Origin of the sequence: Verrucomicrobium sp. 3C (assembly GCF_000379365.1) — a bacterium.
Taxonomy (GTDB): domain Bacteria; phylum Verrucomicrobiota; class Verrucomicrobiia; order Methylacidiphilales; family Methylacidiphilaceae; genus Methylacidimicrobium.
The window spans coordinates 1944637-2000869 of sequence record NZ_KB901875.1 but is presented as its reverse complement, the minus strand read 5'-3'; the positions used below and the strand labels follow the sequence as shown (position 1 = coordinate 2000869).

54 protein-coding genes and 2 tRNA genes (1 of these 56 cut by a window edge) are annotated in these 56233 nt (G+C 59.3%); 20 read left to right on the top strand and 36 right to left on the bottom strand.

Translation table 11 applies throughout. From position 1 onward, the window contains the following. On the top strand, positions 1 to 361 hold the 3' portion of the coding sequence (locus A37A_RS21435; RefSeq protein WP_018291459.1) for an IS630 family transposase. 203 nt of this gene lie to the left of the window's left edge; 361 of the gene's 564 nt are visible here — the last part of the coding sequence; the start codon falls outside the window, past its left edge; the stop codon is at positions 359 to 361. A gap of 45 nt (positions 362 to 406) precedes the next feature. Here A37A_RS21435 and A37A_RS0110490 read toward each other — a convergent pair whose 3' ends face one another. Together A37A_RS0110490 and holA are read right to left on the bottom strand one after the other, a co-directional pair. Next, positions 407 to 1147 (bottom strand): glycosyltransferase family 2 protein, encoded by a 741-nt coding sequence (locus tag A37A_RS0110490; RefSeq protein WP_018291458.1) that lies wholly within the window; start codon positions 1145 to 1147, stop codon positions 407 to 409. After that, a complete protein-coding gene (gene holA / locus A37A_RS0110485; RefSeq protein WP_018291457.1) occupies positions 1147 to 2247 on the bottom strand; it encodes a DNA polymerase III subunit delta in 1101 nt (366 codons plus the stop codon). Before holA ends, A37A_RS0110490 begins: the two co-directional genes overlap by 1 nt. A gap of 22 nt (positions 2248 to 2269) precedes the next feature. On the opposite strand from holA, the gene A37A_RS0110480 reads away from it, so the two are divergent. The 5 genes from A37A_RS0110480 (at position 2270) to A37A_RS0110460 (ending at position 5872) form a co-directional block, all read left to right on the top strand. Beyond that, complete coding sequence (locus A37A_RS0110480) at positions 2270 to 2773, top strand: HIT domain-containing protein (protein WP_018291456.1); 504 nt, start codon at positions 2270 to 2272, stop codon at positions 2771 to 2773. A gap of 67 nt (positions 2774 to 2840) precedes the next feature. After that, a complete protein-coding gene (hisG, locus tag A37A_RS0110475; protein ID WP_018291455.1) occupies positions 2841 to 3719 on the top strand; it encodes an ATP phosphoribosyltransferase in 879 nt (292 codons plus the stop codon). A 29-nt stretch (positions 3720 to 3748) separates the two neighbouring features. Next, positions 3749 to 3856 carry an AURKAIP1/COX24 domain-containing protein gene (locus A37A_RS19320; protein ID WP_018291454.1) on the top strand — a complete coding sequence of 36 codons (108 nt, stop codon included), beginning with the start codon at positions 3749 to 3751 and terminating at the stop codon, positions 3854 to 3856. Positions 3857 to 4110: 254 nt separating this feature from the next. Next, positions 4111 to 5025, top strand: a complete 915-nt coding sequence (locus tag A37A_RS17025; protein WP_018291453.1) for a D-alanyl-D-alanine carboxypeptidase family protein — start codon at positions 4111 to 4113, stop codon at positions 5023 to 5025. A gap of 46 nt (positions 5026 to 5071) precedes the next feature. Then, positions 5072 to 5872 carry an undecaprenyl-diphosphate phosphatase gene (locus tag A37A_RS0110460; protein WP_018291452.1) on the top strand — a complete coding sequence of 267 codons (801 nt, stop codon included), beginning with the start codon at positions 5072 to 5074 and terminating at the stop codon, positions 5870 to 5872. A gap of 641 nt (positions 5873 to 6513) precedes the next feature. On the opposite strand, the gene ltrA is transcribed toward A37A_RS0110460, so the two are convergent. Further along, on the bottom strand, positions 6514 to 7833 hold the full coding sequence (gene ltrA, locus A37A_RS0110455) for a group II intron reverse transcriptase/maturase (protein ID WP_020494312.1): 1320 nt from the start codon (positions 7831 to 7833) through the stop codon (positions 6514 to 6516). A 342-nt stretch (positions 7834 to 8175) separates the two neighbouring features. Further along, a complete protein-coding gene (locus tag A37A_RS0110445) occupies positions 8176 to 9654 on the bottom strand; it encodes a hypothetical protein (RefSeq protein WP_018291450.1) in 1479 nt (492 codons plus the stop codon). A gap of 201 nt (positions 9655 to 9855) precedes the next feature. Here A37A_RS0110445 and A37A_RS17020 point away from each other — a divergent pair, with 201 nt between their 5' ends. Together A37A_RS17020 and A37A_RS0110430 are read left to right on the top strand one after the other, a co-directional pair. Beyond that, positions 9856 to 10353: a hypothetical protein gene (locus tag A37A_RS17020; RefSeq protein ID WP_018291449.1), complete on the top strand. Its 498-nt coding sequence runs from the start codon at positions 9856 to 9858 to the stop codon at positions 10351 to 10353. A gap of 7 nt (positions 10354 to 10360) precedes the next feature. Next, positions 10361 to 10981 (top strand): YrhA family protein, encoded by a 621-nt coding sequence (locus A37A_RS0110430; protein WP_018291448.1) that lies wholly within the window; start codon positions 10361 to 10363, stop codon positions 10979 to 10981. Between the two features lie 24 nt (positions 10982 to 11005). Here A37A_RS0110430 and A37A_RS0110425 read toward each other — a convergent pair whose 3' ends face one another. Beyond that, on the bottom strand, positions 11006 to 12268 hold the full coding sequence (locus A37A_RS0110425) for a glutamate-5-semialdehyde dehydrogenase (RefSeq protein ID WP_018291447.1): 1263 nt from the start codon (positions 12266 to 12268) through the stop codon (positions 11006 to 11008). After that, positions 12265 to 13038, bottom strand: coding sequence for a glutamate 5-kinase (gene proB, locus A37A_RS17015; protein ID WP_020494309.1), 774 nt, complete (start codon positions 13036 to 13038; stop codon positions 12265 to 12267). Before proB ends, A37A_RS0110425 begins: the two co-directional genes overlap by 4 nt. Before the next feature lie 363 nt (positions 13039 to 13401). On the opposite strand from proB, the gene A37A_RS0110410 reads away from it, so the two are divergent. Together A37A_RS0110410 and A37A_RS0110405 are read left to right on the top strand one after the other, a co-directional pair. Beyond that, positions 13402 to 14304, top strand: coding sequence for an NAD-dependent epimerase/dehydratase family protein (locus A37A_RS0110410; protein WP_018291444.1), 903 nt, complete (start codon positions 13402 to 13404; stop codon positions 14302 to 14304). Continuing rightward, a complete protein-coding gene (locus tag A37A_RS0110405; RefSeq protein WP_040887731.1) occupies positions 14283 to 15182 on the top strand; it encodes a bifunctional 5,10-methylenetetrahydrofolate dehydrogenase/5,10-methenyltetrahydrofolate cyclohydrolase in 900 nt (299 codons plus the stop codon). Before A37A_RS0110410 ends, A37A_RS0110405 begins: the two co-directional genes overlap by 22 nt. Before the next feature lie 117 nt (positions 15183 to 15299). Here the strand turns inward: A37A_RS0110405 and A37A_RS0110400 are convergent, their stop codons facing one another. After that, positions 15300 to 15866: a TetR/AcrR family transcriptional regulator gene (locus A37A_RS0110400; protein WP_020494307.1), complete on the bottom strand. Its 567-nt coding sequence runs from the start codon at positions 15864 to 15866 to the stop codon at positions 15300 to 15302. 18 nt (positions 15867 to 15884) lie between these two features. After that, positions 15885 to 16346, bottom strand: coding sequence for a nuclear transport factor 2 family protein (locus A37A_RS0110395; RefSeq protein ID WP_018291441.1), 462 nt, complete (start codon positions 16344 to 16346; stop codon positions 15885 to 15887). Positions 16347 to 16514: 168 nt separating this feature from the next. Here A37A_RS0110395 and A37A_RS0110390 point away from each other — a divergent pair, with 168 nt between their 5' ends. Further along, positions 16515 to 16682 (top strand): hypothetical protein, encoded by a 168-nt coding sequence (locus A37A_RS0110390; protein ID WP_155996562.1) that lies wholly within the window; start codon positions 16515 to 16517, stop codon positions 16680 to 16682. Here A37A_RS0110390 and rpoC read toward each other — a convergent pair. The 16 genes from rpoC to glgP form a co-directional block, all read right to left on the bottom strand. Beyond that, positions 16663 to 20847 carry a DNA-directed RNA polymerase subunit beta' gene (gene rpoC, locus A37A_RS0110385; protein WP_018291440.1) on the bottom strand — a complete coding sequence of 1395 codons (4185 nt, stop codon included), beginning with the start codon at positions 20845 to 20847 and terminating at the stop codon, positions 16663 to 16665. The two genes, A37A_RS0110390 and rpoC, sit on opposite strands and share 20 nt — an antisense overlap. Before the next feature lie 136 nt (positions 20848 to 20983). After that, complete coding sequence (gene rpoB / locus A37A_RS17010) at positions 20984 to 24805, bottom strand: DNA-directed RNA polymerase subunit beta (RefSeq protein WP_020494304.1); 3822 nt, start codon at positions 24803 to 24805, stop codon at positions 20984 to 20986. 93 nt (positions 24806 to 24898) lie between these two features. Further along, positions 24899 to 25285: a 50S ribosomal protein L7/L12 gene (gene rplL, locus A37A_RS0110375; RefSeq protein ID WP_020494303.1), complete on the bottom strand. Its 387-nt coding sequence runs from the start codon at positions 25283 to 25285 to the stop codon at positions 24899 to 24901. Between the two features lie 167 nt (positions 25286 to 25452). Continuing rightward, on the bottom strand, positions 25453 to 25977 hold the full coding sequence (gene rplJ, locus A37A_RS0110370) for a 50S ribosomal protein L10 (protein ID WP_018291436.1): 525 nt from the start codon (positions 25975 to 25977) through the stop codon (positions 25453 to 25455). A 23-nt stretch (positions 25978 to 26000) separates the two neighbouring features. Next, a complete protein-coding gene (gene rplA / locus A37A_RS0110365; RefSeq protein WP_026195780.1) occupies positions 26001 to 26702 on the bottom strand; it encodes a 50S ribosomal protein L1 in 702 nt (233 codons plus the stop codon). 51 nt (positions 26703 to 26753) lie between these two features. Further along, complete coding sequence (gene rplK, locus A37A_RS0110360; RefSeq protein ID WP_020494302.1) at positions 26754 to 27179, bottom strand: 50S ribosomal protein L11; 426 nt, start codon at positions 27177 to 27179, stop codon at positions 26754 to 26756. Positions 27180 to 27283: 104 nt separating this feature from the next. After that, positions 27284 to 27910 carry a transcription termination/antitermination protein NusG gene (gene nusG / locus A37A_RS0110355; protein WP_018291433.1) on the bottom strand — a complete coding sequence of 209 codons (627 nt, stop codon included), beginning with the start codon at positions 27908 to 27910 and terminating at the stop codon, positions 27284 to 27286. A 7-nt stretch (positions 27911 to 27917) separates the two neighbouring features. Beyond that, complete coding sequence (locus A37A_RS0110350) at positions 27918 to 28208, bottom strand: hypothetical protein (RefSeq protein WP_018291432.1); 291 nt, start codon at positions 28206 to 28208, stop codon at positions 27918 to 27920. Positions 28209 to 28243: 35 nt separating this feature from the next. Further along, positions 28244 to 28316: transfer RNA gene (locus A37A_RS0110345), tRNA-Trp, on the bottom strand. 56 nt (positions 28317 to 28372) lie between these two features. Next, the gene (gene tuf / locus A37A_RS0110340; protein WP_020494301.1) at positions 28373 to 29557 is read right to left on the bottom strand and encodes an elongation factor Tu; all 1185 of its coding nucleotides are present in this window, start codon (positions 29555 to 29557) and stop codon (positions 28373 to 28375) included. 77 nt (positions 29558 to 29634) lie between these two features. After that, positions 29635 to 29707 (bottom strand) — tRNA-Thr (locus A37A_RS0110335). Positions 29708 to 29818: 111 nt separating this feature from the next. Next, positions 29819 to 31150, bottom strand: coding sequence for an exodeoxyribonuclease VII large subunit (gene xseA, locus A37A_RS0110330; protein WP_231363855.1), 1332 nt, complete (start codon positions 31148 to 31150; stop codon positions 29819 to 29821). 35 nt (positions 31151 to 31185) lie between these two features. Beyond that, entirely contained in the window at positions 31186 to 31797 is a 612-nt protein-coding gene (purN, locus tag A37A_RS17005) for a phosphoribosylglycinamide formyltransferase (RefSeq protein ID WP_018291429.1), read from the bottom strand. Next, entirely contained in the window at positions 31794 to 32330 is a 537-nt protein-coding gene (locus tag A37A_RS0110320; RefSeq protein ID WP_018291428.1) for an adenylyltransferase/cytidyltransferase family protein, read from the bottom strand. The genes purN and A37A_RS0110320 overlap by 4 nt, the downstream gene beginning before the upstream one ends. 114 nt (positions 32331 to 32444) lie before the next feature. Next, a complete protein-coding gene (fumC, locus tag A37A_RS0110315) occupies positions 32445 to 33890 on the bottom strand; it encodes a class II fumarate hydratase (RefSeq protein ID WP_020494300.1) in 1446 nt (481 codons plus the stop codon). 273 nt (positions 33891 to 34163) lie between these two features. After that, positions 34164 to 35918 carry an alpha-glucan family phosphorylase gene (glgP, locus tag A37A_RS0110310; protein ID WP_020494299.1) on the bottom strand — a complete coding sequence of 585 codons (1755 nt, stop codon included), beginning with the start codon at positions 35916 to 35918 and terminating at the stop codon, positions 34164 to 34166. Between the two features lie 268 nt (positions 35919 to 36186). On the opposite strand from glgP, the gene A37A_RS0110300 reads away from it, so the two are divergent. Continuing rightward, positions 36187 to 37545 (top strand): exo-beta-N-acetylmuramidase NamZ domain-containing protein, encoded by a 1359-nt coding sequence (locus tag A37A_RS0110300; protein WP_018291425.1) that lies wholly within the window; start codon positions 36187 to 36189, stop codon positions 37543 to 37545. A gap of 39 nt (positions 37546 to 37584) precedes the next feature. Here A37A_RS0110300 and A37A_RS0110295 read toward each other — a convergent pair whose 3' ends face one another. Continuing rightward, a complete protein-coding gene (locus A37A_RS0110295; protein WP_196799576.1) occupies positions 37585 to 38364 on the bottom strand; it encodes a CHAD domain-containing protein in 780 nt (259 codons plus the stop codon). Between the two features lie 136 nt (positions 38365 to 38500). On the opposite strand from A37A_RS0110295, the gene rpmG reads away from it, so the two are divergent. Next, complete coding sequence (gene rpmG / locus A37A_RS0110290) at positions 38501 to 38668, top strand: 50S ribosomal protein L33 (RefSeq protein WP_026195776.1); 168 nt, start codon at positions 38501 to 38503, stop codon at positions 38666 to 38668. Positions 38669 to 38710: 42 nt separating this feature from the next. On the opposite strand, the gene ispD is transcribed toward rpmG, so the two are convergent. From ispD to A37A_RS0110270, 4 genes are read right to left on the bottom strand one after another with little or no spacing between them, the layout of a single operon-like run. After that, the gene (gene ispD, locus A37A_RS0110285) at positions 38711 to 39394 is read right to left on the bottom strand and encodes a 2-C-methyl-D-erythritol 4-phosphate cytidylyltransferase (RefSeq protein ID WP_020494295.1); all 684 of its coding nucleotides are present in this window, start codon (positions 39392 to 39394) and stop codon (positions 38711 to 38713) included. 40 nt (positions 39395 to 39434) lie between these two features. Beyond that, complete coding sequence (locus tag A37A_RS0110280) at positions 39435 to 40253, bottom strand: MlaD family protein (protein WP_018291421.1); 819 nt, start codon at positions 40251 to 40253, stop codon at positions 39435 to 39437. Between the two features lie 3 nt (positions 40254 to 40256). Continuing rightward, complete coding sequence (locus tag A37A_RS0110275; RefSeq protein ID WP_231363853.1) at positions 40257 to 40985, bottom strand: ABC transporter ATP-binding protein; 729 nt, start codon at positions 40983 to 40985, stop codon at positions 40257 to 40259. Positions 40986 to 41005: 20 nt separating this feature from the next. Then, entirely contained in the window at positions 41006 to 41785 is a 780-nt protein-coding gene (locus A37A_RS0110270) for an ABC transporter permease (protein WP_018291419.1), read from the bottom strand. Positions 41786 to 42183: 398 nt separating this feature from the next. Between A37A_RS0110270 and A37A_RS17000 the strand changes: the two genes are divergently transcribed. Next, positions 42184 to 43299: a UDP-N-acetylmuramate dehydrogenase gene (locus A37A_RS17000; RefSeq protein ID WP_018291417.1), complete on the top strand. Its 1116-nt coding sequence runs from the start codon at positions 42184 to 42186 to the stop codon at positions 43297 to 43299. Positions 43300 to 43325: 26 nt separating this feature from the next. Continuing rightward, entirely contained in the window at positions 43326 to 43775 is a 450-nt protein-coding gene (locus tag A37A_RS0110255; protein WP_018291416.1) for an OsmC family protein, read from the top strand. 21 nt (positions 43776 to 43796) lie between these two features. Here A37A_RS0110255 and A37A_RS0110250 read toward each other — a convergent pair whose 3' ends face one another. Then, a complete protein-coding gene (locus A37A_RS0110250; RefSeq protein ID WP_018291415.1) occupies positions 43797 to 44027 on the bottom strand; it encodes a hypothetical protein in 231 nt (76 codons plus the stop codon). Between the two features lie 115 nt (positions 44028 to 44142). On the opposite strand from A37A_RS0110250, the gene A37A_RS18425 reads away from it, so the two are divergent. Then, positions 44143 to 44556, top strand: coding sequence for a P-II family nitrogen regulator (locus A37A_RS18425; RefSeq protein ID WP_018291414.1), 414 nt, complete (start codon positions 44143 to 44145; stop codon positions 44554 to 44556). A gap of 15 nt (positions 44557 to 44571) precedes the next feature. Here the strand turns inward: A37A_RS18425 and A37A_RS0110240 are convergent, their stop codons facing one another. The 5 genes from A37A_RS0110240 to A37A_RS0110220 all read right to left on the bottom strand — a co-directional run bounded on the left by A37A_RS0110240 (position 44572) and on the right by A37A_RS0110220 (position 52429). Then, positions 44572 to 45105 (bottom strand): isochorismatase family protein, encoded by a 534-nt coding sequence (locus A37A_RS0110240; RefSeq protein ID WP_018291413.1) that lies wholly within the window; start codon positions 45103 to 45105, stop codon positions 44572 to 44574. Beyond that, positions 45102 to 46472, bottom strand: a complete 1371-nt coding sequence (gene lysA / locus A37A_RS0110235) for a diaminopimelate decarboxylase (protein WP_018291412.1) — start codon at positions 46470 to 46472, stop codon at positions 45102 to 45104. Before lysA ends, A37A_RS0110240 begins: the two co-directional genes overlap by 4 nt. A 4-nt stretch (positions 46473 to 46476) precedes the next feature. After that, positions 46477 to 47538 (bottom strand): ribonucleotide-diphosphate reductase subunit beta, encoded by a 1062-nt coding sequence (locus tag A37A_RS0110230; protein ID WP_018291411.1) that lies wholly within the window; start codon positions 47536 to 47538, stop codon positions 46477 to 46479. Positions 47539 to 47720: 182 nt separating this feature from the next. After that, entirely contained in the window at positions 47721 to 50576 is a 2856-nt protein-coding gene (locus A37A_RS0110225; protein WP_020494292.1) for a ribonucleoside-diphosphate reductase subunit alpha, read from the bottom strand. Positions 50577 to 50896: 320 nt separating this feature from the next. After that, a complete protein-coding gene (locus A37A_RS0110220; protein WP_018291409.1) occupies positions 50897 to 52429 on the bottom strand; it encodes an ammonium transporter in 1533 nt (510 codons plus the stop codon). Positions 52430 to 53038: 609 nt separating this feature from the next. Between A37A_RS0110220 and A37A_RS21820 the strand changes: the two genes are divergently transcribed. The 4 genes from A37A_RS21820 to A37A_RS0110195 all read left to right on the top strand — a co-directional run bounded on the left by A37A_RS21820 (position 53039) and on the right by A37A_RS0110195 (position 55233). Further along, positions 53039 to 53425 carry a Druantia anti-phage system protein DruA gene (locus tag A37A_RS21820; RefSeq protein WP_018291406.1) on the top strand — a complete coding sequence of 129 codons (387 nt, stop codon included), beginning with the start codon at positions 53039 to 53041 and terminating at the stop codon, positions 53423 to 53425. Positions 53426 to 53452: 27 nt separating this feature from the next. Next, a complete protein-coding gene (locus tag A37A_RS21815) occupies positions 53453 to 54466 on the top strand; it encodes an ISAs1 family transposase (protein ID WP_026195773.1) in 1014 nt (337 codons plus the stop codon). Further along, the gene (locus A37A_RS21810; RefSeq protein ID WP_155996636.1) at positions 54379 to 54816 is read left to right on the top strand and encodes an ISAs1 family transposase; all 438 of its coding nucleotides are present in this window, start codon (positions 54379 to 54381) and stop codon (positions 54814 to 54816) included. Before A37A_RS21815 ends, A37A_RS21810 begins: the two co-directional genes overlap by 88 nt. A gap of 138 nt (positions 54817 to 54954) precedes the next feature. Further along, complete coding sequence (locus A37A_RS0110195) at positions 54955 to 55233, top strand: DUF4242 domain-containing protein (protein ID WP_018291404.1); 279 nt, start codon at positions 54955 to 54957, stop codon at positions 55231 to 55233. Here A37A_RS0110195 and A37A_RS0110190 read toward each other — a convergent pair. Next, positions 55205 to 55495, bottom strand: a complete 291-nt coding sequence (locus A37A_RS0110190; protein ID WP_018291403.1) for a hypothetical protein — start codon at positions 55493 to 55495, stop codon at positions 55205 to 55207. The two genes, A37A_RS0110195 and A37A_RS0110190, sit on opposite strands and share 29 nt — an antisense overlap. Positions 55496 to 56233 lie beyond the last annotated feature (738 nt).

The window sequence follows — 56233 nt, the reverse complement described above, 5'->3', positions numbered from 1 at the left end:
CCGGACCTCGGCCGATTTCCTTTCGTTTCTGGACGAGCTCGTCAAACGCTACGAGGACCAGCGGCTCTACGTGGTTTTGGACAATTTGAACACGCACAAGAATGAAAAGGCCCGAAACTGGCTCAGGCTTCACCCTAACGTCAGCTTTCACTATACGCCGACCCATGCTTCCTGGGTAAACCTCATCGAATGCTTCTTCAGCATCCTGACCCGACAGGGCCTTCAACAGTCTGTTCACAAATCGGGCCAGGACTTAGAGCGCTTCCTCAAGGCTTACTTCGCCAAATACAATGACCACTGCCAGCCCTTCCATTGGACTAAAGGGCCGGAAAAGCTTCAGCACATCATCGAGCTCACCTAGCAATTCCAAGCCGAATATGCTGCTGCGAACTTATGAGTCGATGTACTAGCGAGATTCGGGATCGCGGAGCCTGCCGCGGAACTGGCGCCGGACGAGCCAGACCATTCCGAGCAGATCAATCGTCGCCGCCAGCGCCCGTCTCCAAGGACGAACTTTGCTTCGACCGGCGTATCGAGGTCGATGATGAACCGGAAGTTCGCCGGTCCGATACCCCATGCCGCACGCGAGGGCGGGGATGAACCGGTGCATGCCGTTCCACCCAGGCAGTCGCCGCGCCAAATCCCTTCGCATCACTTTGAGAGAACAGCCCGAGTCTCGTGTACGATCCGCAAGGAGGCGTGCCCGGACAGCGTTAGCCACCCGGCTCATCCAGCGCCGCTGCCAGCTGTCCTGCCTCTTTTGGCGAAAACCAGTGATCAGGTCGAGCCGATCTTCCTGTAGTCGTCCCAAAAGCGCCGGAATGTCCGCCGGATCATTTTGAAGATCGGCGTCCAATAGGATGACCCACCGCCCCGCAGCTTGCTGGATCCCATAGTAGATCGCCGCGCTCTGCCCCGATCGCATGGTGAGATCGAGCCACCGAACCGGGAAGCACGGGCTTATGGAGGGGCGCTCGAAGGAGTCGGTGCTGCCATCGTTGACAAGGATGATCTCAGCCGCTCGCCCGAGCTTTTGCAGAACGGAATCGATCTCCAAAAGCAATTGGGGCAGGTTCTCGGCTTCATTGTGAAAGGGCACCACTACGGACAACTCGGGCTCTTTCCCTTGGTTCGCATCGCCTCTCATTACGAATCGGCCTTTTCCTGGAAAAGCCGCAAGAGGGCCAATTCGAGGCTGATCTGCTTTTCTCCTCCATGCAACATCTGCCGGTTTGCCATCGAAAGAGCAAGAAGGGCATTCACCCAAAACCAGGCGGTCCGCTTTTTTGCCGCCGCAATGGTCATGCCCAACTGCCAGGCACTCACGGGAGTTCCACTCTTTTTCTTTGGAAAGTAGGCCTGGCCTTCCGGAGCGACGTCCGCCTTGACGAAACGCCCGGAGCCATTCAGACGCACCCAGCCTTTTTCCCACAGGAGGAGACCTAAGGCCGCCAGGCGAACTTTCTGTCCCAACGCCAAGAGAACACGCACTTCGCTCTCCCCTTGGCGGAGGAGATTTCTCAACTCGCTCCATGCTGCAGAAGGTCTTCCTCCTACGACCGCGTCGCACAGGTCCCACACCACCGCATCCGAACCGTCGCCGAGAAGCAGCCCGAGCTCATCGCTTGTCGCGGGCAGGCCGTCGGCTTGATAGAGAGCAACTTTCTCGATTTGAGAGTCGAGCCTCTGGCGGTCCCCTCCCGAGGCAGCCAAGAGGCGCTCGCAGAGCTCGGTAGTCGGAGAAAGGCCGCGCGCCCTCATCCTCTCCGCGACTTCTCCCAATGCCCGGTCCTCGTTTCGAACGCCGCTCAAGGGAGCAAAAAGATGAAGGGAAGCGATTTCGCGCAGTCCGCGAAAAAATTGCCGCCGCTCGTCAACGGCTCCGGCCTGGATCACCAACACGACCACCTCCGGACGCAAGCCCCGCAGGACCTCGAGCAGGCTCGCCAACTCGGAGAAGAGCTTATCGTCTCGACCCACGCCCTTGTTCCCAAGGCAGTGGACATCGCGCCAAAGCACGACCTTGCGCAGGCCGAACAGCGAGCCCGACTGAAGGGCCTCTCGCAGGCGGGCGATCTGTTCTCCCACCTCCGCGGCGTTCCCTCCGTCTCCGGGAACGCTTTCGAAGGATGGATCGTCGCGCAGTCCCTCTTGTTGGAGAAAGAGGCGCGTGGCGCGCTTGGCCTCGTATTCGTCCTCTCCGCCAAAGAAATGGATCGCTTTGCTCTTGCCGGCAAGAGACGTCATTGCAATAAGATCGGTCGAGGCAATGGAACATTTGTGGGCACCCTGGCGCAAGGCTTATCTCGACGAGTCGTCCCCTCCGAGAAGCACCCTCTTCGCGGAGATCGCCAAGGAATCCAGGGATCGGGAGAATCTTGTTCTCCTGCGAGGCCGGACTTCCTTCGGCCTACTCAACCGCTTCCCCTACAATATCGGCCATTCGATGGTCGTTCCCTACCGCTCCGTGGCGCGTCTGGACGAACTCACGGAAAAGGAACTGCTGGAAACGCTGGAGATCTTGCGCAAGCTCCTGGCGGCTCTGGAGGAGGCGTTTGCCCCCCACGGATTCAATATCGGACTCAATCTGGGGGCGGCCGCCGGCGCCGGGATAGAAGGGCATCTGCATTGGCATCTTGTGCCACGGTGGAGGGACGATGCCAACTTCATGACGACCACGGCGCAGACCCGGGTCCACCCGTCGGATCTGGCAACGGTCTATGAGATCCTATACAAGTCGCTGCACCGAGAGGAGTCGGCCGCCTCGCGATGAAGCTCCACCGTGAAGAAAACCACTTTACAGGCCGCCCGTGTCTTCGTAGCATCGCCACTCTTTTCCGATGAGTGAGGCAAAGCTACGGATCGGACTTCCCAAGGGCAGCCTGGAGGAAGCCACTATCGAGCTCTTCCGCCGAGCCGGCTATGTCATCAGCCGATCGTCCCGGGGCTATCGACCCTACATCGATCACCCGGGAATGGAGGTTCGCCTGGTCAGGCCCCAGGAATTGGCTCGGTACGTCACTCAAGGCTTCCTCGACTGTGGCATCACCGGAATGGATTGGATCCTGGAAACGGAATCCTCGGTCCACATTGTAAGCGAGTTGCCCTACAATCGCTCGACCAGGCTCCCCGTACGCTGGGTACTCGCCGTCCATGAAAGCTCGCCGGTCCGCTCTCCCAGCGAACTGAACGGCAAGAGGATTGCCACGGAAGCGGTTCGGCTGGTCTCTAACTACTTGCAGCGCCATAGCGTCCAGGCGGAAGTGGAATTCTCCTGGGGCGCAACGGAGGTCAAGGTGCCCGAACTCGTGGATGCCATCGTCGATATTTCGGAAACAGGCTCCTCGCTCCGGGCAAACAACTTACGCATCGTCGACACGGTGCTCGAAAGCTATCCGCAGTTCATCTGCTCTCATTCCGTCTGGGCGGACACTGGGCGGCGGAAGCAGTTGGAGTCTCTGGCCTTGCTGCTCTTGGCCGCGCTTCGTGGCGAAGAGAAGGTGGGGTTGAAGTTGAACGTAGCCAAGGACGGAATTGCGGCGGTGCTCGGCATTTTGCCCGCGCTCCGAAAGCCGACGGTTTCCCCGCTCGCCGACGGAGAGTGGCTTGCCGTAGAAACCGTTCTCGATGAGAGTCAGGTCCGCGACCTGATCCCGCGACTTAAGGAGCTGGGCGCGGAGGGAATAATCGAATACCCGCTCAACAAAGTCATCTATTGATCGGCTGGAAGGGGTAAGAAGGATTAGGCATGGGTTCGCTCAAGAAACGCCGCAAGGCGAAGATGAACAAGCATAAGCGCCGGAAGCGGAGGCGCGAGAATCGCCACAAGAAGAGGCTCCGTTACAAGCAGGGATGACGCAAGCTCCGGTTGTCTTGTCCTGCTGTCACAGGAGAGCCGCCCGAACTTGGCAAAGATTCTGCGCCCGGAAGAGGCAACGTCCGCAAGGAGATCTGCAATCGGAGAATTTCCTGGACAGCTAAAAGCTGGCCGAGCACGATACGGTGCGTTGCAGCCACATGACGTGGATCGGCCCGAGCGCGCAGATGGCGTTGTGCTTAGCACGCACCCAGCACGAAAAGGCGGTTGTCAGATAGCCGTATAGCATCCATATGGCGAGATCAGCGTTCCACCGTCTGGTTCTGGTCGTTGCCGCCGCCCTCTGGCTCGGGAGCGGTGCCGATCTCACGGCTGCCCGTCATCACCGGCACGCAAGGGCGGACTCCTCTTTCCTCTCGGCCGATAGCGAATGGGAAGCCGATCGCTTGGTGGAAGCAACGGCGGCACTCCTGTACGATCCGATCCGCAATCGCGTCCTTTTTGCTCGCAACCTGGATGCTCCCCTAGCTCCCGCCAGCACGACCAAGCTGATGACCGCACTCCTGGTCTATGAGCAGACGGGATTGCGGGGGTTTGTCACCATCCTGCCGCAGGACACGGCGGTCGAGCCTTCCCATGTGCCTTTGCGCATCGGGCAGCGGGTTTCCGTCGCGGAGCTCGTCCAGGATCTGCTGGTGGGATCCTGCAACGATGCTGCCCTCGCCCTGGCCCGCTCTACGGCCGGGTCCGTCCCCGCCTTCGTTCATCAGATGAACCGGAAAGCCTGGGAGATGGGCTCTCTCCACACCCATTTCGTCGATCCTCACGGCCTCGCTTCCTACCAAGAGGGCCAGGTGACGACGGCACAGGACCTTCTCCGCATCTTCCAGGCTGTTCTGGACGTCCCCTCCCTGCGGCAAATCCTCATGACCCGTACGGTTGCCACCCGAAGCGGGAGCCAACTGCGGATTCTCCACAACCATAACCGACTCTTGGGGAAATACGAGGGGATGGGCCCGGCGAAAACCGGCTGGACTCGCGCGGCACGTCATACCTATGCCGCCGCCTGCCAACGCGATGGCCATCCTCTGTTGCTGATTCTCCTGCACAGTCCAGACAAGTGGAGGGACGCGACCGTCCTGTTCAACTACGGCTTCCGGCAGGTGAAAGAAGCGAACCCGCCTCCGGCCTCGGCGCAGCCGCTTTGAGCCGAAGGTTCCTATCCTCGAGACGACTGACGGATTCGCAGAGATCATGAATGATTTTTTGACAAGCACTCTCTTGGGGATCGTCGAAGGGATCACGGAATTCCTGCCCATTTCCAGCACGGGTCACCTGCTGATCACGGAGCATTGGCTAGGGGCTCGCTCGGAGACCTTCAACATTTTCATCCAGCTCGGGGCCGTGCTCGCGGTGACCCTCCTCTATTGGAAGCGGATCGTCGCTCTGGTCGTAGGGGTCCGAAATCCGGAAAACCTTGATTACTCCCTCAAGCTTGCCCTCGCCTTTTTCCTCACCTCGCTCTTCGGGCTTGCCGTGAAGAAAGCGGGTTGGAGGCTCCCCGACCAGCTCACCCCGGTGCTTCTGGCCGTCCTGGTCGGCGCTCTTTGGATTTTTCTAGCGGAGCGCCGCTTACGCTCCCTGCAAACGACCAGTCAAATCGGCTGGATGACCGCCTGCGCGGTGGGGATCGCGCAGGTACTCGCCGGCGTCTTTCCGGGTCTTTCCCGATCGGGGGCCACCATTCTCACCGCTCTCCTCTTCGGGGTCAATCGTCCAGCGGCCACGGAGTTCGCATTCCTCCTGGGCATCCCGACCATGTTCGCGGCAAGCCTCTTTTCCTTGGTCCAGGAGACCCATTTTTTCCGCAACCTTCCTGCGGATTCTTGGAGCGACCTCGTCGTCGGTTTCGTCGTCTCGGGAATCACCGGATTTGCCTCCGTCCGGTGGCTCTTGAGGTACATTCAAAGCCACACCTTCATCCCGTTTGCCTGGTACCGGATTGGCCTGGCTGCGGCTTTGATTGGGCTGCTGGCCCTTCCTTGGAAGAACTAAGAAGGCCGTACGAAAAACAGAGCTTGAGCACGTCCTCATAGGAAAACTCGGGCGCGGTTACCAAGGCGGCCTCCGGCACCACCGCCAGGTACCCCGTAAAGGGCGTCGGGCAGGTGGGAATGAATACGGTGCAGAGAGTCCCCTCCACCCGCCTTGGCCTGGATACGGCCGCACAAACTCCCCATGGCTAAAGCCAGGGGGTTCTAGAGAATAGAGATTCCGGCTCTCCGGGGCTCTCGCTTACGCTACAGCATCCCCCGGCCTCGCGGAACGGCTGCGAGGGCAGCCGCTTCCCATTTTCCCCTTCGACGGGCGACCAGCTCTGACGTTCCTGACGTGCGGTCGGGACAAGCCCTCCCGGCTCGCTGGTTCCTTCACTCTCGACATCGCCCGTCGCAGGAGCGGTTCCGCACCCGGCCAGGACTTTCTAACCCGGCTGATGTCGAGGAAATCCTTCTCGGAGCATTTTGCGTAGAGTCGAGGAGTGGCGCGGTGCGACGTAGGAGAGCCATAGCGGGAGCTGCCCCTTTCGGTCCGGCAGTGCCTGAGTATCTCTCCCTATCGTCCGTCTCCACTCCCCGCTCATCAAACCGAACGTGCGGATTTCCCGCATTCGGCTTTCGGACAAGGTTTGCGCAGGATTATGCCCACGGCAGGCTCCGCGCTAAGCTCGCAAGGGAAAGAAGACCCAACTGGTCCCGGAGAAACTCGTCCGGGAAGTGGGTCGTTCCTTGCCCAGGGACTTTGTGCTTGCGGCAGAGCCACCGGCGGAGCCGATACCGGACGTGACGGTCCACCACCCGGTACGCGCGGCTCACCGAGCCAAGACAGAAGTAGTTTGCCCATCCTCGCAGCCGGAGGTTGAGGAGCGCTACCAACTCTTTGCCTTCCCGTCCCTGGGTGTTCCGACCGAGCTGCTCGCTTAGGCTTTGCAGCAGCCGCTGCACCCGCTTCGTGGAGGGTTGTGTTCCCAGGTAGCTTCGGCCCGTAATGGGCTTGTAGCGACGACCAAAGGTATAACCGAGAAAGTCGAAGCTCTGCTCCGGCACTCGGCAGATCCGGGTCTTTTCCTGGTTCGCGGTGAGCCCGATTCGCTCCATGATCCTTTCCATCTGCTCGCGAGCTTCCTGAGCGTGTTGCCGGCAGAGGATCACATAATCGTCCGCATAGGAGACGATGTGCGCCGCCCATCGGACGGCCCAGCCTTGCCGCTTCCATCCCAGGATAAACCGCCTCATGTAGAGGTTGGCCAACAGAGGAGAGATGGGCGCTCCTTGCGGAGTCCCCCGCCTCCGATCCTTGGCCTGAGTCGTCCTCCGCTTCCCTCCTCGGCCGTCGTCTTCCTCGACGGGCATCTCCAGCCAAGCTTTCAAAAGAGCCAGCATGGCTCCGTCGGAGATCCGCCGGGCCAAGCTCTTCATCAGAGCATGGTGAGGGATGCTGTCGAAGTAGCCGCAGAGGTCGGCGTCGACCACCTCGGTATAGCCCGCTTTGAGAAGAGCATGCACCCGGTTAACCGCATCCAAGGCGCTCCGCCCTTCTCGATAGGCATACTGTTCTTCGGCTAAATCCACCTCGAAGATCGGGCTCAGCACGAGGACCGCAGCCATCTGCACCACCCGATCCCGTATAGTGGGTATCCCTAAAGGCCGTTGCTTCCCGTCGGGCTTGGGAATCCATACCCGCCGAACCGCCTGCGGCCGATAGATCTTGTTTCGGAGTTCTTCCGCCAATCGGTCCAACCACGGCTCCACCCCCTCCGCCTCGATCTGCTCGAAGGTCTGCCCATCGACTCCCGCTGCCCCACCGTTCTTTCGGCAGAGCAGCCAGGCGTAGGCGAGCACATCCTCGCAGTAGAGCTTGTCGTAGAGGGCGTAGAAGCGATAGGTCGGACTTGCCTTCGCTTTCTCCTGCAACGCCATCTGGAGCTTCCGAACACGTAGGGGAGGTTCTAGACTCATCGCCAATCTCCGTGCTCTTGCTCCTTCCGACGTTTCCCTTGAACTAAGGCCCCTTCCCTCCCCCGGACTTTCTCCGAGCTCTCCGGTACCTCGGACCTATCCGACTCCCACCGGGTCCCGCCTCGACCCCTCGCGGGGCAGCGGTCGGTTCGCTCGGGACCTACCCGAGCTCCCGGCCCGATGGGCCTCCCGTGTTGATGCACCGTCCTTTGCCCGCATGCCCTCGCCCAGTACCCCGGCGGCTCTCCCCAGTGCCCATATTGCTCTCCTTCCCAGGGAGTCATCGGCCTTCGCTTCTTTCTCACAAGCTTGGCGCCCGCATTGAGCGTTTCGAGGCTTTGTTCAGCGTTCACTTCCCTTAGGGCCTGCTTGCTCGCTGGCCCGCTCTCCGGGCCTTTTCCTCCAGAGGCTTCGACCACCGGCGTCACCACCAGCAGCCGCTCCGAATGCTTCCGGCTGGAGCAATAGTTGCCGGGTGGAGATCACTCCCTCCCCACTGGACGATGCACCCTTTTCACGGCGCACGAGAAACGCGCTGTAGAGATCCCGCTGCACCGGCTCGGTGCGGCCATCGCCGAAGACGTGCGTCCGCAAAGAGAGCGGCTTCTTCACGTAGTGCCCGGTCGTATGGTCGAACTGGCTCAAGCGGGTCTTCCGGGGGTCGATCTCGATGAATCCTCCGCCAGCGCTTTCAGCCTTGCGGCGAATCTTCTCCACCCACATCCCCGGAGCGCGCACCTTCACTTTCCGTCCGAAATTCTTTTGAAAACTGCTATAGCATAGCTTCTCCCCCTTGATGGTCTTTCCCTGCGCCAATATCCGATTCGCGAGATTGCCGTGCGCGGTCTTCCGTGCGGCGGCCAGCCGCCGCTCGGTTTCCGCGAGATCCCGTCGCCTGCGCTTGTAGCGTTCCGACCGGACCCAGCGCTTGGGTCCACGCTTGACGCATCCCTTCGCGTCGTAGTTTGCGGGATTGGTCGCCCGGCGGGACCGGTCCANGGACCGCAAGATCCGCCGCGTCTCCCTCCAGGGCTGCTCGACTTCCGGACAGAGCTTTTCCAGGCTTGCATCCGTTTCGGAGACGAAGGCCACTGTCGATGGCCCCAGATCGTACCCGACGACATCCTCTCCCGCGGGCCGAACCTGCGGGGCGAGTCCTTCCTGGACGAGCTGCGCGTACCAGCGCATCCGGCCCCGGATCGTCCTGCGAAGGATGCGGACGTATTTGGTCCGGGCTTCCAGCGCGATGCGCTGCCAGCCGCGCTTGTCCTTCGGATCGAGCCGAAGCGGCAAGACCAAGCCCGCCCAATGAATCGCCGGAACCGGTTCTTTCCGGAACCGGATCAGGGCATCGCCCTTGCCTTCGACCGAGTGGAACCGGCTGGCTGGCTTGAATCTTGGTCGGCCCCGAACGTCGAAGGCATAGCCCTGGACGGCCTGAAATGCCCGCAGACTCGCGGTCCGCGTGTCGTGCGATCCGAGATGATCGCCGATGGAGCAGGCATCCCGGCATGCCTCCGCGAACTTCTGGATGGAGTCGCGAGTAAAACCGAATCGTTCCTGTGTTTTTCGGAAGCGGCTGGATCGCTCCTTGTTGGCGATCCGCTTCCCGCTTTGTTCATCCATGACCGTTTTCGGCATCCGGCAAGCGTGCTGCCAGTCCTTGGATTGCCGCATCAAGGCCAGCCGGCGAAGGGCCTCGCCCAAGGAGGCATTGTAGATCTGGCGTGCTGCTGCGAGGCGCTTGGAGAGGGCAACCTCGTCCGCCGCGGTCGTTCGCGACGGAAACTCGGCGATGTAAGATGGAGTCTTGGCTCGCATCGAATGCTCTCCAGCATCTTATACAGACACGTAAATATCCATCAAGCTTTGCCTCGCCGCTCACCCCATGGCTAAAGCCAGGGGCTTGCGCGGCGATTTTCGGTCATCTCCACCTTCACCAGTGGGAATAACCAGGAGAATGCCCATCATTTCCTCCATACCGCCCTTCTCCATCCACAGCTCAATCTTCCCCCGGGCTCAGTGACGGATGCCTACATTCCCCGTCCTCTCTTTCCCTTTTACTCTCCGACCCGCAAGACTTTCGAGAGCGTGGACGAAGTGAAGACGGAACTCAAGCGCCTCGATCCAAAGGCAGAACTTCCGCCTAGCTGGCAGCGGCGGCTGGTCGATTTCTCCCGAGCCGCCCGAAAGTTGCCGTACGAGGTTCCCAGCGAATACCGGGAGGCGATCCGGACCTATCAGAATATCCATTACCGGCCGGAGAATCGCGACCCGGGACCCGAGCAGGAGGCCAGGAAAGAGGCGACCGCAGAGGGCGCCGTGCTCGCGCGGCAGTTTTTACCGGCCGGTGCTCGGATCGACGGTAAAACCCTGCCCGTCGACCATGCGCCGACATTCCCATTGCCCATTCTTTGGGAATCAAGCAGAATAAAAAAGGAATCGTCGGATTCCATTTTCGCCATTCTTCGATCCTCTCGATCCCATCGCACCCAGAACGAGCCTGCCCGAGATCTCTAGCCTTCCCATGAACTACAAGACCTACGTAGCGCTCGTGAACGAAGAAGAGCAGGCAGCGGGTTTCCAACCCTTCGTCGGTCGTCCGGTGGCACAGGTGCAAGCCTATGCCCAAGACGTGGAAGAACGGTATGGGATCAGGATTCCCGCGGATTACCTCGATTTTCTCCTGCTAGCCGACGGCCTAGCCCATAACGGGGTCGTCTTCTACGCGATCGACCTGGAGGAAGAGAAAGACCAGTTCCTGCCCGGCCTCATCGCGGAAAATCTCGCCGTGCAGGATCTCCACAAACGGCCGGAATACCTCCTGATCGGCCATTCGGACCTTTTTCGCTACGCCTATTCCTTTCCGGAACGGAAGTATTTTGCTCTCCATGCCGATACATTCGAGGCCGCTGCGGAATTCTCGAGCTTCAACGAGATGATGGTGAACGCGCTCAAACACGAAGCGCTAGGCCTTTTCGACGAGGACGAGGAGGACCGGGGAGAAGAAGGCCCGTTCGACGAGGATTTCGAAGGGGAGCCTTTGGAAGAAGAAATTGGCGAGTCTCCCCACCAAGAGACCGAGGAAAGATCCGCGCCGGAGAAGCCGAAGCGGAAGGGGAATGGAAACCGGCCGGAAAAACATTAACCTGCCTGTCTCACGTGCAGGTATCTATTCCCGGATTTGGCCGGAACCAAACACGACGTATTTGTAAGACGTAAGCTCGCCCACCCCCATCGGGCCGCGTGCATGGATCTTGTCCGTGCTGATTCCGACCTCGGCTCCGAAGCCAAACTCTCCTCCGTCGGTGAATCGGGTGGAGCTATTCCAGTAGACGACCGCTGAGTCGACAGAACGAAGAAACTCGTCAGCCGTCGCCGAATCTTCCGTCACGATCGCATCGGAATGGCTGGAGCCGAACTGCTCGATATGCGCGAGCGCCTCGGCCAATCCATTGACGACGCGCACGGATAGAATCAGGTCGAGGTATTCGGTCGCCCAGTCTTCCGGGCCCGCTGGAGCCACGTCTGGCCCGCCGAGCTGCCGCGTCTGCTCATCTCCGCGAATTTCCACGCCACGACTTCGCAACTCCCGGACCATCTCCGGAAGAAACGCAGGGGCAATCGCCCGGTCCACCAGCAATGTTTCCATGGCGTTACAGACACCGGGTCGCTGGCATTTTGCGTTGAGCACGATCTTTCGAGCCATCTCGAGATCGGCGCGCGCTTCGACAAAGACATGACAGATGCCCTGGAAATGCTTGATGACCGGCACCTGGGCATGGCAGACCACCGTCTCAATGAGACCCTGGCCCCCTCTAGGGATCAGGAGGTCGAGATAGCGCCGCTGGCGACAGAGGATCGGAATCGCCTGCCGGTCGGCCATCGGAAGGAGTTGAACCGCCGCCGGAGGCAATCCTGCCAGTTGGAGTCCTCTCCGCAGGGTTTCCGCCAGCGCGATATTGGAGCGAGTGGCCTCGCTCCCACCCCGGAGGACCACCGCATTGCCCGCTTTCAAGCAGAGGACCGACACATCGACAGTGACGTTGGGGCGGCTCTCGTAGATCACTCCGATGACCCCGATCGGGACGCGAACCTTCCGGATCAAAAGCCCGTTGGGGCGCATTCTCTCCTCGAGAATCCTCCCGATCGGATTCGGCAAGCTCCGGACCTCTTCGACTCCGCGAATGAGCGAGGCAAACACCTTTGGCGAAAGGGTCAAGCGATCGAGCAGGCTCGGCGACAGGCCCTGTTTGCGCCCTTCCTCCCGATCGAGCCGATTGGCCTCTTCGATCCTAGGTCGCGCCTCCTCCAAGGCTTCTCCGATCGCCTGGAGCGCGCCGTCGAGCCTTGCGACCTCGATTCGACCCAGCTCTCGCGCTGCTGCCTTGGCCTCTCGGCAGATGGCTTCGATCTGTTCTTCCAAGGGGATCATGGCTTCCCTCCTGCTAGGAAAAGGGTGCCCACCGGATCGCCGGAGGCAATCTTCCGGAGGATCTCCTTCTCCCGGCCATCCGCGATCTGCATGGGGATTCCGGCGCCTCCGGCAATCCGAGCGGCCTCCACCTTTGTCGCCATGCCGCCTACGGAGCGTTCGCTCCGCGTTTTTCCCGCCATTGCTTCGATTTCCTCTGTGATCCTTTCCACCAGGGGGATGATCCTTCCTCCTTCGTCATCCCGTTCCCGCAAGCCGGGAACATTGGAGAGAATGATCAACCTGTCCGCCTCCACCATAGCGGCCACGTGTGCAGAAAGCCGATCGTTATCCCCAAACTTGATCTCTTCATACGAAACTACGTCATTTTCATTGATGACAGGAATGAAGATTCCTCGAGCCAGCAGATGCTCGATCGTTTTCTGCGCGTTTTCGTAGAGGGTGCGGCTGTCCAAATCGAGATAGGTGAGCAGAAGCTGCGCGACATGAAAGCCGCGCTCGGAGAAGAGTTCCTCGTAAAGCCGCATGAGTTGCGGCTGGCCGACCGCGGCACACGCTTGCAACTCCTCGATCGCCGTGGGACGCCTTCGATATCCCAAGAGATCCATTCCACTGCCGATCGCTCCCGAGCTGACCAAAACGATCTCCCAGCCTTCTCCCTTGAGCATGGCGATCTGCTCGACCAGCCGGCGAATCTGCGGCAGATCGAGATTTCCCTCCGGGGTGCTCAAAATTCCTGTTCCCAGCTTGACGACCCATCGTGGCTGCAATCGTCTATTGCGCTTCTCCCCAGCCATTTTCGATTTCCCCGACCTTGAAAATCCGGACACTACGCCACACCCACCGACGGAACCAGCCTCTCTCCGGGACGGAGCCGCTTTGAGCGCGGAGCCACCGACGAGGGCAAAACAAATCGCATGGGAATCTTCTATATGAGGGCTCACCCTGGTTCTCGCAACGGCTTTTTCCGAGTTGACGCGCTCTTTTCCTGCCTCGGAAGAGCAAGATCTGGCTAGCCGCCATTACGAAGGGCGGAGGAGCAGAATGGGACCAGGACAGCCCTTGGAAAGAGAAAATGCCTCTTTGCTTCCGATGCAAATCGACGCAGATTGCCTCGAAACGGCCTATCCCCCATGAGCCTCTCTGAAGAAATCCTCTTAGTTGGCTGCGGGTATGTGGGCAGCCGGGTCGCCCAAATCCTCCATGCACGACGGATCGGCTTGCGAGCATGGGTACGAACGGAATCGAGTCGGGCTCGACTGAGCGGCCTTGGTATTCCGGCTCTTGCGGGTGACATTGGGTCCCACAAGGCATGGGAGAGCCTGACGAATCCTCCCAGCTTTCTGCTCTATGGCCCCTCTTCTTCTCGTGGCGGCACCGACGAATACCGAAACGTGTTCCTCACGGGGCTTTCCCACGCGCTGCGACGGTTTCCCGGAACCCCCCTTCTCTTCCTATCCTCGACTTCCGTTTACGGCCAGATGACCGGCGAACTCGTGGATGAGGAATCCCGCGCCCAGCCAGAATCAGAAACTGGCCGAATTCTCCGCATAGCGGAGGATCTGGCATTGGACGCGGATGGGGTCGTTCTGCGAATCGCCGGGATTTACGGCCCGGGTCGGTCCCGGCTTCTCGATCGCTTTCTGAGTGGCGAAGCGACGATTTCGACCATGGATCGATGGATCAATCAGATTCATCGAGACGACGTCGTCTCCGCCATCCTTCATTTCCTTGAGTTGCGTCGTCGTCGAGAAGTAGTCAACATCGTCGATGACGAACCGGTAAGGGAGAGTCGATTTTACGGGTGGTTGGCGAGCTCCCTGGGAAAGAGCCGTCCACCGCAGAGCGAAGAAAGTAGGGTTGTTTCCTCGAAGCGGAGGGTGACACACAAGAGGATTTCCAACGCCAAGGCGCGCGCATTGGGATGGACGCCTCTCTATCCCTCGTTTCGCGAGGGTCTTCTTCCCCTCTTGCGAGGCTCTATGCCGCTGGCCGTGCCAGGAGGAGGAGAAAGATGCAAGCCGCAAAATTATTAGAAGGTCGCGTGGTTGCCGCCGCCGTCCGTGAACGAACCCGACTGCGGGTCGACGAACTCCGGCGGCGGGGGGTGGAGCCAGCCGTCGTCTTTTTTCGAGTCGGCGAAGATCCTGCCTCGGAACTCTACGTGCGCATGAAGAGGAAACGAGCGAAGGAGCTCGGTATCCTCTCCGAAGTGATTGCTCTGCCCGGTTCGACTACCGAACGAGAACTCCTCACCCGATTGGAGGAGAAGAATCGAGACTCCCGGATCCACGGCATCCTGGTACAGATGCCCCTTCCCCGGCAGATTCGGGTGGAGACGGTCTGCCAAGCGATCGACCCCTCCAAGGATATCGACGGCTTTCATCCGATCAATGCCGGCAAGCTGCTCTTGGGAGATCCTTCCGGCTTCCCTCCCTGCACCCCTGCGGGGATCTGCGAGATCTTCCGGCATTACGGTCTGGTCACGGCAGGGGCGGAAGTGGTCATCCTCGGGAGGAGCAATATCGTAGGCAAGCCCCTTGCGGCGCTCCTCTTGTCCAAAGGCCCGCAAGGAGATGCCACCGTTACGGTTCTCCATTCCCAGAGCCGAAATATTCCGGAGCATTGCCGGCGTGCCGACTTCTTGATCGCCGCCTTGGGAATGGCGGAATTCGTTCGAGGCGATATGATCAAGACCGGGGCTGTCGTTGTCGACGTGGGTGTCACCCGTCTTCCGGATCCGAACCTTCCGGGAGAGAGCCGGATCGTAGGAGACGTTCACTTCTCGGAAGCATCCCAAGTCGCAGGCTGGCTCACGCCAAATCCGGGAGGAGTGGGCCCCATGACCATCGCCATGCTCCTTGCAAACACCGTCAAGGCCGCCGAATGCGTTGCCGGCCGCCGAGAGGACTGAAGACCGTCTCTCTCTTCTTCGCTCTTCGGCGCAGGCCTCTGTGATTTCTGTCAAAACAAGCTACAGAGCCGACCTCAGCGACCGATGCCGTGGCAGCGGGACTCTTGTGGCAATTGATCATCGTCGATGTGACGATCTGCGCGTGCGAACTTGGAGCCTCTGCATACTACGGGAGAAAACGGCTTGGTCACCCAGCGCTCTGGCGAGTATCAGCGCGCCTTGGATGCCTAAGACTATTTCTTCTGCGGTGGCAGCCGCTGCTGCCTTATCCCAGCCCTGCCGGACAAGGGCGCCTGTAAGCGCTTGTATCCAGCGCCGGAAGTAGCCAGCGATTACGTCCGCGAATCGATTGCGAGTCTCGTCCAAGGCGAAGGCGCCAACAAGACAGATACGCCCACCGGAGCAAAAATAAGAGTTGACTGCATCCCACATCGTTGCAATCGCGCGGTCACTGTCTTCATCCTGAAGTGGCTGAAATACGTGCCTTTCAAACCACGCATCAACATCCGCGAGCACCGCACCTGCCATCTCCTCCTTCCCACCTGGGAAGAAATGATAGAGGCTGCCCTTGCCGACCCCAGTCCGTTCGATAATCTGGCTCAGTGATGTCCCTTCGTAGCCGAGCTCTCGGAAGACTTCTGCGATCCGCGGAACGACATCGGAGCGCTCATTGAGAGTTCGCACCAAGCTCCTCCGAAGGTCTCAGAGCCCAAGGTCTGACAAACCAGGATGATCGTCCGGCCGTCGACCGAGCGGCCAATGGTATTTGCGATCATCTGCTGCGATCGGCAGGTCATTGATACATGCAAACCGGCGTTGCATGAAGCCATTGGCATCGAACTCCCAGTTTTCGTTGCCGTAGGACCGAAACCAGTTGCCGCTGTCGTCATGCCACTCATAGGCAAACCGGGCCGCGATCCGATTATCTACCCAGGCCCAGAGCTCTTTGATCAGCCGGTAATCCAGTTCCTTCGTCCATTTGCGGGTTAGGAAGGCAACGATCTCGGGACGTCCATGGATGAATTCAGAGCGGTTCCGCCAGCGGCTGTCGGACGTGTACGCCAACGAGACCTTTTCCGGGTTGCGGCTGTTCCAGGCGTCTTCAGCCAAGCGGACCTTCTGCATTGCGCCTTCTTGCGTGAACGGTGGTGCGATGACGGTCATTACGCTCTTCTATACTGTTGGGTACAAACTAAACCGTTCGCCACACTCGGTCAAGCAAGAATGGGCGGAGAGCGCGACCCGACTGTAATCACGGTGGCTGCAGCGTGCTCTCGGAGAGGCACACTACGGTTTGTTGCGGAATTCGTTCATATGCAGAGCGGCGCGGGTATGATTTCTGTCAAAACACCCTACGCCGCCAACCTCGACGACCGAACAGAGGAAGACGATGCAACACTTTTTGATGGATTGCAGCAGTATTTGGCGGAAGTCACACCCTCCGCGGCGGCGGAACGCTTCTGGCAGCGATCCGTTCGGACTACTCCCCGCTTGGGCTAGCCGCCGAAGCCCGTTGCAGGAGTTGGCTCCACTGCGGTTTCTCGGATGGAGCCTCCTCTTGGCCCAAAGCGGGCTGAACCGGCGGTTCTCCATGCTCCACTAACTGGAGATGGCGATAGGTGCGGAATCCCGTGCCAGCCGGGATCAAGTGCCCCATGATGATGTTTTCCTTGAAGCCTCGGAGCTTGTCGATCCTTCCCAGCGTAGCGGCGTCGGTAAGGACCCGTGTCGTGTCCTGGAAGCTTGCGGCGGCGATAAAGCTCTCGGTCTCCACCGAGGCCTTGGTGATGCCAAGAAGCACCGGCACGCCTTCCGCTGGTTTGCCGCCCTTGGCCTCCACTTCGCGGTTGGCCCGTTCAAATTCCAGCCGGTCTATCTGCTCTCCCCACAAGAAGGGGGTATCTCCGGCATCGAGGATCTTCACCTTGCGCAGCATCTGCCGGATGATGATCTCGATATGCTTATCGTTGATCTCAACACCCTGGAGCCGATAAACTTCCTGCACCTCATTGAGAAGATATTCCTGCAGTTCCTGAGCCCCGCCCACCTCCAGGATCTCCTGCGGGACGATCGGACCCTCGGTCAGTTGCTGCCCTTTGCGCACTACGTCGCCTTTGAAAACGATCAGATGCTTGGAAAGCGGAATCAGATGTTCCTCTTCCTGCCCCGATTGCGGATCCTGGATCAGCAGACGCCGCTTCCCGCGGATGATGCCGCCATCTTCGACGATTCCGTCGATTCGCGCGATTTCCGCCGAGTCCTTGGGTCGCCGCGCCTCAAAGAGCTCGGCAACCCGCGGTAGACCGCCCGTGATGTCTTTGGTCTTGACCAGCTTTCTCGGTGTCCGGGCGATCCGCTGACCGGCAGCTACCTCCTCCTTTGGCTTGACCTCGATGCGAGCTCCCGCAGGAATGCCGTAAAAGGCGAGCGCTTCCCCGCTCTTCGGATCTCGAATCACGATTTGCGGGTGGAGGTCGTGCTTATGCTCGATGACAACCGTTCCAATCTGCTTGGTCGTCTCATCGAGTTCCTTCTTGACCGTGACCCCCTCAAGGATGTCGTGGAACTCCACGACCCCAGCCTTCTCCGTCAAAACCGGCACGTTGTAGGGATCCCACTGGACGAATACTTGCCCCTTCTTCACCTCCCCGCCGTCCGGAACGGAAACAAGGCTGCCCATGATGATGGTGTGGCGTTCCAGTTCGCGCCCGGAGGCATCCACGACCGAAAGGAATCCGGACTTGTTCAAAACGACGAAGTTACCATCCAGAGAACGAACGACCCGGAGGTCGACGTACTGGACTAGGCCGTCATTCTTCGCCCGGATCTGCGGCTGTTTAAAAATCTGCGAAGCAGTTCCGCCGATGTGGAATGTCCGCATCGTCAGCTGGGTGCCAGGCTCTCCGATCGACTGAGCGGCAATCACTCCGACCGCCTCGCCCAGCTTTGCCACGCGGTTGGTCGCGAGATTGAGCCCATAGCACTTGGCACAAACCCCCCATTTGCTCTCGCAAGTGAGGACAGACCGGATCCGAATTTTCTCCACGCCCAACTGCGCGATGGCACGCACCTTCGCGTCGTCCAAGAGGTCCCCGCTGGCCACCAGCTTCTTGCGGGAGACCGGATCGGTGATCTCTTCGCACGAGACGCGGCCGTAGATCCGATCGCTCAGCTTGACGATCTCTTCGTCTCCTTCGTAAATCGCCTGCGCGACCAACCCGTTCATGGTCCCGCAATCCTCTTCAGTAATCACCACGTCCTGGGCCACGTCATGGAGCTTTCGCGTCATGTAACCCGCATCCGCCGTCTTGAGTGCCGTGTCCGCCAAGCCCTTCCGCGCGCCATGGGTGCTGATGAAGTATTCCAGAACCGAGAGCCCCTCTCGGAAATTGGAAGTGATGGGGCGCTCGATGATTTCGCCGGAAGGTTTCGCCATCAACCCACGGATTCCCGCCAATTGCCGCACCTGCTGACGATTTCCTCGCGCGCCCGAATCGACCATCAGAAAGAGCGGATTAAACTCGGCCCGCTCCCGACTGCCTTCCAGGGTTCGGAAGATCAGGCCGGAAATCTCGTCCGTTGCCTGGGTCCAGATGTCGACGATCTTGTTATAGCGCTCCCCGTCCGTGATCGCACCCGAGCGGTACTGCCGTTCGACGACGGCCACTCGCTCCTGGGCCTTCGAGACAACCCGACCCTTCTCTGCCGGGATAATCATGTCGCTCATCCCGATGGAAATCCCCGCCCGGGTCGCCTCTTGAAATCCCACCCGCTTGAGCCGGTCGAGGCAAAGCGCGGTCTCTTCCCGACCAACCAGTTGATAGCAACGCAGGATGAGATCGCCGAGCTGCTTCTTGCCCGCAGGCTTATTGAAAAAGCCCAAATCTTTCGGCCATATCTGGTGAAAGATCACTCTCCCCGGAGTCGTCTCGATAAATTTCTTCTCCTTGTCCCCCACGGGCGTGTCTCGATCGAAATCGGGATTCGCGAAGAGAATGGGATCATGGGTCTTGAGAACACCCTCTCCCAATGCGAAGAGCACTTCGTCCGCTTCGCCGAAAATGGGCCGCCGACGCTGCGTAGTCCCCGCAGGAAGCCGATGAGGAGACTGCGTGAGATAATAGCAGCCGAGCGTGATGTCCTGGGTGGGCGTCATGATTGGACGTCCGCTGGACGGGGAAAAAATGTTTTGGGAGGAAAGCATCAAGAGCCGGGCCTCCAGTTGCGCCTCGATCGAAAGGGGAACGTGAACCGCCATCTGGTCGCCATCGAAGTCCGCGTTGTAAGCGGTGCAGACCAGCGGATGAATCCGAATAGCATCCCCTTCGATCAGAACCGGTTCGAAGGCCTGCACCGAAAGGCGATGCAGTGTCGGCGCTCGATTCAAAAGCACCGGATGGCCCTGGGTGACTTGATCGAGAACATCCCAAACCAGAGGATCCTGCTTCTCGATCATCTTCTTGGCGCTTCGCACCGTATGGACATGTCCCAGTTCCCGAAGTCTCCGGATCATGAATGGCTCGAATAGAACCAGGGCCATCTTCTTTGGCAACCCGCATTGCTTGAGCTTCAGTTCCGGCCCAACGACGATCACCGAGCGACCGCTGTAGTCGACCCGCTTGCCCAAAAGGTTCATGCGGAAACGGCCCGTCTTCCCGCGCAGCATGTCGGAAAGCGACTTGAGCGGCCGATTCCCAACCCCGGTCACGGCCCTCCCGTGGCGACCGTTATCCAGGAGGGCGTCAACGGCTTCCTGCAGCATGCGCTTTTCATTCCGAATGATGACCTCCGGAGTTTTCAGCTGCAAAAGGGTGCGCAGTCGATTGTTCCGGTTGATCACCCTCCGATACAGATCATTGAGGTCTGACGTCGCGAAGCGCCCTCCTTCCAGGGGGACCAGCGGCCGAAGATCGGGCGGAATGACCGGCAAGACCTCAAGGATCATCCATTCCGGTCGTGTGCCGATGCTCAGGAAGCCTTGCACCAGCTTCAGCCTCTTGGCCATTTTCTTGCGGAGCTGCTTGCTGCGAGTCTGATCCATGCTCTGCGTGAGCTGAGAAGCAATCTCGTCCAGGTTGAGTTGCCCCAGGCAATCCCGCACGGCTTCCGCTCCCATCTTGGCGACGAACGACCCTTCCCCGTACTGCGCGACCGCATCGCGGTGCTCCGGCTCGGTCAGAAGCTGCTTCGGGCGCAACTGGGTCTGGCCTGGATCAATGACTAGGTAGTCTTCGTAGTAGATCACCCTCTCGAGGTCACGGGCCGTCATATCCATCATGAGCCCGAGCCGACTCGGCATGCATTTGAGAAACCAGATGTGCGCCACGGGTACGGCCAGGCGGATGTGGCCCATTCGCTGCCGACGCACCCGCGAGAGAGTCACCTCGACTCCACATCGATCGCAGACTACACCCTTGTATTTGATGCGCTTATACTTGCCACAGGCGCATTCCCAATCCTTCGTCGGACCGAAAATCCGCTCGCAGAAAAGTCCTCCCTTTTCCGGTTTGAAGGTCCGGTAATTGATCGTTTCGGGATTCTTGACTTCCCCTTTGCTCCACGATTCGATGGTTTCGGCCGAAGCGATGGTGATACATGCTTCGTTGAAATCACTCGACCGTTCCAACCCGAGAATCTCTCGAGCCGTCATGCCTTCGGTAACCATAGTGTCCCTCCACCGTGCTGCGCCTTTTTTTCAAAACAGCTTCTCTTTTTACGTCGTAAAACTAGCCTGCCTGTCTCGCAAAGTTCGTACCCGAGGCGCTGCGAATGGGCCTGGATGCAAGGCAGGTGAGGGTAGATCATGCCGCTTCCGGGCCGACCAAAGCCTTCCGCTCCTCGCCGCCCATCATCTCCGCATCGGAGGGTGCCCGAACGCCGATCTTCGGGTCGAGGCAGAGACCTTGAAGCTCCTTCACCAGGACGTTGAACGATTCCGGACGACCAGGTTCCAAGTAGTTCTCTCCTTTCACGATCGTCTCGTAAATGCGGGTCCTCCCCGAAACATCGTCCGATTTCACGGTGAGCATTTCTTGGAGCGTGTAGGCTGAACCGTAAGCCTCCATTGCCCAGACTTCCATCTCTCCAAAGCGTTGCCCGCCGTACTGCGCCTTTCCCCCAAGCGGCTGCTGGGTAACCAGTGCATACGGTCCAACCGCGCGGGCGTGGATCTTATCGGCCACCATGTGGTTTAGCTTCATCATGTAGATGACGCCCACTACGACGCGCTGATCGAAACGATCCCCGGTGCGTCCATCGTAGAGAACGGTCTTGCCGTCCTCGTCTAATCCAGCCTTGCGGAGGAAGTTTTGGATCTCCTCCTCTTTCACCCCATCGAAGACGGGCGTGGCGATCGCAAACCCCAATTTTCTGGCGGCGATGCCCAGGTGCGTCTCCAGTACCTGGCCGACATTCATCCGGGAAGGCACACCCAGGGGGTTGAGGACGATGTCAACCGGAGTTCCATCCGGCAAGCAAGGCATATCCTCGACAGGAACGATCCGGGAAACCACTCCCTTGTTGCCGTGCCGACCGGCCATCTTGTCTCCGACGGAGATTTTCCTCTTGCTGGCAATGTAGACCTTGACCTGCTTGACGATTCCCGGCTCGATGTCTTCCCGGCTTTCCACTTGATCGAGCTCGCCTTCCTTATCGTTGCGAAGCTGCTCAAACTTCGACTCGAAGCTCCCGATGATCTCAAAGATCTTCGTTCGGATTGGGCTGGGGTCGATCTCGATGTGATTGCAACAAGAGGCCATTTTCCGCAGGAGGGTCTTGGTGATCTTGCGGTTCGCCGGAATCAAAATCTCTCCGGTTTCCGCATCCACGACGTCCAGCGGGATCTTTTCGTTCAGCAAAATGTTAGAGAGGGCCTGGGTAAGCTCTTCCTTGAGCTCGTCTTCCTTTTGCTCGTAGCGGCTTTCGATCTCTTTGACCTTCTGCTTCGCTTCGCTCAGGTCCAGTTTCTCTTTCTCGGCCTTGGACTGGTGGCTGCTCACGCGCACGTCCATGACGATTCCACTTGTGCCGGATGGGACTCGTAGCGACGAATCCTTCACATCGGCAGCTTTGTCGCCGAAGATCGCACGAAGCAGCCGCTCCTCTGGGGCGAGCTCGGTCTCGCTCACCGGGCTGATCTTGCCGACCAGGATATCGCCGGGCTTGACCTCCGCGCCGATCCGCACGGTGCCGCCGGTCCCGAGATTTTTTAGCGCATCGTCGCCGACGTTCGGAATATCTCTGGTGATCTCCTCAGGACCTAACTTCGTATCCCGCGCGACAATCTCAAACTCATCGATATGGACGCTCGTGAAAAGATCCTCTTTGACCAGCCGCTCGGAGAGAATGATCGCATCCTCGAAGTTGTAACCGTTCCACGGCATGAACGCGACGAGCAGATTCTGCCCGAGAGCCAGCTCTCCGTTGGTCGTAGACGGGCCGTCCGCCAGCGGATCTCCCCGCTTCACCTTATCCCCTTTTCGGACGATCGGCTTCTGGTTGATGCAGGTCCCTGCATTCGACCGCATGAATTTCCGGAGCGAGAACGTGCGCATCCCGCCCTTTTTCTTCCTCTCAGCTTCTTGCGACGACGGCTCGATCACGATTTCGGTTGCGCTCACCGAGACAACCTCCCCATCCACGTCGCTGAGGAGAACCGCCCCGACGTCCTGGACGACTCGACGCTCAATCCCAGTCCCAACGATCGGAGCTTCCGGACTCAGCAGAGGGACCGCCTGACGCTGCATGTTCGAACCCATCAGGGCGCGGTTGGCATCGTCATGCTCAAGAAAGGGAATGAGGGCTGTGGCAACGGAGACCATGTGCTTGGAAGAGACATCGAGAAAGTTGACCTTTTCCCGATCGACCTCCATGAATTCGCCCCGAAAGCGGACAGCGACCCGCTTGGTCTGGATGAGTCCGTCCGCTCCCACGGGCGTGCTAGCCATCCCGATAATCACGTTTTCTTCCTGATCGGCAGACAAGTAGACGATTTCGTCCCTCGCCTTGCCATTCACCACCTTGCGGTAGGGTGCCTCCAAGAAGCCGTAGTCGTTGAATCGGCTAAAGCACGACATCGAAGCGATCAGGCCGATGTTCGGTCCTTCCGGCGTCTCGATCGGACAGATGCGGCCATAGTGAGAAGGATGGACATCGCGCACCTCGAAGCCAGCCCGTTCCCGGGAGAGCCCACCGGGCCCGAGCGCAGAAAGCCTTCGCTTATGGGTGATCTCTGAGAGCGGATTGATCTGGTCCATGAGCTGGGAGAGCTGGCTGCGTGCGAAAAAGTCGCGAATCGTGGCAGAAAGCGCCTTCGGATTGATCAGCTTCTGCGGCGTCATTCCCTCGGTGTTGACATCGAAGAGAGTCATCCGCTCCTTGACGAGCCTCTCCGTTCGCGCCAAGCCGATCCGACACTGGCTCGCCACAAGCTCACCCACGCTCCTCACGCGCCGGTTCCCCAAGTGGTCGATATCGTCGGTCGTTCCCTCGCCATGCTGGAGGGAGATCAGGTAACGAGTGGCCGCCACGATGTCTTCTGGGGTCAGGGTGCGCGTCTCCAAGCTGGTGTCGAGCCCCAGCTTCTGATTGATCTTGTATCGGCCGACTCGACCCACGTCGTAACGTTTGGGATCGAAAAGAAGCCTCTTGAGCAAAAGCCTCGCGTTGGCTTCGGTCGGCGGATCCCCGGGCCGCAAACGCCGGTAGATCTCCTTGAGAGCCTCCGCTTGATCGCGCGCGGAGTCCCGGCGCAAGCACTTCACAATCGTGTCGTCCTCCCGGATGTCGACCACCCGAATCGTCCTGACTTCCGCCTCCAGCAAAAGACGCACCGCCGCCCCCGTGAGGGGCTCCAACCCTCTCACAAGCACCTTCTCCGTATCCCGGGGATCACGCGCCTCGCGCACCAGCACCTTGTTGGGGAGATCTTCGTCGCTTGGCGGAGCCGCTTCGAGGTCGAGGTCTTCGATCGGGTAGAAGAGCTCGAGGATCGCTTCGTCGCTTCCATGACCCAAGGCACGAAGCAGCGTGGTGATCAGAAACTTTCGCCGCTTCTTTCTTCGATCTAAATGGACGTGAAGAAGATCGCTCGTGTCGAAAGCAACCTCAAGCCACGTGCCCCGATCCGGAATCACTCGAAAGGAGTAAAGCACCTTGCCATTCAGGTGGAGATTCGACTCAAAGCAGATTCCCGGCGAACGGTGCAATTGGCTGACGATCACCCGGTCCGCGCCGTTAATGACGAAGCTTCCATGATCGGTCATCAAAGGGAGCTCCCCCATGTAGACGCGCTCTTCCTTGACCCCGTTTTCGTCGCGCAGACGAAACGTCACATAGAGCGCGGCCGCGTAGGTCTCCCCATTTTGCAGGCAATGGAGAGGCGAAAACTTCGGCGGAGTCGATTCGTAGAAAAGGTATTCCAGCCGTACCTTCCCGTCGTAGCTCTCAATGGGAAAGACTTCGAGAAAGACACCGTGAAGGCCTTCTGGCTTCCGCTCGTTTGGGGGAGCGCTCAACTGGAGAAACTCCTCGTAGGATCGAATCTGATGTGCGATCAGGTTCGGCAAGGGCACTGTTTCCGCAATCTTTCCGAAGTTTACTCTCTGCCAAGCTCTTATACTCATGCCATTTTCCGCCATCTACCGGCCGGCGTCGACCGGCCCGGTCGGTTTCCCCACCGGGCCCCGACGTTCTTTTCCCGATTCCGTTCGGATCGTTTATTGAATCTCGACCTGGGCACCCGCTGCTTCGATCTTTTTCTTGATCGTTTCCGCCTCTTCCTTGGTTACTCCCTCCTTGACCGGCTTCGGAGCACTTTCCACCAAGGCCTTTGCTTCCGCGAGCCCAAGTCCCGAGACGGCGGCCCGAACTTCCTTGATCACCGCGATCTTGTTGCCGCCCACAGCCTTCAAGATCACATTGAACGAGGTCTTTTCCTCTGCTGCCGCCTTTTGGGCCTCGCCCCCGCCCGCAGGAGCCGCCGCCACCGCGACGGGTGCCGCGGCACTGACGCCCCACTTCTCTTCGAGCTGCTTGACCAACGCCGCCACTTCGAGAATCGTGAGGTTGCTCAACTGTTCCACAATCGCACTCAAGTCTGCCATGATACCCTTTCCGATCCCGTAGCGCCACGCACCCGCGTCGGCGATTCTCCCCGGAGGGCTCCGAGGCTAGCAGGATCCTTTTTCCCTTCCCTTCGGGCGATTTCCATCGCCCTCTTCGGCTTCTTCCTCCGAAGCTTTTTTACAACCCGAGCTCCGCCGCTCCCAGCCTACTCCGACGTCGCGCTCGCCCGCTGCCTTTCATACGCGGCGAGCGTTCGCGCCAACGCTCTGGAAGGCTCGGCCATCCCGCAAAGCAATCGCGTTGCGGGCGCCTGCAACAGCCCGAGCATCTTCGCCAGCAACTCTTCCCGTCCGGGCAGTTCGGCGATCGCCGCTGCCTCCGCGGCGCTCAGGGGACGGTCATCGAGCAGGCCGCCCACCAGCTTGGGCCGAGTGAATTCGGCCGTGAAATTCTTAAGGGATTTCGAGGCGGCGATCATGTCGCCGTGAGCAATCGCGGCCACCTGCCCCTTCAGTTCCCATTCCACTGGTAGTTGCCGAGCCTGCCGCAAGATGCGTGTCAGCGCCTGAACTTTCGCGACCCGACAACGCGCCCCCACAGCGGAGAGGCGTTGGCGTAACTCGCGAAACTCCTCCGCACGAAGGCCCGAGTAAGCTACGAAAAGAACATAGGCCGAACCCTCGAGCCAGTTCCGGATCTCCATCGAGAGCAATTCTTTTTCCGGCCTCATGATTGGTCCCTTTCCCTTCCCTGCTATTTGTGCTGAAATGTCCCTGCATCCAATGGAATGCCCGGACTGACGGTCGAGGAAAGAGTCAGCGATTCCACGTATCGCCCTTTCGCCGCAGGCGGCTTTGCCTTCTGAACGGACTCCATCGCCTGCATGGCGTTGTCCTGCAAAGCGCCCGCCGGGAACGAGCGCCTTCCGATCACGACGTGCACGTTCGCACTCTTGTCCATCTTGAACTCGACTCGCCCTGCCTGGCACTCTGTGACTGCGGCAGCCACATCCTCCGTGACCGTTCCGGTGCGCGGATTCGGCATCAGCCCCCGCGGACCTAGCACCCGCCCGAGCTTGCGCACCTCCTGCATCGCGTCGGGGGTGGCGATCGCAACGTCAAAGTTGGTAAATCCCTCGGAGACTCTCTTAATCAAATCCTCGAAGCCAACAAAGTCGGCCCCGGCGGCTTTCGCTGCCTCTGCCGCCGAGCCCCGGGCAAAGACGGCGATTCGAACCTTCTTCCCGGAACCGTGCGGAAGACGAACGCTGCCACGGACCATCTGCTCGCCCTGTTTTGGATCTACCCCTAAATGCATCGACAGCTCCACTGACTCGTCGAAGCGCCCCTTAGGCATCTTCGCTAGAACCTCCACAGCTTCGCTGATCCCGTAGCATTTTCCCGCCTCAAGATGCTGCACCGCCTCACGGTAACGTTTGCTTCGCTTAGAACTCACGTCTTACTTCCTTCCAAAACATCCCGCTTGAATGCTAATCCGCTCGAGTTGTCACCCTTCAATGTCGATCCCCATGCTGCGCGCCGTGCCGGCGATGATGCGGAATGCGGCTTCCTCGGAAGTCGCATTGAGATCCTTCTTTTTCTGCCGGACGATTTCCATCACCTGCGCCCGTCCGACCTTTGCCACCTTTACGCGATTCGGCTCCTTGGAGGCAGTAGCGATATTGGCCGCTTTCTTCAGCAGCACCGCAGCCGGCGGGGACTTCGTCACGAAGGTGAAGGACTTGTCCTTATAGATCGTGATGACGACGGGAAGCAGCATGCCCGCCTCCTTTTGCGTCTTCGCGTTGAACTCCTTACAGAAGCCCATGATGTTCACGCCGTGCTGCCCGAGAGCCGGACCGACGGGCGGGGCAGGGTTCGCTTGCCCGGCCGGTATCTGGAGCCTAACGATCGCGTGTACTTCCTTGGCCATTTTTTTCTCCCTCCTTCACCTGCTGATCCGCGTAGTACGCAAGACCCTAAATACTAAGCGCCCGTGCATCCGCGACGACGATTCGCTCCCTATCCCTCCGCCTTTTACGCTGCCTTTTCGACTTGCCAGAATTCCAACTCCACTGGTGTCGAGCGTCCGAACATGTTGACGGAAACCCAGAGCTTCCCGCGCTCCAAGTCCACCTCTTCGACCACCCCTTCCGAGTTCAAAAACGGACCGTCACCCACCCTCACGCGATCCCCGACGGCGAAGGAGGTCTTGGGCGTAGGCCGCTCCTTCCCCTCCTCCATCTGGCGCAAAATGTCCCCGACTTGACCGGGTGGCATCGGCAACGGGTTTTCCCCACCCGCAAAGCCGATGACGCCCGGGGTTTCCCGGATGAAGTACCAACTCCGTTCGATCAGCTTTTCTTGACCGTCGCGTAGCTGCATTCGGACGAAAACGTAGCCGGGGTAGATTTTCCGGTCCATTTGGACGCGCTTTCCCCTCCGGATCTCCGAAACGCGCTCCACCGGGATCACTACTTGCTCGATCAGGTTTCCCATCTCTTCGGTTTGCATCCGTCTTTCAATGTTCTTCTTCACGCGCCCTTCGTGACCCGAGAGCACGTGCAGAACGTACCATTGACCCCGATCTTCCGATGTTGCTTCCGCGCTTCCACCCTGCTCGTCGCTCGATCCGGCTTCGTGCACTTCTTCCAAGGGTTTCATCGACCTCCTACAAGTGCAGCCTGGTGACAAAACCGACCACCCGAACAAGCAAAAAGTCGGCCAGGGTCACTACCGCAGCGAGCAACACCGAGGAGATGGAGACCACCACGGTCGAATCGATCAGTTCCCGATACCGCCGCGCTCCTTTTTGTTGGGGATCCCATGGCCATGCGCATTTTTTCAGCTCCTTCGAAACCTCGGTCAGAAAGGTCGCTGTCCGCTTTCTGTATCGCGCCCACACCCATCCCAGCGCACCGACAACGATCGCGCCGATCGCTACCGCGATCCATGTTGACAAGGAGATAGTTGATAAGGAAATAGTTTGCATAGCCGCAGGGCAGGAGGGACTCGAACCCCCAACCGACGGTTTTGGAGACCGCTACTCTACCAATTGAGCTACTGCCCTGTTGCAGATACTCTTTTTTTAGGTACGCAGATTCGCTATCGGATTCAACTCCTTCGCTACGCCAGTATCTCCACCACCCTGCCGGCGCCAACGGTCTTGCCGCCTTCGCGGATGGCAAACCGCATCGCTTTTTCCATCGCGATGGGAGTGATCAACTCAACCTCAACCTCGACATTGTCGCCGGGCATCACCATCTCGACCCCTTCCTTCAACTTCACATTACCGGTGACGTCCGTCGTGCGAAAATAAAATTGGGGCCGATATCCGGCGAAAAAGGGCGTGTGGCGTCCCCCCTCCTCCTTGGAGAGCACATACACCTGAGCCTTAAACTTCGTGTGCGGAGTAATGCTTCCTGGTTTTGCAACGACCTGGCCTCGCTCGACATCCTCCTTCTTAGTGCCGCGGAGCAGGACCCCAACGTTGTCTCCGGCTTCCGCGGATTCGAGGATTTTTCGGAACATTTCGATATCCGTCACCACGGTCTTAACGGTCGGACGGATACCGACGATCTCCACCTCTTCCATGCGCTTGAGCACTCCTCGCTCCACACGACCCGTCACCACCGTTCCCCGACCTTCGATATTGAAGACATCCTCGACCGGCATAAGGAAGGGCAGATCTTTCGGCCGCTCCGGGATCGGGATGTACTCGTCCATGGAAGCAATCAGCGATAAGATGTTCTTTTCCTGCTCCGGATCCCCTTCTAGGGCCTTGAGCGCGCTGCCCCGAACGATCGGGATCTTCTCCCCTGGAAATTCATACTTGCTCAGTAGCTCGCGCACCTCTAGCTCCACGAGATCGATCAACTCCTGGTCATCGACCATATCGACCTTGTTGAGAAAGACCACGATAGCCGGAACCCCGACTTGGCGAGCCAAAAGAATATGCTCGCGCGTCTGTGGCATGGGGCCGTCTGGCGCGCTCACGACGAGAATAGCTCCATCCATCTGAGCGGCACCGGTGATCATGTTCTTGATGTAATCCGCGTGACCTGGACAGTCGACGTGGGCGTAGTGACGCTTATCGGACTGATACTCGACGTGTGTCGTGCTGATCGTGATGCCACGCTCCCGCTCTTCCGGAGCATTATCGATCTGATCGTAACCCTTCTTCTCCGCAAGACCTCTCTTGGCAAGGACAGAGGTAATCGCCGCAGTCAGCGTGGTTTTCCCATGATCCACATGCCCGATGGTGCCTACATTCACATGCGGCTTCGAACGTACGAAACTCTCTTTCGCCATGAATACTCCTCGCTTCTAGTCTTCCTGACCGTTCCGGTTCCAATAACTGACTTTCTTGTCTACCTTCCCTGTGACCGAGCCCATGACCGGGCTTGAACCGGTGACCTCGTCCTTACCAAGGACGTGCTCTGCCAACTGAGCTACATGGGCATTCGCCGTATCCCCCCTCTTGGGACAAAACCCGCCCTTGCGAGAAGGATAATAGTCGCCAACTTCACCGGAAATGTCAAGCTCGTCTTTGATGGAAATCGAATAAGATTCTCAGACATTTTCGGAATCGGCCTTCTCTCCCGCCCGGGTTTCCTCCGCGACGAGCCGAAGCACGCACACATCCAGACGGCCGGAAGCGAGCCTGAGCCGAACCTCTTTCCCGATGAGATCGGATCGTGCCGCCCGTAGAATACGGCCGTGGTCGTCAAATGCGATGGCATATCCGCGCCCCAATGTCGACTCCGGGCTCAGCGAGGCCAAGCGAGCCGCCCACTGACCCACTCGCTCCGACAAACGCCGAATCTGCTCCTCGCACCGCACGGCCCTCCAGTGGCGCACGAGAGATTCCCAGCGCTCTCTCTTGAGAGATAGCGCCCGCCGGAGCGAACGGTCCAGCGCTTCTTCTTGCTCATCGAGCATCTGCTGCCAGCGCAAAATCATGCGGGAAGGCTCGCAAAAAAACGGGTTTCCTGCCACTCGCACCAGCCTTTCGCGGCTGATCTCCAGCATCCTGGCAACCGCGCGCTCGGCTCTTCGAGCCAACTGCGCAACTTCCCCGCGCCAGTCGCTCCAATCCCGAGCGATCAACTCCGCAGCGGCGGAAGGCGTCGGAGCTCTCAGGTCTGCGGCCAAATCGGCAATCGTAAAGTCTGTTTCGTGACCGACTGCCGAGACCGTGGGCAGACGACAATCCGCCAGAGCGCGAGCAACGAGTTCCTCGTTGAACGGCCACAGATCTTCCAGGCTGCCCCCGCCGCGAGCGATCACCAGAACATCGACGGACGGAGGATCGTTAAAGGCTCGGATTGCGGCGGCGATCGCCTTGGCTGCCTGGGCTCCCTGCACCGGCACATCTCGAACCAGAATCTCCAGCCCGGGAGCGCGCCGCTCCAGGATCCGCAAAAAATCCTGGATGACGGCACCCTTGAGGGACGTAACCAAGCCGACTCTTTCCGGAAAGAGAGGAAGCCTTCGCTTCCGAGCGGCATCGAATAACCCTTCCGCCGCGAGCTTCTTCTTGAGCGCCTCCAACCGCTCGAGCAGGGCTCCCTCACCCCGGGCTTGAACATCGGTCGCAACGACTTGGTATTGACCCCGCGCTTCGAATACCGTCAACCGCCCCCGGACGACGACTGCGGCGCCTTCCCGAAGACGAATCGGCAGGCGGGCCGCGTCGGAGCGGAAGAGGACGACCTGGATGACGGCCTTCTCGTCTTTGAGGGTGAAATAGGCGTGACCCGAACTCGGACTCCGCAGATTCGAGATTTCTCCCTCGACCCAGACTTGGGGAAAGCCCGCCTCGAGAAGGCCACGGACCATCCGCGTCAATTCGCCGACCGAAAGGGGCTTTTCCGCGCTCCCTCCGGGAGTTGACCCTTCCATCCTCGACTTCCCCCAGAAGTCCAGCTCCTGCTCTTCTACGAATGGATCCTCTGCCATAGTTTTCGATCGATCACGCGCTGAATGACATCCGGGTAAAGACGATGCTCCGCTTCTTGAATCCGGGCATGAAGGCTTTCGGGAGTGTCTCCAGGACAGATCGGCACTCTCTCTTGCCCAAGGATCGGGCCGCTATCCACCTCGGGCTCCACCCAATGGACCGTGCAGCCCGTCTCGACCACTCCCGCCTCCAATGCCTGCTTCCAAGCTTCCTTCCCCTTGAATGCGGGGAGGAGCGAAGGATGGATATTCAGGATCCTTCTCGGATAGGCGGTCAGAAGCGGCCCCTTGAGGACCCTCAGAAAACCGGCAAGGACCACGAGGTCGACCTGGAACCGCCGAAGATACTGGGCAAGCTCCTCCTCGATATCCGGATCCAGCCGGGTCCGGTACCTCCCCTGGCGCAAGACGACCGTCTGGATTTGCGCTTCTCGAGCCAGTCCCAAGATTCCAGCATCCTCCCGATCGCTGATGACCACGGCAATCGAGGCGGAAAGTCGCCCTGAGACGATCGAGGACAGGATGGCGGCGAAGTTGCTGCCGCGCCCCGATCCAAGGACACCCAACAAGACTCTCTTCCGCGAACTCATCGTTTGTGCAGGGCCTTCCAAGCCGCTGTGGTCGACCTCCCCGCCACCAGCGGAAAAAATCGGATTTCCACACCCATCCTGTCCAGCGCCTCGCGCTCTTCGGCGTCGAGCGTCTCTCGCCGGTAGTCGCCGCCCTTGACGTAGACCGTCGGTCGTACCGCTTGGAGAAACGCGGTCGCCCGCGTGCCGGAGAAGACCGTCACGAGATCGACCGGCCGCAAGCCGGCAAGCATCTCTGCTCTGTCCGCCTCCGGGTGAATGGGCCGATTCTCCCCTTTTTGCCGTCGCACCGATCGATCGTCGTTGACTCCTACCCAGAGCAGGTCCCCCAGCGACCGGGCAAAATGGAGGCAGCGAAGATGGCCGACGTGAAGCAGGTCGAAGCAGCCATTCGTCACCACGATTCTTCTCCCTTCGAGTTCCGCGCGTACACAAGGAATGTCCATCATCGAAACGAACCGGCGTTTTTCACTCGGCTTCTCCTGCGTCGGCCAATCCGGAGCCGCCTGCTTCCCACCCGCCTGGCTTTCCATTCGTGCCTTACCTCCCCATTGAGCACTCCGGGATCAGACCGGACCAGCGCCTCGCCTTCTCCGCCCCGGAGAGGGAATTGCGCGAAAAGCCGCCTGGGAAAGATTCGCCTCCTCTCATCCTTGCCGCCCGTCGCCGACCATCTTCTCTGGCCGGACCAATACGTCGAACTCCTGCTCGGACAAGTGACCATCCCTCACGCAAATTTCCCGAATGGTCTTATGCTCCCGATAGGCCTGCTGAGCAATTTTGGCCGATCGATCGTAGCCCAGCCGGGCTGTCAAAGCCGTGACCAGCATAAGCGACCGCTCGACCTCTCCGCCAAGCACGTCGAGGTTCGGAGAGAGCCCTTCGAGGCAAAAGGCCCGGAAAGAGCGGCAGGCATCGCTCAAGAGCCGGACGGAGTTCAGGACGTTGAATACGATCATCGGCTTGAACACGTTGAGCTCGAAATTGCCTTGCGAACCCGCAAACCCAACCGCCGCATCCGCCCCCATAACGTGGATGCAGACCATCGCCATCGCCTCCGATTGCGTGGGATTGACCTTCCCCGGCATAATGGAGGAACCGGGCTCGTTTTCCGGCAGATGCAGCTCGGCCAATCCGCAGCGCGGCCCCGAGCCCATCCAGCGGATATCGTTGGCCAGCTTGAGAAGAGACGACGCCAAGTTGCGCAGGGAAGAACTGACGGCGAGAAGCGGCTCATGGGAAGCCAGCGCGGCAAACTTGTTGGGAGCCGAAAAGAAGGGCAATCCCGTCCACTCCGCGAGTTTTGCCGAGACCCCTTCGCCGAAGCCAGCGGGCGCATTGAGCCCGGTGCCCACGGCCGTCCCGCCGATCGCCAGGCCATGGAGAGAAGCCATCCGGCCACGAAGGTCTGCTAACGTCAGTTCGATCTGCCCCACATATCCCCCGAATTCTTGTCCAAGCGTCAAGGGCACGGCATCCATCAGATGCGTTCGGCCGATCTTGACGATGCCCGCGAACTCCCGGCTGCGCCTCTGCAGACAATCGACCATCTTATCCAATTCCGGACAGAGCCCATGGTGAAGCGCTAGCGCCACGGCTAAATGCATGGCCGAAGGGAAGACGTCGTTCGAAGACTGCGATCGATTGACATCGTCGTTGGGATGGATTGGGTTTTTCCCTCCACGCCGCCCTCCTGCCAGTTCGTTGGCTCGTCCCGCGATGACCTCGTTGCAATTCATGTTGGATTGCGTGCCGCTTCCGGTCTGCCAGACCCGCAGAGGAAACTCGTCATCGAACCTTCCCGCCAGGACCTCATCGGCGGCTGCCACGATCCATCTGGCTTTGTCATCGGGAAGAACTCTCCGTTCCCGGTTGACCAGCGCCGCTGCTTTCTTCAGCAGAGCGAGAGCGCGAATCACTTCGATCGGCATCCGTTCCGAACCGATCGAAAAATGAATCAACGAGCGCGCGGTCTGCGCCCCGTAATAGCGATCGGCCGGGACCGAGATCGGTCCCATGCTATCCGTTTCCTGCCGCGTCGGCGTTTCCTGGTCGGCAAGACCCTCCGCCGGATCTCCCATGCTCGAGCTCATGCTTTAACCGCCATTTCTCACAAAGTTCGTACCCGAGGCGCGAGCCGATGGGCCTGGATGCAACGCGGAGCGCAGGTTTCCCCCGGAGATGTATGACAACATACGGCGAGGAGGGCCAAAAACCCAAGTCCCAACGAAGCAGCCGGTTCCATTTCGCAAGCCGCAGGAGAACGCTTGGGAGATAGGCAGGCTAGAACCCCGTTCTTGGCAGTCCGCCAAGAAAAGCTCAATGGGGGAGAAGCGACTGCCCTATGCGTCTGCGATCATCCTTTCCTAAGCAAAGTAAGCTTTCAGGACATACTGCTGCAACATCCGCTGCGCATTGAAGAAGGAGCCGTTGAGCGCGATCGCTTGACGCATGACGCGCGCGTATCCCTCGGAGTCTCCGTAGAACAAGGGAACAATGACATCCTCGAGCTTGTCATAGAGATCGCGGGCATCTCTCTGAACGTCGGAACCTTCTTTCCGCCGATAATGATCCGGTCCGATCGACCATCCGGTTACTCCCTCGATACACCCTTCGATCCACCAGCCGTCGAGGACTGAAAAATTGGGGACCCCGTTAATGGCGGCCTTCATACCGCTTGTTCCAGAAGCCTCCAGTGGAGGCTGCGGCGTATTGAGCCAGAGATCCACCCCCGCGACCACGAGCCGCGCCAGGGCTAGGTCGTATTCCGCGAGATAGACCATCCGGACTTCCGGCAGAAGGCGGATCTGAGACTGGATGATGCGTTGAATCGCCCGCTTCCCTTCTTCGTCTTGCGGATGGGCCTTGCCTGCGAAAATGAGTTGAACCGGCCCTTTCCTGCCAGAAATTCGCTTGAGCCGCTCGATGTCGGTCAGGATTAATTCCGGCCTCTTGTATGCGGTTGCTCGTCGAGCGAATCCGATGGTCAGGGCATCGGGGTTCATCCCCGCGTTCGTCTCTCGATTTACGTACTGAAGGAGGCACTCCTTACTCTGCCCATGTGCACGCTGAACCTCCTCGAGAGGAGCCGCAATCGCATAGCGAAGGCTGAAAGCGTCGGCACGCCAACCAGGGATCTGGCGGTCGAAGAGATCCTGCATCGGCCGGCTCGCCCAATAGGGCACGTGGATGCCGTTAGTGATCGAATCGATCGTCGCGGGATAAAACAACACCCGAGAGACTTCCGAGTGCCGCTTGGCGACGCCGTTGATGTAATGGCTAAACTCAAAGGCGAGATGGGTCAGGTTGATTTCCCCATCGCAACAAAATCGGCCTTTGTATTCGCTGTCGGCAATCGCGGGCAATCGGATGACCTTCCTCACCATATCCAGCGGGAAGCGGTCGTGCCCTGCCGCGACCGGCGTGTGGGTCGTGAACGCGCACTTGCTCCGCACCGCTTCGATATCTTCTCCTGTAGGCTCGGTTCGGCCGGCACGCTTGGCCTCCTCCTCGAGGAGCGCCAGAGTGAGCAAGCTCGAATGCCCTTCATTCATATGAAAGAGCTCGAGCCGCTCAAAACCAAGCTTGCGCAGCATCCGAACCCCGCCGATGCCCAAGATCACCTCCTGGCAGAGTCGATAGCGACTATCCCCTCCGTAGAGAAAATAGGAAAGGGCGCGGTCCCACTCGGAATTCTCCGGGAGAGCGGTGTCGAGAAAAAGGATCGGAACCCTTCCCTCGCCCGCATCGCGAATCCAAAAAAGCCACGCACGCAGCTGCACGGTCCGATCTTCGAGAACTACGGAAACCCGATCGGGAAGCTCGCACAAGACATTTTCCGGAGACCAGGCGACCGCTTCTTCCCGCTGCCATCCTTGGGCGTCGAAGCGTTGAAAGAAATAGCCCCGCCGATAAAGCAGGGTTACGCCGACCATCGGGAGCAGCGACCCGGCGGCAGCACGGAGCGTATCGGCCGCCAAGACGCCCAGCCCACCGCTGTAGGTAGGAATCTCCTCGTCCACCGCGATTTCCATGGAGAAGTAGGCAACCTTGGCGGAAAGCTTTTCGCGAAGCGGGTCGGCGATCGGTGCGAGAGGCTTATCCGGGTTGGGAGGCATCATGGCAGGAGTGGGACTGGATCTTCTGGGCTCGCGATCAGGGAACAAGCCGAGCCTCTCGAATCCGTTTTCCGCCAGTGAGCCGATTCCCATTTAAAACAAACGCGCGCCCGCAAGTTCGGGCGCAGGATCGGCTAAAATTGTGCTGGCTCACGTCGGCCTTGCGCCGTAGCATGTTGGCGGTTGCCCAGCCTGGGCAAGAAAGTAAATCTTTTCGTCCTCGGTTCGCTTATTCGTCTACGGAGCACCAAACCAAAGGACATGTCCCTCGATGACGCGACTTCCGTGGAGTAGCCCTTCTTCCCGCTTCCTGCGTCCGAAAGCGCGCAAACACTATCGCCTCCCGTTTATCCCTGTCAAGAGGACGGGTCAGTTCCTGGTGCTTCTCCTCTCCTGGTCCCTTCTCCTGCGAGCGGAAGCGATCTCTATTTTACTGGGGATCGACGTTCTGGAACGCACGCGATTTGCCCCTTTGACCGGGAAGCGGGTCGGCCTGGTCACCAATCAGGCCAGCGTGGATTCGGCAGGGCGCCCCACCCGCTTGGTCCTCAAGCGCGCCCCCGGAGTCCGACTCGTCGCTCTCTTTGCCCCGGAGCATGGCATCTCTGGGGACATTCGCGCCGGACGGCACGTCTCCTTCCGCCGCGATTCGCTGACTGGACTCCCCGTCTATCCCCTTTACGGGGATACGCGCCGTCCGACCCCTGCCATGCTGGCGGGCCTCGACGCCTTGGTCTTCGAGCTCCAAGATATTGGTTGCCGCAGCTATACATACATCAGCACCATGATCGAAGCCATGGATGCGGCCGGCGAACTCGGCATCCCCTTTTTCGTGCTCGACCGGCCCAATCCCCTGGGAGGCCGCCGGATCGAGGGACCTCTCGTGCATCCTCCCTGGGAGTCGTTCGTGGGGCGGATCCCGGTGCCCTACGTCCATGGCATGACCGCCGGAGAGATCGCCCGGATGGCCAACCGGATGGGCTGGGTTGCCCACCCCTGTTCGCTCCAGGTCATCGCCATGGAGGGATGGCGACGCGACATGGTCTGGGGAGACACCAATCTACCCTGGATACGGACCTCTCCCAACATCCCCTGGGCCACCTCACCGCTCTACTATGTGGTGACAGGGTTCCTGGGAGATCTCGGCGCCGATTCGGGAGTCGGCTGGACCACGGCACCATTCCAATATGTAGCCGGCCGAGGCCTGGATGCTTTTTCGCTCGCCCAGGAAATCAACCGGATCGGCTACGCCGGAGTTCAGGCGCTCCCGGTAGCAGGAGAACACGGCGGGGCAGCGGTACGCTTGGAAATCAGCCCGAGGACCAGCGCCAATCTTACCGCCTTGGGTATCTACCTGGCCTCCCGAGCGAACCAAGCCTCGCACCCCTCGCTTTTGCGAACGGCTTCGGCAAACGGCAAGGAGATGCTCTGCAAGCTCTACGGGAATGCTTCCATCTTGACCCTATTGACCCGCCGTCAGAGTGTAGGAGAAATCGCCTCGGAATGGCGAGGCTCTGAACGGTCCTTTGCCCAAGCCCGGAGGCCCTATCTTCTCTACGGAGAGGCGCAATCGATCCAACGGGAGAATCGCTACCCGCGCGCGAGGCCGGTATCCCAGGAAGACCAGTAGGGGAGCGTACGGAAGGCTTCCCGTACGAAATTGGACACGCTACTCGAGAAGGGAGAGAAACTTCCCCTTGCTCATCCGAAAACAGCGTCTTCCCTCCCGTTCCGCTTCCTTTCGGTACCGGGCCATCCAGCCGTCCAGGAGCGGAACGAGTTTTCGCGCCGGTGAGTTCGCCTGGCTTTCGATCCAACCTTTCAGAACGTGCAGATCCTGCAACTTTCCCAGAAGCCTTCCGAGCCGGAGGAACTTCCTTTCCAAACGAGCGAGCCCCTTCCGGGAGGGGGTGCAAAAAACCTCAATCTGGTAACCGAGCCGCTTTACCCGCTTCCGCCACTGGTGAAAGGCTTCGGGGCTGCCTTCGTGAACCGCTTCTCCCATTGCTCGTCGACTTTTCCCGTACTCCTTTTGCAGCAACTCCTCCAACTTTCCTTCCTTCGCCGAGTGCTTGCCGATCAGCGCGAGAAGCCGCAGCCGCCTGGCCTCGATGCCCTTTCTCGCCTGGGCCAGCATTCGCTTGTCCAAGTCCGTTGCCGCCGGTTCCGGGAATGGAACAAGCGTCGCTTGCAACCATTTCCGCCGACTCTCCTTGTTTTCCTTTGCCGCCAGCCATCGTAGGACCTGACGGCAAATATCCTCGTCCCGGGCCCGGCTGAGATTCCTGGCGATCTGCTTGATGCGCTTCTCCTCTAGAGAAACGCACCGCTCCGGGAACGTTCCGCGGAAGAGCTGGAGATAGGCGCGAAGCTTTTTGGCGAGCACGCGAATCTCATGGACCTCCTTGGGCAAAGTCAGGCTCTTCTCCAGCCTGGCCTGCCTTCGCATCGCGACCTCCCACGCAGGCACAGCGGGGCCCCTGCTTCCCGCCACTTCTTTTCCTTCAGGCCTGCTGGTCCGCTTTCTCATGATTCTGCGGAAGCGCATTGACACGCGTCGGCTCCGCTCTTTACTTTTTTCGACTATGCCCAGGGAACAAGTTATTTTAGAGTGCACGGAGGCGAAGGCAGAGAAAAAGCCTGCCTCGCGTTACTTCGGCACCAGGAACAAAAAGCTCCAGCTAAGCCGCATCGAGCTTCGGAAGTATAACCCCCACCTGCGCCGGCACACTCTCCATCGGGAGATCAAATAGGGTTTCGTTCGCTTCGGGTACGAACTTTATGAGATATGGCGGCTAGAGTGCACGCTTGCCCAGCAATAGCTGGCGAGCCAATTCCCAATCATCGGGGCGGGTCATCTTCCCGTTGAAACCGGTGTAGGAAACCAGATGGACCGCGTGTCCGATTGCTTCCACGGCGGCGGCGTCATCCGTGGCGCTCTCTCCTCTTTCTCGCAATTGCCGGTAGGCTTCCCTCAGAAGCTCCCGGCGGAAAATTTGGGGAGTCTGCACATTCCAGACCCTCCGGCGGTCGAGCGTCGCCACCACCTTTCCCTGCTCATCGGCTTCCTTCACGGTGTCTGAACTCGGATTCCCGCAAGCCGCCGCCCCCTCCCGCTGAGCAACCTGGAAGATGGCTTCCATCAGTTCTGCTGTCACGAAGGGCCGGGCGGCATCATGAACAAGCGCGAACTCCGATCTCGGGCTCAAGGCTCGCAGACCGGCTTCCACCGAGTCCTGCCGTTCTGCTCCGCCTTCGACGACCTCCACCGACATGGGAAGCGCAAGTAGCGAAATGAGTCGGGCAGCCTCCTCCCGCCTCTCGCGAGCCACCACGACCACGATCTCGGAGATGCGCGGGAACGCGGAAATCCTCTCCAGGCAGAGCTCTAGCGCGCTTCGCGTCGTCAAAGGACGAAAGATCTTATCGAAGCCCATTCTTCGACTCTGTCCCGCCGCGACGAGAACGGCACCGAGCATTCTCGTCTCCCTCCCACTTGAGTCAGCTTCCGGCATCTGCTTAAGGACGCTTTCGGGGAATAGCCGTCTTCTCCACGGGTCGTTCGTCGCTCACCCGCCGCACCTGCGGAGCCGACACCGGCTTTCCCTCCTGCTCCTGCCGAGTCGCCACATCCGAGTAAAAAAGAACCCCTTTTCTCCGAAGGTTATAGATAAAGTCCCGAAGATCGCTTGCCAGTGCTGGATCGTTCAACAGGCGTGAAATCGGTCCCCGGCCGTATTGCGCTTCTTCGAGGATGCGATCCGTTCGCGCAAGCACGCTGTGGAGATCCTTGATCGTCGCCCGGATCTCGGCTGCGACGTCCGCCGTAAGAACCTCCTCATTCACCCGTCCGATCAAGGTTCCGACCTCGTCGGCGGCCTTACCCGCCGACTCCGCCACGGGCCGGAACTCTCCGGCCAGGTCAATGATCGTCTGCTGACGCGTTCCGCGGACATGATCGCCCTCTTTGAGGAAGGGGGCCGTGGTACCCTTTGGCGTGATCTCGATCACCTTGTCGCCGAGCATGCCCACGTCGACGATCTGAAAGAGAGCGTCTTTCCGGATCTTCGCATCCGCGTATAGTTTAAGCGGCGTTTCCACTGCCCTCCCCTCCCGAATTGGATATGGGCTTCCAGCCACCCGGCCTACGGGAGCGCCGGCAAATTGAACCGGCGCACCCCTCACAAGCCCATAAGCATTCGGAAACTCCACGCTGATCTCATAAGTTGGCCGAAATTTTTCACCATACCGTCCAAGCAGAACCACGAGGGCCCCGATCACGGCCAAGCCAGTGAGAAGAAAAACACCAACTTGGAACTCCGCGTGTTTCGTCGCCATAGCTCAACAAGCCCCAACGGCCGGTTCCTCGACCCACCCATGAACAAAAGCCTTCACCACGGGCTCTTCGGACGAGAGGAACTGTTCCGGCGAGCCTACTTTGTGGATCCGCCCCGCGTGAAGGAAAGCGACCTGTTGCGCAATCTGCTCCACGCTGCGCATATCGTGCGTCACCACGATGGTCGTCGCCCCAAACTCCTCGTTCAGGCATCGGATCAGGTCCGTGATCTCTGTGGTTCCAATCGGGTCGAGTCCGGCAGTCGGCTCATCGTAAAGGATGAGCTTCGGCCGAGAGATGATCGCCCGGGCCAGCGCCACCCTTTTGCGCATCCCTCCGCTCAACTCCGCAGGCATCTTCTTCTCGTGTCCTTTGAGGAAGAGTCGCTCCAGAATTCTCGAGACTTGCTGACCGACCTCGCTTTCCGGCCTTCGCCTTTCTCGCAGCACGAAAGACACATTGTCCTCGACGTTCATGAAGTCAAAAAGGGCTCCATTCTGGAAGACCATCCCCATCTCGCGTCGCAGCGGCGCGAGGTCGCGCTCCCTCAAGGGAACGAGGTTCGTCTCACCATACCAGATTTCTCCCGAATCCGGCTTGATCAAACCGAGAATCAAGCGGAGCAAGACACTCTTGCCGGCACCGCTACGCCCGACGATGAAAAGACGTTCCCCTGGCGCGACTTCGAGGTTTACCCCTTTCAACACCTGCTGCGTCCCTAGAATTTTGGTCACTTCCACCAGTCGGAGCATCATCACGAAAAGACGAAGTTCATGAGAAAACTAAAAAAGAAGTTGGAAATCAACACGGTGATCGAAGAGAAGACCATCGCTTCGGTAGCCGCAATCCCGACTCCCTCCGCGCTCAGCCGACAGTGAATCCCTCGCTGGCAACTGATCAAAACGATGATCACGGCAAAAAATAGCGCCTTGATTTCCCCCATCCAGATGTCTTTCGCCCCTGTAAATTTGACCGTGTTCTCCCAATAAAAGGCCGGCTCCACTCCGAGCAACAGGACGGAAACGGCCCAGCCCAGGAAGATGCCCATTCCGCTCGTCAGGGCAACCAGGAAAGGCATGGAGACCAACATGCCCAGGAACCGCGGCACGATCAAATACTCGATTGGGTAGACCGCGAGGGCGCGTAGCGCATCGATCTGCTCGGTGACCCGCATCGTCGACAACTCAGCCGCCATCGCCGATCCCACCCGGCCGGAAAGCATGAGAGCGCAGAGCACCGGTCCAAGCTCCCGAAGCATCGAGATCGAAACAACCGGGCCTGTGGCCGAGGACATTCCCAACTTTCCGAATCGGAACTGGGTTTGGGCCGCGAAGACCGCTCCGGTAAAGGCTCCGGTGATGAGAACGATCGCCTGCGAGCGGATCCCGATGCGAATAATCTGCTCTAAAAAAAGTCCCCAACGGAATCGGTAGCGGAAGATGCTACCGGCGACGTCCACAAACAAAAAATAGATGCCGCCGGTAGCTTCAAAGAGTGCCCTGCACTCGCTTCCGAAATGCCGAAGAAACTTCACGCCAGTATGATCTCACGAGGCACAGGGAAGATCCGCGCAGCCCAGGGCCGACAGCCCTCATGAAAACCAATGGCTCCGGCAACAAGCAAACCTTTTCCGCAAGGGGGCTACTTCAGCCCATCCCCGCTCTCGCCCTTTCTGGCCTGCATGTATCTCACAAGCGTTCTCCTGCGGCTTGCGAAATGGGCCTGTCTACTTCGTTGGGACTTGGGCTTTTGGCCCTCCTCGCAGGTTGTCGTCACACAACTCCGGGGGAAAACCTGCGCCCCGCCTTGCATCCAAGCCCATTCGCTGGGCTTCGGCAACGAACTTTGCGAGACAGGCACGCCAGGTGCATCCGGTTTCCGCCAGAATCCGGGTGCCGCCCGCTCTCTTTTCCGCTAAGCTGCTCATATCCGATGCAGATTCAGAAAAATGTCCCCCTCGCTCCGTTGACCACGCTCGGGGTGGGAGGGAAGGCCCATTACTTTGCGGAGGTTCGAACGGAAGCGGAAGCGGGCGAGGCGCTTTCCTGGGCCTCGGAGCACGACCTCCCTCTCTTCGTCCTTGGAGGGGGAAGCAATGTCGTGGTCGCGGATCGGGGATTTCCCGGCCTCGTCCTCAAGGTGGCGATCGGCGGGGTGGAAGCGGGACGGGAGAACGGAAACCGCCTCTTTTGGGTTGGGGCCGGCAACCCGTGGGACCCCTTCGTCTCTCAAACGGTCGCCGAGGACCTCGCCGGCCTGGTCCTCTTGAGCGGAATCCCCGGGACGGTCGGGGGCACCCCGATTCAAAACGTGGGAGCCTACGGAGCGGAAGTGGCGGCCGCGATCCGAACGGTCCGCGTCCTGGATCGACGCGCGGGCCATGTCGTCGAGATGCCTGCCGCAGCGTGTTCCTTCGGCTATCGCAGGAGTATTTTCAACGCGGAGGAAAAAGGGCGCTATCTTGTTCTTGCCGTCTGCTATTCCCTTCCCAAGGATGGGAAGCCTGATCTCCGCTATCCCGATCTCCTCGCTTTTTTTTCCAAGAACGACGCCCCGCCTTCGCTCCAGGAGATTCGCCAGGCGGTTTTATGCATTCGCCGCTCGAAAGCCATGGTGATTGCCGCGGACGAGGAAGACTCGCGAAGCGTCGGCTCCTTTTTCAAGAACCCCATTCTTGAGTCCGCTGCTTTCGCCGAGTTGTGCCGTCGTGCGGAAAAGCGGGGGCTGATTCCTCCCTCTTACCCGACGAGCGATGGGAAGTACAAAGTTCCAGCAGCCTGGCTCGTGGAAAACGCAGGATTTCCGAAGGGCTTTCAACGAGCATCTGTGGGCATCTCACGGCGGCATGCGCTGGCGATCGTCAACCGAGGGGGGGCAACGGCGGCGGAAGTCCTCGCCTTCATGGGCGAAATCGAGGATGCCGTCGATTTGCTCTTTGCCGTTCGGCTCAAGCCGGAACCCGTTTTCGTCGGCTTTGAAAGTTGCGGAACGCCGGCTCTCCCGACGCTACGGAGGATCGGCCAGAAAAAGGGATCCACCTTGTCATAATCTCCACAAAGAGCTACTGATTTGTCATGCATCCTCTGCCGCATCGCTACGACGTGCTCGCACGCGGAGGCCCCACCGGCAATCTATCGGTCGAGGCTGCGAATCTTCCCTCCTTGGCCGTGACGGCTCCGGCTCAGTTCGGCGGACCCGGCAACGTCTGGTCTCCCGAGGATCTGCTGGTGGCCTCGGTGGCGAGTTGCTTCATCCTCACCTTTGACACCCTTGCCGAACTCTCTCATCTGCCGTGGATCGAGATCGTCTGCCCGACCGAAGCGACGCTCGAAATGGCCGATGGGAAACGCCGCTTTACACGCTTCTTTTTACGTCCTGCACTGAAGCTGCCAAAAGGAGCTGACTCCAGAAAGGCTGAGCAACTCATGCACAAAGCGGAGGAGCGCTGTCTGATCACCGCATCGCTCTCCAGCAGCGTGAGCCTCTCCGCTTCCATCGAGTTTGCGGATGAGCCAGCCTCCTGAAAAGCAGGCCGACGCTCCTCATCAGTGGCAGCCGCAGCCGCCATGTCCGCACCCGCAGGAGGCGGATGACGGATCGGGAGCACCCTTTCGCGTCGTCTGAATCCCGATGCCTCCAGAGATGATGCGGCGCAGCGGCTCTCCATTTTCGGGATGATGGGTGAGAGCCGGTGCCCCCATCGGCTGCTGGATCTCGTAGACCTTAGGCTCTTCGCCCTTTTCGGTAGGAATCGTCTCGTAAAGATAGGTAATCATCGGGCAAAACTCCAATATCGATATTCTGCCGCAAGACTGGTGGTTCCGCAAGTTGAGGAGCCGGCTCTTCTTCGATTGGCCGCGATGGCACACAAGCTGCTTGCCTCAAAGAGGCATGCAGCATCAAGCGCCCGGCTCAGTCCTTTCCCTAGAGCCTTTCCAAAAGGTCGAAGCAATCATCCCGCGATGTTGCCTTGGCGACCTTCGCGAGGCGCTGACCGACTACAGCATACGGAGCGCCCTGGTAAGCCGGGTAAAAAGGTTGGAAAAAGCCCCGGAGGGGGTAGAACACTATCTCGGCAATGAGTACCTCCCGGATTTCCTGCCTCAAACGAAGATCGAGCTGGTCCTCCCGATCGAGATGGTCCCGGCTGCGGTCCAGGTGATTCTGCGGAAGGCGCGCATCCGTGAACCGAAGGATCGGATTCTTCTCAGTCCGATCCTTCACGTGATTTCGATCGATCCACCAAACAAAGCGCTGAGAGCGAGTGCGGCTAGCAAGCCCGCGGAGATTGCGCAAGCCCTATAGCCTGCCTATCTCAGGCTAAGATAGATGGGAAAGCAGCTTTCCCAGGATCGGCTCAACGGCTTCCGCCCCAAGTTCGCAGGCCGCCGCTTCCATGGTCGTGACCACGATGCGGTCCTGCCGCATCTCCTCTAAAGCAACTTCATGGTCGACGGCGTTGCGGGAGCCAACCGCGTCTGCCAACAGATAAACCGCATGCCCTCTCTCCCGGAGATCATAGACCGTCTGCCGGACGGCTGCATGGGTCTCCATTCCCGCGATGAGAAGATACTGCGGCAGATCCTTGGGCAATACGGATCGAGTCGAAAGCATATTCCGGGCATACCTCCCCGCCTCCTCCCCCGCGCCACGGAGAAGCGACGAGGGAATGGAGCCGAGTTTTTGCGGAACCAACTCCGTCAAATGAACCCGAATCGAAAAGAGTTTTCCGATTTCCAGAAGGCGATCGATCCTCGGAAGAATCTCCCCGGCACCCGACACGGCCGCAACCAGCCGTTCTTGAACATCGACGACAACAATAGCGGCCTTTCGGCCATCGATCCGCCAACTCATGGCTTCTCCTTCCGATTCACTCGGTCCAGCGTTAAACCCTTGTTCGCTCCGTCGGCTCTTCCCGAGAACTCGGGTGCCGCCGCTCCTTCGTCGATCGCTTCCCCCCGCACCAGATCCTCATAGCTCTCGCGGCGACGGATGAGGCGGTGATTCGCCCCTTCGACCAGAACCTCGGCCGGTCTCGGTCGTGAGTTATATTGAGAGGCCATCGAGAAGCCATACGCCCCAGCGCTGAAAATCGCCAGCAAATCCCCCGGTTCTGCCGGAGCCATCCGCCGTGAGGCGGCGAAGCAGTCGCCCGACTCGCAGACCGGGCCGACCACATCCGCTTCGAACAATTCCCCTCCTCGGCGGGTAACAGGCACGATCTGATGAAAGGATCCATAAAGAGCTGGCCGGATGAGGTCATTCATCCCCGCATCGACGATCACAAACTTCTTTTGCGGCCGATCCTTCCGAAAGAGAACCCTAGTGAGGAGAATTCCCGCGTTTCCTACGAGCAGCCGTCCGGGCTCCACGACAATGCGAAGGCCCAGCGGCCCAAGCAAGGGAAGGAGACGCTCCGCATAGTGCGCCGGCGTCGCCCATTGCGCCTTGTTCTCCCACCAGCCGGGGTCACCGCTCTGCAAGGCCTCCTCATAGGCAATCCCCAGCCCTCCTCCAATGTCGAAGAACTCCGCACCAAACCGATCCCGAGCGATCTCCACCAAGGGAATCACCCGACGGACCGCTTCTTCAAAGGGCTCCACGTCGCGAATCTGCGAACCAATATGGATCTGGATGCCACGCAACGACACATGGCAAAAGCGCGGGAGCTCTCGATATAGCGCTTCGATCTCCTCCGCCGAGATGCCGAACTTACTCTCCGCCACCCCCGTCTTCACCTTGGCATGAGTCTTCGCGCCGACGTCGGGATTTACCCGGAGAGCTACGGGAGCCCGTTTTCCCAAGCGCGCGGCTACGCGGTCGATGGCCTCCAACTCCTCCCGACCTTCTACCACGAAGCTGTAAATGCCGGCTTCCAAGGCTTCCTCCATCTCCCGAGCCGTCTTGCCAACACCCGCGAAGGTCGATCGGGCAGGATCGCCACCAGCACGGAGGATTCGATAGAGCTCCCCGCCGCTCACTAGGTCGAAGCCGCAACCGCGAGAAGCGAGCAGGCGAAGCAGCGCCAGGTTGGAATTCGCTTTTACCGCATAGCAGACAAGGGGATTCAACTCCCGGAGGGAGAGAAGCAGCCGTTCGTAGTGATCAACGACAGTGCCGGCCGAGTATACATACAGCGGAGTCCCATATTGCTCGGCCAAGCTGGCGGCATTGACCTCTTCGACAAAAAGGCTATCCCCTTGGTAGCGAAAGCGGTGCATTATCCTACCACTGAAGCAGCGCCCCGTGCTGGTATTCGGTCACGCGCGTCTCGAAGAAGTTCTTCTCCTTCAGAAGATCCATGGTTTCGCTCATCCAAGGGAAAGGATTGCGCGATCCGTACCGCGCTTTCAAGCCGATCCGCTCCAGTCTCCGATCGCCGACGTACTGAACGTAGTCTCGGAAAAGCTTCGCGTTCAATCCGAGAATTCCGCTCGGCAGGCAGTCCTGCGCATAGAGAGATTCCAGCTCCACCGCCTGCGCGATCATTTCGCTGATCTCCTCTTGAAACGCCGGTGTCCAGACGCCCGGATTCTCCTCCTTGATGCCGTTGATCAAGTCGATTCCAAAGTTCAAATGGATCGTCTCGTCCCGAAGAATGTACTGAAACTGCTCGCCAATTCCGGTCATGCGATTCTGGCGGTGGAAAGAGAGGATCATGACGAAACCGCTGTAGAAGAAGATTCCCTCCATAATGACGTAAAAGCCAACCAGGTTCTTGAGAAAGTGTTGAATCCCGGCCTCTGTCTCCGTCGTGAATTCTTCGCGAAGAATATCCGCAGTCAAGGTCATCTCAAAGGCATCCTTGTTCCGGATCGAGTTGACCTCATGATACATGTTGAATACCTCGCGCTCATCGAGAGCCAGGCTCTCAACGATGTACAAAAAGGCATGCGTGTGCACCGCTTCCTCGAAAGCCTGGCGCAAGAGGTATTGTCGAGCCTCGGGATTCGTGATGTGCTTGAAGATGGCAAGCACGATATTGTTGCCAACCAGGCTCTCCCCGGTGGCGAAGAACCCGAGATTCCTCAGGATGACGCGCCGCTCTCCCGGGCTCAATGTGTCGGATTTCCAAAGCTCGATATCTCTTTGCATCGGAACTTCGGAAGGAAGCCAGTTATTCGCGCACCCGTTGAGGTAATGCTCCCATGCCCACTTATATTTCAAGGGCATGAGCTGATTCACGTCCACGGTCCGGCAGTTGATCAGCCGCTTATCTTCCGCGTTGATCCGCTTGGTGAGGTCGTTACGTTGGAATCCGGTCTCCGAACTGTTACAACAGGACATGGTCCCTCCTTTGCTCTCCTTTTTCCTGCTTATTTAGCCTGGAAGTCTCCCAAGCGTTCGCCTGCGCCTTGCGAAATGGACCCGGCTGCTTCGTTGGGACTTGGGTTTTTGGCCCTCCTCGCAGGATGTCGCCATACAACTCCGGAGGAAAAGCTGCGACCCGCGCCGATTTTGCTCGTCGATCATTGGCAGCTCTCGCATTCCGGGTTGTCCAGAGAGCAGGCCTGTCCATTCCGCTCCTCCGGCCGATCGACGCGAACACGGGAGGAGGGACTGACGCTTTTCATCCAGCGCGGCTGCAGGCCCCTCGCATTGATATCCAAGGTCGATTTTTCCACGGAAGTCGCTGCCACGGCTCGCAGGTAGTAGGTCGTTTTGAGCCCCTTCCGCCAAGCCAGGAAATACATATCGGAGAGCTTCTTCCCATTTGGCTCCGCGATATAGAGATTGAGTGATTGCGCCATGTCGATCCATTTCTGCCTGCGGCTCGCAGACTCGATCAACCACTTCGGATCGAGCTCGAAAGCGCTGAGGTATCGCGCCCTGATCTCCAGAGGAATCCGTTCAATGGAAAGAACCGAACCGTCGTAGAACTTGAGATCATCCACCATCTCCTGGTCCCACAAGCCGGCTTGCCTCAAATCCTCTACCAGATAGCTGTTGATCGTCGTAAAGTCGCCCGACAGATTCGATTTTACGAACAGGTTCTTGTAGGTTGGTTCGATCGATGCGGAGACTCCGCTGATGTTCGAGATCGTGGCGGTGGGGGCAATGGCGAGCAGGTTGCTATTCCGTAGGCCGTGCTTCCGAATCGCCTTTCGAACCTCCTCCCAGTCTTTCCGGATCGTTCGGTCCACATCGAGATTCCCACCGCGCTCCTCTTCCAGCAAGGAGAGCGTGTCGATCGGCAAGAGACCTCGCGCCCATTTCGAACCGGGGAAGGTCGGATAGGCGCCTCGCTCTTTTGCCAGGTCGGCCGAGGCAAGAATGGCGTGGTAGGCGATGATTTCCATCGTCCAATCCGCAAATTCGACTGCCTCCGGACTCCCGTAGGAGATCTTCAAACGATAGAGAGCATCTTGGAAGCCCATCAGCCCGAGACCTACCGGACGATGGCGCAGGTTGGCGTTTCTTGCCGCCGGAGTCGGGTAGAAATTGATATCGATTACGTTGTCGAGCATCCGGACCGCTACCCGGATCGTCTTCGCCAATTGCTCCTCGTCAATTTCTCCATCCTTCACGTGAGCGGCAAGATTGATCGAGCCCAGGTTGCAGACCGCGGTCTCGTCCGAAGACGTATTTAGCGTGATCTCGGTGCAGAGATTGGAGTTGTGAATCACGCCGACGTGATCTTGGGGGGAGCGGATATTGGACGGATCCTTGAACGTGATCCACGGATGGCCGGTCTCGAAAAGCATCGTCAGCATCTTCCTCCAGAGCGTTGATGCCACCACGCGCCGGAAATTCCGGATCTCCCCCCGATCCGCCTTCTCCTCATATTCGCAGTAGCGTCGCTCGAACGCTCTGCCGCAAAGATCGTGGAGATCCGGCACGTCGCTGGGACTGAAAAGCGTCCAATTCCCTCCTTCCATGACCCTTTTCATAAACAGGTCGGGAATCCAGTTGGCCGTATTCATGTCGGGAGTCCGTCGCCGGTCGTCTCCCGTGTTTCTTCGGAGCTCGAGGAAATCCTCAATATCGAGATGCCAGGTCTCCAGGTAGGCGCAAAGAGCTCCTTTCCTCTTCCCTCCCTGATTGACGGCGACCGCCGTGTCGTTCGCAACCTTTAGGAAGGGAATCACTCCCTGGCTCCGCCCGTTCGTCCCCCGAATCAAGGAGCCGGTGGCTCGGACATTGGTCCAATCGTTCCCCAACCCTCCGGCCCACTTCGAAAGCCGAGCATTGTCGGAGATGACCTGGAAGATTCCGTCGAGATCGTCGGACACCGTGAGCAAATAGCAGGAAGAAAGCTGAGGATGCCTTGTCCCCGCATTGAACAGCGTCGGCGTCGAAGAGAGGAACAAAAAGGAGGAGAGCAGCTCGTAGAACTCGATGGCGCGCTCTTCGCGATTCTCCTTCTCCGCAAGGGCCAACCCCATCGCCACCCGCATCCAGAAGTATTGGGGGGTCTCGATCCTCCGCTCCTCGTGATGGAGCAGATACCGATCGTACACGGTCTGCAGACCCATGTACGTGAACTCCCGGTCTCTCTCGAACCGGAGGGCGCCGGAGAGCTTTTCCAGATCGAAGCCCAATAGATCGGGTGAAAGCCGGCCCACGTCGACACCATACCGGATGGAGATCGGAAAAAAGTTTCTATGCACCGTTTCGAGCTCTTCCCTCGCGCGGATCTCGGGCAACACTTCCCGATAGAGCTTGGCCAACAGGATCCGTGCCGCGACATAGGTATAGGCTGGCTCCCGCTCCACTCGGGAACGGGCCGCAAGGATCATCGCCTGGTCGATCTCTTCCTCGGTGACTCCATCGTAAAGGCTCCTCAGCGTCTCTTCGGCCAAGTTCCTCCACGAGCAGCGCTCCTCAAGGCCGCGACATGCCTCCTCGAGCTCCCTCCCCAGCCCTTCCGGATCTAACGGAACCCGTTCCCCGCATCGCAGGACGAAGGTGAGGGAAGTCGTTCCGGACCGGGTTGCCGCCCGCAATGTCCGGGCCCGCCGGCGCTCCGCCCGGTAAAGAATGTAGCGCCGTGCCACCGAGTGGTAGCCCGCTTCCATGAGAGCCGTTTCCACCCAGTCTTGAATCCTCTCGACTTCCAGAGTCTCCCCGATCACCGCCGCTCCGACGGCACGCCGCACCACGGCCCGTGTAATTTCCGCGACCTCCGCTTCCAGTCCTTCCGAAATCGCCTGCTCGCGAGGCACCCCGTGTTCCGCCCGAAAGGCGCGTTCCACCGCCCAGGAGATCCGCTTCGGTTCGAACGCGACCACCGCCCCGTTCCGCTTCTGAACCATAAACGGCTTGGCGGGAAGCGACTCCATGCCGATGAGTTCCAACTGTCGAGTGTCTTCCAGAGAAATCATGGCCATCTCCTGAGATTCCAGATATTGTGTGGATGATCAAAAAAAGCACAACCCCTTGTGGGGTATTGAGCCGAATTTGTCCGGTTCGCGTCAACCCATTTCCCCCGCTTTTTTGAAGCAGAGGAAATATAGCACGTATTCGCGTGTATAACGCAAGAATCCTTCTTCTGGCAATTTGCAATGTCTCACAAACTTCGTAGCCGAGGCGCGGCGTCTGCAAGGCTCCACTGTCCGCGCGCGCGGCACCGGGCGCTGCAAAAAAGGCCGCCGGCTCAACCCCCCCCCGGCGACCTTTTCTCTCCTACCTCTGGTGAGCCAGGCTACATCACGTAGCCTTCCTCGCCATGCTGTAACGTATCGAGCCCCTGCGTTTCGACCTCGGTCGGCACTCGTAGGTTGATAAAGAGCCGAACCAGCAAGGCCAAGACCAGAGTCATTCCAACCGCTAACACAATCGTAATGGCGATGGCCTCGAGTTGAGCCCGATAAAGCGCGTGATGGCTCACCAGAGCGGCCAACCCGTTCTTTCCCGCCACCGCCTCGTTGCTCAGGTTTCCATTGACCTTCGCCGTGGCGAGTACACCCGTCAGAAGGGCTCCCAGCGTCCCCCCTACCCCGTGCACGCCAAAGGCGTCGAGGGCATCATCGTAACCCAATGCCTTCTTCAGCTTGACGCACGCCCAATAGGGCACGGCCCCCGCCAGGACCCCAATGACGACGGCGCCCGTCGAGTCCACAAATCCGCAGGCCGGAGTAATGCAGACCAGACCCGCGACCGCCCCGGTGCTGTATCCCAGCACGCTCGGCTTTCCTTTCAAAGCGTATTCGAGCATTCCCCAGACAAACGAGGCCACTGCGGTGGCCAGCGTCGTCGTGGCAAATGCATTGGCCGCGATTCCATCCGCCGCTCCAGCGCTTCCCGCATTGAAGCCATACCAACCCACCCAGAGCATCGCTGCGCCGACCATGCAAAGGACCATGCTGTGCGGCAGGATCGGCTCCTTGCCATACCCGATCCTTTTCCCAAGCAAAAGGCAGAGGATCAGGCCCGACCAGCCAGAGGACATGTGCACCACGGTCCCACCCGCGAAATCGATTGCCGGAATTCGAGCCGCTGCGTTAAAGACCCCGTTCATCAGGCCCGTAGCCCCCCAGACCATGTGGGCGAGCGGGAAGTAGACGCAGAGCATCCAAAGGCCGATGAAGAGCAGCAGCGCGCCGTAATTCATCCTTTCCGCCACCGCCCCCAGGATCAGAGCCGGAGTGATGATGGCAAACATGAGCTGGAACATGCAGTAGACGCTTTGCGAAACCCAAAATGCGTAGGAGCTGTTCGGAGCAGCGTCCACCCCCTTGAGGAAAAAGAAGTCGGTGCCACCCAAAAACGGGCCCAACGGGCTTTGACCAAAACTAGTGCCGAACACAAGGCTGTAACCGACGGCCCACCAAAGAATGGTAACGAGCCCGCCGATGCCAAGACACTGGGCGAGAACCGAGAGGACGTTGCGCGATCGGACAAGGCCGCCGTAAAAGAGAGCAAGGCCAGGAAGGGTCATGAAGAGCACCAGCGCCGAGGACGTCATTAACCAGGCGTTGTGGCCCGGCCCCGCGACACCACTCACCTTGCTTCCGGAAGGATCCCCGTTCAGGATGTAGGCTTCCAGCCCGGAAATCCGCTTGTCCACGCTGGGTTCATCCGCTCCAAAAAAGAGCGTTCCCTGCCAGGACGGCAGACCGAGTGCGTTGCACCCTCCAGTAACCATCGTTGCTTTTGCTTCGGATTGGAGAAAAGCGCCCGCGGCCAGACAGACGACGAGCATGCGCAACCAACGTTCCAATGGATTGAGAACCATTCTGAATCTCCTTTGCTTATGGTATCTACGCTTTCCAAAGTGCAATCTGGGAATCCGGGAAGCGCATCCGCGTTCTCCGGCTTTACCTCATGGATGGTAGAAGGTTTAGGAGCGGATCCAAGAGATGGCCGGCTCTCGCCCAAAGAGAATCTCTCCTCCCCTGGTTCACCTCGCAGGTGTGTACCCCCCATTGCCATCCTCCTCTATTCGAACCCATCTGCCCCTCTCCTCCTGCGGCTCCATTGAAAGCAATCAGCGTGCCAGAAAGGATCCGATTTTCGTCGGGATCGTTCTGAAAAGACATGGCCGGCCGAGATGCCCGAAAGAACAGGAAGGAGGAGCCCCGTTTCCAAGCCTGCCTATCCCACAAAATTCGTGCCCAAGGCGCGCCGCGGGCTTTCCCCCCGGAGCTGTATGACGGCATGCTGTGAGCAGGGAAAACCAAGCCCCAACGAAGCAGCCCGGTCCATTTCCCAAGCCGGAGGAGAACGCTGGTGAGATAGGCAGGCCAGAAGTCAGGGTCTTTTTTTATGAACGGGGAAGTTATTCTGCGCCAGGGAGGGAAAGAATGGCTAGACATCAAGCGACTTTTTCGATGCAATAGGCTTGATGAGACAGCTTTTCCATTCAGGAACCAGTGGGGTAAGAGATTGCGGACTAAATGTTTCGATTGCCAGTTCTCCAGAAGAGACGGAATGGTTCGATGGGCAGTTGAAGGAACGCCACTATCTGGGAACGGGGCGATCGGTCGGCGACTATTTGCGCCAGGTCATTGAACAAGATGGGCAAGCGGTGGCGCTGCTGGTTTGGGGGCCGGCCTGCTACGCGCTGAAGGATCGGGATCAGTGGATTGGGTGGAGCGCCGTACAGCGGGTGGAGCGGCTCAAGTTGATCGTACAAAATCGGCGCTTTTTGCTGCTCACCCCCAAAGGGCAGGCGCCCAATCTGGCGTCGCAAGCTCTGGGAGCGGCCTTGCGGGCGTTGCCGGGGCAGTGACGGGATCGCTTTGGCTACACTCCGCTTTTGGCCGAGAGTTTCACCGATCCGGAGGCATACGCGGGAACCTGCTACAAGGCCAGCAACTGGGAAGCGGCAGGCTACAGCGCCGGCTACAGCCGCCATCGGGCCGATTTTTACCTGCCCAACGACCGGCCCAAGCGGCTCTGGCTGCGCCCTCTTTCGGCGCAAGCGCGGCAAACCTTACGGGCGGCCCAATTACCCGAAGAGTGCCGCGCCGGCTTGAGCGCGAGACCCTCGGGCACGCTGCCGGTCAACGCCCAGCAACTCGACTCATTGCTGGAGGTCTTTTGGAAAGCGCCCGATCCGCGCAAGAAGAATGCCCACTATCCGGTCGGGTCGGTGTTGACCTTGATCGCGATGGCGCTTTTGGCCGGGAGGCGGGAGATCGCCGAGATCGCCCGTTTTGCCACCAGTCTGACCCAGCCCCAGCGCGGTCGGTTGGGCTTGCCGCTCAAGAAGGGCACCGGAGGCTTTCATCAGGTTCCCGGCTACAGTGTCTTCTACCAAGTGCTCACCCGCATGGATCCCGAAGCCTTCGCTTCCAGGCTCACCGACTGGCTGCAAGCACAGGGCGGCACGCTGCCGCAGGCGCTGGCCTTGGACGGCAAAATGATTCGTCACCACATTGGCCTCCTGACCTTAGCCCAACAGGAGGACGGCGCCCCGCAAGCGGTGGCGGTCTACGACCAAAAGCAGGACACGCCCCGTGGCGAACAAAGCGCGGCGGTGGCGCTGCTGGAAAAGCTGCCGGCCCTGGATGGCAAAATCATCACGGCCGACCCGTTGCACTGCCAGCGGCGGCAGGCCCGTCTCATCGTCGAAAAAGGGGGCGATTACTTGTTCGGGGTCAAGGGAAACCAGCGTCGCTTGTTCCAAGAGGCTCAAGCCTTGGATGCTTTGCCCGACACCCCCTTTTTACCGACAACCAAATCGGTCATGGCCGAGTCGAAATCCGCCAACTCCATGCTTTCTCCACCGAGCCCCTCGCCATCGACTTCCCCTTTGCCCGCGCCCTGATCGTGGTGCGCAGCCAACGCACGCTAAAAAAGAGCGGCATCACCACCACCGAGTCCCGTTACTACCTCTCCAGCTCGCCACCAGATCAATATTCTCCCCAAGAATGGTTGAACTTGATCCGAGAACATTGGGGCGGGATCGAAATCCGCAATCATTGGCGACGCGATGTCCTGATGGGCGAAGACGGTTCCCGCTCCCGTCAGGCCAACCTGCTGGCCAACTTGGCGCTCATCCGTAACGCCCTCCTTTCGCTCCTCTCCGAACGCCTCGGCGAACAATCCCTCCCGCAGTTCCGCGAACGATTCTGCTCCAGTCCTAAACAATGTCTGGCCATCCTTGCCGCCGCATGAACTCCAAAACAAAAGACCCTGGACCAGCAGTCGTTCGCCTCAAAAAAGACTTGCCAGGCTATAGCGCAGTAACGTTACGGTCAACGTCGCCCGTCTGAACGGGCAGCAAGCAAAACCCGATCAGGAGAATCCGACATCATGCCACGCTATGTCATCGAACGAGAAATTCCTGGAGCCGGAAAACTATCTCCTCAGCAACTCGCCGCCATTTCCGCCAAGTCTTGCTCGATCCTCGACGGGATGGGACAGAAAATCCAGTGGTTGCACAGCTACGTCACCGACGACAAGATCTACTGCATCTACCTCGCTCCGAGCGAACAGGCGGTTCGGGAGCATGCAGAGAAAGGCGGCTTTCCCGCCAATCGCATCTCCGAGATTCGGGATCTGATCAGCCCTTATTCCGCGCGCTCGGCTTAGTCGACTTGTGTCGAGTCGAGGTTTGCCGCGTCTTCACGTCCTTCGCGCCGTGCGCGATTTGCGCTGCGGGCGTAGCCTTGTTGACCGCTACCGGCGCAACCCGCACCCTGCCCTTCGGAGCCGGCTCTTCTTCCGGTGTGGCCCCCATCACGGGTAGAATCGTAAGGCGAACTCCCTTCGTGGTGTTCATCACATGCACCGAGGCAAAGGCCGCGGGCAGACCGATCGCGAAGGCAAGCGCTACTGCTATCGGCTTTTTCATCTGACACCTCTAACTATCAAAATGTCCGCGTTGACGGCAAAGAAGGCAAGCGCGAATTGCGCTCAGGATCGCGATGACGCTTTGGAGCGAAACCTGGTCCAGGCCACCGGCGCCTCGCGCCCGGTGTCAGCCGGATGGGCAAAGGATTACTTGTGAGAGGCCACGGAGTCCGCCCCGGTTTGGCGCCGATCTCCTTTTTTCCATCGGCTGCCCGCGACCGATCGAACCTTTACTTTCCCCTTCGGGGTGTTCGCCTTCGCCACAGATGCGGGTTTTGTCTTTTCCTTCCCACCAACGTGGGCCACGGCCTTCTCGGCGGATTCCTTTTTCGGATCTTCCGCTGAAGACTGGCCGAGGATCGAAATCCGCATCCCTTTCGAGGTCTGGAGGACCCCCGCGAATAGTCCAGGAGAGCAGGCAAGGCTCAGGAGAAGAACTGCTGTTCCAGCGCGCCGCATCTGGTTCCTTCGGCCGAAGGCTGCCAGACTATCGGAAGAAAACGCACCAATGCAAGGATCAAGTTTAATTGGTGTCGTAGCACACAGGGTCTTTTTTTATGAACGGCCAAGTGATTCTGCGCCAGGGAGGGAAAGAAAGGCTAGACATGAGGCGACTTTTTCGATGCCATAGGCTCGATGAAACAGCTTTTCCATTTAAGAGCCGATGGGGCAAGGGATTGCGGACTGGAAGTTTCGATTGCCAGTTCTCCCGAAGAAATCGAATGGTTCGATGGGCAGT

Excerpts from the sequence above, each read along its gene's own strand:
- A37A_RS0110490 (WP_018291458.1), bottom strand. The coding sequence starts at position 1,147 with ATGAGAGGCGATGCGAACCAAGGGAAAGAGCCCGAGTTGTCCGTAGTG.
- holA (WP_018291457.1), bottom strand. The coding sequence starts at position 2,247 with ATGACGTCTCTTGCCGGCAAGAGCAAAGCGATCCATTTCTTTGGCGGA.
- A37A_RS0110480 (WP_018291456.1), top strand. The coding sequence starts at position 2,270 with ATGGAACATTTGTGGGCACCCTGGCGCAAGGCTTATCTCGACGAGTCG.
- hisG (WP_018291455.1), top strand. The coding sequence starts at position 2,841 with ATGAGTGAGGCAAAGCTACGGATCGGACTTCCCAAGGGCAGCCTGGAG.
- A37A_RS19320 (WP_018291454.1), top strand. The coding sequence starts at position 3,749 with ATGGGTTCGCTCAAGAAACGCCGCAAGGCGAAGATGAACAAGCATAAG.
- A37A_RS17025 (WP_018291453.1), top strand. The coding sequence starts at position 4,111 with ATGGCGAGATCAGCGTTCCACCGTCTGGTTCTGGTCGTTGCCGCCGCC.
- A37A_RS0110460 (WP_018291452.1), top strand. The coding sequence starts at position 5,072 with ATGAATGATTTTTTGACAAGCACTCTCTTGGGGATCGTCGAAGGGATC.
- ltrA (WP_020494312.1), bottom strand. The coding sequence starts at position 7,833 with ATGAGTCTAGAACCTCCCCTACGTGTTCGGAAGCTCCAGATGGCGTTG.
- A37A_RS0110430 (WP_018291448.1), top strand. The coding sequence starts at position 10,361 with ATGAACTACAAGACCTACGTAGCGCTCGTGAACGAAGAAGAGCAGGCA.
- A37A_RS0110425 (WP_018291447.1), bottom strand. The coding sequence starts at position 12,268 with ATGATCCCCTTGGAAGAACAGATCGAAGCCATCTGCCGAGAGGCCAAG.
- A37A_RS0110410 (WP_018291444.1), top strand. The coding sequence starts at position 13,402 with ATGAGCCTCTCTGAAGAAATCCTCTTAGTTGGCTGCGGGTATGTGGGC.
- A37A_RS0110405 (WP_040887731.1), top strand. The coding sequence starts at position 14,283 with ATGCAAGCCGCAAAATTATTAGAAGGTCGCGTGGTTGCCGCCGCCGTC.
- A37A_RS0110395 (WP_018291441.1), bottom strand. The coding sequence starts at position 16,346 with ATGACCGTCATCGCACCACCGTTCACGCAAGAAGGCGCAATGCAGAAG.
- A37A_RS0110390 (WP_155996562.1), top strand. The coding sequence starts at position 16,515 with ATGATTTCTGTCAAAACACCCTACGCCGCCAACCTCGACGACCGAACA.
- rpoC (WP_018291440.1), bottom strand. The coding sequence starts at position 20,847 with ATGGTTACCGAAGGCATGACGGCTCGAGAGATTCTCGGGTTGGAACGG.
- rpoB (WP_020494304.1), bottom strand. The coding sequence starts at position 24,805 with ATGAGTATAAGAGCTTGGCAGAGAGTAAACTTCGGAAAGATTGCGGAA.
- rplL (WP_020494303.1), bottom strand. The coding sequence starts at position 25,285 with ATGGCAGACTTGAGTGCGATTGTGGAACAGTTGAGCAACCTCACGATT.
- rplJ (WP_018291436.1), bottom strand. The coding sequence starts at position 25,977 with ATGAGGCCGGAAAAAGAATTGCTCTCGATGGAGATCCGGAACTGGCTC.
- rplK (WP_020494302.1), bottom strand. The coding sequence starts at position 27,179 with ATGGCCAAGGAAGTACACGCGATCGTTAGGCTCCAGATACCGGCCGGG.
- nusG (WP_018291433.1), bottom strand. The coding sequence starts at position 27,910 with ATGAAACCCTTGGAAGAAGTGCACGAAGCCGGATCGAGCGACGAGCAG.
- tuf (WP_020494301.1), bottom strand. The coding sequence starts at position 29,557 with ATGGCGAAAGAGAGTTTCGTACGTTCGAAGCCGCATGTGAATGTAGGC.
- xseA (WP_231363855.1), bottom strand. The coding sequence starts at position 31,150 with ATGGAAGGGTCAACTCCCGGAGGGAGCGCGGAAAAGCCCCTTTCGGTC.
- purN (WP_018291429.1), bottom strand. The coding sequence starts at position 31,797 with ATGAGTTCGCGGAAGAGAGTCTTGTTGGGTGTCCTTGGATCGGGGCGC.
- A37A_RS0110320 (WP_018291428.1), bottom strand. The coding sequence starts at position 32,330 with ATGGAAAGCCAGGCGGGTGGGAAGCAGGCGGCTCCGGATTGGCCGACG.
- fumC (WP_020494300.1), bottom strand. The coding sequence starts at position 33,890 with ATGAGCTCGAGCATGGGAGATCCGGCGGAGGGTCTTGCCGACCAGGAA.
- glgP (WP_020494299.1), bottom strand. The coding sequence starts at position 35,918 with ATGATGCCTCCCAACCCGGATAAGCCTCTCGCACCGATCGCCGACCCG.
- A37A_RS0110300 (WP_018291425.1), top strand. The coding sequence starts at position 36,187 with ATGACGCGACTTCCGTGGAGTAGCCCTTCTTCCCGCTTCCTGCGTCCG.
- A37A_RS0110295 (WP_196799576.1), bottom strand. The coding sequence starts at position 38,364 with ATGCGAAGGCAGGCCAGGCTGGAGAAGAGCCTGACTTTGCCCAAGGAG.
- rpmG (WP_026195776.1), top strand. The coding sequence starts at position 38,501 with ATGCCCAGGGAACAAGTTATTTTAGAGTGCACGGAGGCGAAGGCAGAG.
- ispD (WP_020494295.1), bottom strand. The coding sequence starts at position 39,394 with ATGCTCGGTGCCGTTCTCGTCGCGGCGGGACAGAGTCGAAGAATGGGC.
- A37A_RS0110280 (WP_018291421.1), bottom strand. The coding sequence starts at position 40,253 with ATGGCGACGAAACACGCGGAGTTCCAAGTTGGTGTTTTTCTTCTCACT.
- A37A_RS17000 (WP_018291417.1), top strand. The coding sequence starts at position 42,184 with ATGCAGATTCAGAAAAATGTCCCCCTCGCTCCGTTGACCACGCTCGGG.
- A37A_RS0110255 (WP_018291416.1), top strand. The coding sequence starts at position 43,326 with ATGCATCCTCTGCCGCATCGCTACGACGTGCTCGCACGCGGAGGCCCC.
- A37A_RS0110250 (WP_018291415.1), bottom strand. The coding sequence starts at position 44,027 with ATGATTACCTATCTTTACGAGACGATTCCTACCGAAAAGGGCGAAGAG.
- A37A_RS18425 (WP_018291414.1), top strand. The coding sequence starts at position 44,143 with ATGCAGCATCAAGCGCCCGGCTCAGTCCTTTCCCTAGAGCCTTTCCAA.
- A37A_RS0110240 (WP_018291413.1), bottom strand. The coding sequence starts at position 45,105 with ATGAGTTGGCGGATCGATGGCCGAAAGGCCGCTATTGTTGTCGTCGAT.
- lysA (WP_018291412.1), bottom strand. The coding sequence starts at position 46,472 with ATGCACCGCTTTCGCTACCAAGGGGATAGCCTTTTTGTCGAAGAGGTC.
- A37A_RS0110230 (WP_018291411.1), bottom strand. The coding sequence starts at position 47,538 with ATGTCCTGTTGTAACAGTTCGGAGACCGGATTCCAACGTAACGACCTC.
- A37A_RS0110225 (WP_020494292.1), bottom strand. The coding sequence starts at position 50,576 with ATGATTTCTCTGGAAGACACTCGACAGTTGGAACTCATCGGCATGGAG.
- A37A_RS0110220 (WP_018291409.1), bottom strand. The coding sequence starts at position 52,429 with ATGGTTCTCAATCCATTGGAACGTTGGTTGCGCATGCTCGTCGTCTGT.
- A37A_RS21820 (WP_018291406.1), top strand. The coding sequence starts at position 53,039 with ATGAGACAGCTTTTCCATTCAGGAACCAGTGGGGTAAGAGATTGCGGA.
- A37A_RS0110195 (WP_018291404.1), top strand. The coding sequence starts at position 54,955 with ATGCCACGCTATGTCATCGAACGAGAAATTCCTGGAGCCGGAAAACTA.
- A37A_RS0110190 (WP_018291403.1), bottom strand. The coding sequence starts at position 55,495 with ATGAAAAAGCCGATAGCAGTAGCGCTTGCCTTCGCGATCGGTCTGCCC.